Here is a 57,671-nt window from a genome sequence, read left to right as displayed (position 1 = left end):
CAATTCGGTTCCGTCGTAGACGACCACCCGGACGTCGTTGTCGCCCGCGCTGACCTTGGTCATCGCCTGCTGGACCGATCCGACCGGCGCCTTGATCGCGCTGATGCTGAGGTAGTTGAGCAGGAAGCCGGTGAACAGGCCGACGGCACCGAGCACCATCACCGCCACGAAGACATCGGTTTTGCTGGTGGTGTCCCGAAAGACGGAGAAGAACGCGACCAGCATCGTCCCGACGATGGGGATGCCCGAGCCGAGAACCCAACTCAGCATGACCCGGGTCCGTAGTCGGCTACGTCGCTTGATGCCGGGGTAGCCGGCTTCGAGCGCCTGCGCCGCCACCGGCCGTAGCGCGAACTCGACCAACAGGTACGAGATGGCCGAGACCACCGCGCCGGACAGTCCGACCACAAGGGCGATCTTCGGGATGAGTTCGGGGTCCAGGGTGCCGTAGCAGAGGGTGAACAGGACTCCGGCGATGAACCACAGGAGAAGTTGCATCCGGGTGAGCACCCATGGGGCCCGCAACGCCCATCGCGCCTGTTGCGGTGTGGGCCGCTCGTCGCGGAGCGCCCATCGCAGGTGCCGCAGGACCCTGGCCGTGCCGAACGCCCAGCCGAAACAGAACGCCACGGCCACATAAACCGGGGCCACGATGAAGTTGACCCACCAGAACTCCGGTTCGAGCACACTCGGTTCGGGGATCCCGATCACCACCAGGAGGATCGCGATCCCGGCACCGATCGCGTTGGCGGTCAGTACCGATACCGTGATCAGCAACTGGATCCGGATGCGCTGGCGGCGGGGTGTCTCGGTCGCAGAGCCCAGCAACACCGAACCGAAGTCCGATTCCTGTCCGGGAAACCTCACGCCTGACCCCCTACCGATTCATCAACCTCCGCAATCTACCGGCAACGGCGGGGTGCAGGCGTAACTCAGTGGTCAAGCAGATAGTCGGCGGTCAGTTGTTTCCACAGCGGCAGGTGCGGATCGTCCAGCGGACTGCGGCGGTCGAGAAGATATGTGGTCGCAGCGCCACGCATGCTCGACAGCAGGATCGGATAGAGCTGCCCATACCTTGGGGCCGCGGTCAGCGACGGCCCCAGAAATGAGGCCACCGCCGCCCGGACCGTGGGTCCGAGTTCCTTTTCTGCAGGCAACAGCGCGCTGCGGAGCCTCTCATTGGTCCGCGCCGCGGTCCACAGTTCCATCGATGCCACGAAGTAGGGCTGATGGAACGTCGACCATCCGATGTCGACGCCCAGCGAGATCCGTTCCGTCGGGTCGTCGGGCCAATCGATCGCCTTGGGCAACTCTTCGATCCGGACGCGGGCCAGATGATGAACTGCGGCCATCAGGAGGTCGTCGCGGGATGGGAAGTGGTGCAGGAGCTTGCCGCGCGAAACCCCCGCAGCCTCCTGGATCGCCAGCGTGCTGGCCCCCGAGTAGCCCTTGGCGATCAGCACATCGATTGCGGCATCGAGGATCTGATTGCGACTTCTGGTGCCCTTTGCACTCCGGTGGACGAGTTCGTTTGTGCCGGAGCTGCGTTCGTCCCGGCCCGTCATGGCAAGATACTAACGCCCTCAGACGTCCATGATGTGCGGCAGTCCGGCGCGGTAGCGGTCGCGGTCGACCTGCTTGAACGGGTCGAGAAGCGGCAGCTCCCACAACGGAAGCACCGGCACCTGTGCGGCACTGCTTCCCGCGGCGGCCAGGATCGCGTTGGCGACCCGGCGGCCCGATTCATTGGCGCCCTCCATGGTCGCGAGGTCGATGTTGGTTCTGACGTGATCGCCTGCAATGAAGAGGTTTCCGATCGCGGTGTCGGCGGTCGGTCGATTCCGGTAGGAGTCGGCGGTGTTGACCATCAGCGGTGTCGCGTTGGAGATGGTGGGCGACCAGGTGATCCCGGGGTCGAGATGCCAACTCAGCACCTCGCTCTCCCGCAGTATCGGGGTCGAACCACGATTCATCGCCCGGCTCAGCTGAGCCCAGACCTCCCTGGCGATCTCGTCTCTGGTGCATGCCTTGGCGGTCTTTCCATAGAGGATGCCGGGGGTGTCCCAGTCGGAGACGTCGACCGACAGGCAGTCGTGGACGGTGCCGTCGCCGTACTTTCGACCGAAGTCCACCTCCCAGGGTGCGGCCTGGAACAGCCCGGTCAGCGCCCAGGGGGTGCCAAGGGCGGCAATATGACTGGGCGGAAGGTCGGATCGTCGCGAGAGGAAGTACTGGATCCCGACCATCCAGTCGTCCTGCAGGGCAGTGATTCCTTCCAACTCGGGGGCGGCTGACAGGATCGGTTGTTGCAGCAGTGGTTTGAGCCGATCCAACGGCATGGCAGCGACATACCAGTCCGCGGTGACCACGCCTGCCCCGCCATCGCCACCCACCCGGGCTCCGACGATGCGACCATCAGTGACGTCGAAACCTGTTGTGCCCTGGCCCATCACAAACCGGACGCCACGGGCCTTCAGATACTCGACCCAGGGGTCGATCCAGGCATGATTGGTCGGTGCGTTGAGAATCCGGTCGACGCCCCCGCCGACGAGGTCGGCGTCGTATTGCCCGATCAACCCGGTTGCCGAGGTGGCCAACGCCAAGCCGATCTGCCCGATCGTGCGCGCCGAGCCCATCTCTGCCTTGGCCGCGACCGTCGCCCGGGTCAGGGCGTGGGCCAGGTACTTACGATACGAACTCGACTTGCCTTCTGCCTTGACGAAATCCAGCCACGACTGTTTTTCCCACTGCCCGATGCGGCGCTCCTCGCAACTCGTCGCGATGACGAGTTCGCGGCCGACGAAATAGGCCAGTTCAGCAGGCGGGATGTCCCCGGTGAGCGCCAGACCCAGGGTCAGCGCATTGCGGACGTTCTCCAGATCGGTGACCGCCCCGGCATGTTGAATCATCCCGTCGAGCGACTGCGGTGCGACCACCGGCGCGTAGCCGGGGTCGTCGAAGGTGATGACCGCACCTTCGACATTGATCAGGTGGGCATCACGCACGTTCGAACCGCCGGCGACCGGGATACGCGACATCGTGTCGGGCACATGCTGATAGCAGCCGGGAAAGAAGCGGAAGCCGTGTTCGCCGGGCAATGCCTGCCGACCACCGGACACCGGTCCCGGCACGTCCATACTGCGGGCCTTGCCGCCGAGAAAGGCCGGCTCATAGACCGCGACGGAGAAGCCTCGTTCGATCAGCTCGTGGGCGACGGTCAGGCCCGACATGCCACCGCCGAAGACCGCGACCTCTCGCCGCGGGCCGCCGACCGGTGGCACCCCTCGGGCCTCCGGACCGACCGGCGACGGAACCACCATCGCCACCGAACCGGCGGCGGCGGCGACACCGACCCCCTTCAGCAGCGACCTCCGCGACATCTCCCTTTTGATCGTTGATTCCATCTCAACCCCCGTTGATTACAGTCAACACTGACTGCTCGATAGTGATTTGTATCACAGTAGACTTCAGGGGTGGGATGTTTTCGCAAGATCGTCCCAGCATCGGGATCGTCGCCGAACAAAACAGAAGCCGCCGATCAGCGAAATGCTGACCGGCGGCCTGTGTTCGAAACTCGGATCAGATGATCTCGCGACGAACGATGGTCTGGTCGCGGCCCGGACCGACGCCGATGCAAGAGAAGTAGGCACCGGAGAGTTCTTCGAGGCGCAGGACGTAATCCTGTGCGTTCTTCGGCAGCTCCTCGAAGGTGCGGCAATTGGAGATGTCCTCCCACCAGCCGGGCATTTCCTCATAGATCGGCTTGGCGTGATGAAAACCGGTCTGGGTCATCGGCATCTCGTCCACCCGCTGTCCGTCGACCTCGTAGGCGACACAGATCGGAATGGTGTCGAGACTGGAGAGGACGTCGAGCTTGGTCAGGAAGTAGTCGGTGATTCCGTTGACACGCGTGGCGTACCGGGCGATCACCGCGTCGAACCAGCCACAACGACGGGCGCGTCCGGTGGTGACACCGACCTCGCCGCCGGTCTTGGCCAGGTAGGCGCCCCACTCATCGAACAGTTCCGTGGGGAACGGTCCCGATCCCACGCGGGTGGTGTACGCCTTGAGGATTCCGAGCACCGTGGTGATGCGGGTCGGCCCGATACCGGAACCGACCGACGCGCCACCGGCTGTCGGATTCGACGAGGTGACGAACGGATAGGTGCCGTGGTCGACGTCGAGCAGGGTGCCCTGCGAGCCTTCCAGCAGCACGGTCTCACCGGCTTCCAGCGCCTGGTTCAGCAGCAGTCGCGTGTCGGCGATGCGGTGCTTGAAACCTTCGGCCTGGCCGAGAACCTCTTCGACCACCTTCGCAGGCTCGAGGGCACGACGGTTGTAGATCTTGGTGAGGATCTGGTTCTTGATCTCGAGTGCGGCCTCGACCTTCTGGGTCAGGATGCTCTCGTCCAGCACATCGGCGACTCGTACACCGACGCGGGCGATCTTGTCCTGGTAGCAGGGACCGATACCACGTCCGGTGGTGCCGATCTTCTTGTTACCCAGGAACCGCTCGGTGACCTTGTCGATGGCCACGTGGTACGGCATCAGCAGGTGGGCATCGGCAGAGATCAGCAGACCCGAGGTGTCGACATCGCGATCTTCGAGTCCCCCGAGTTCGGTCAGCAGCACACCGGGGTCGACAACAACACCGTTACCGATGACGTTCTTGACGCCGGGGGTCAGGATCCCCGACGGGATCAGATGCAGGGCGAAGGTTTCGCCGTTGGGTAGGACAACGGTGTGCCCGGCGTTGTTTCCGCCCTGGTACCGCACCACCCACTGCAGACGACCACCCAAGAGATCGGTGGCTTTACCTTTACCTTCATCGCCCCATTGGGCGCCGATCAGCACGATCGCAGGCATGTACGCGCTCCTTCCGGCCGGTACACGCCAGATGCGACACCGAACCGTGGGTCAACCCTACTTGGTCACGAACGGATATCCGTGACCGGACCTTCCGCACGCCGTGATGGCTCGCAATTCGGCACAGACTTCCGATCAGTAGGATCGCCCATAGGTGAATGCGTGGGACAGGTGGGTCCACCGGATATGAGCGAGGACCGAGTGCGACCAACAGATGTACGGGTGATTGCCGCGGAGTCTATGCGGGTCATTGCCGAGGAGTCGGCCACAGCCGACCTGATCCCGGAAGGTTTTGAAGCGGTTCGCACCACGCGCGAGCGGGCGCCGATCATCTCCGCCCTGACCTCGACGTTGACGGACCCGGCGGTGAAGCGCCTGGTCCTGGTGGCCGGGCCCGAACTGCCAGACGCGTTCTGCGCCGCGGTGATCGGCCGCCTGATGCTCCTCGAGCGACTCGACGTCGAGGTCGCCCTCGTCCTCCCGTTCTCGACGCCCGCCTCCGGCGTCTACGGCCTACCCAGCGGAAGGCGAGCTGCCGCACTGGCCGTCGAGGGGACGGCCTCAGAGGTACCGTTGGTCCGCGACGACATGGCGATCGTCCTGCTCGGCACGGCCCGTCAACGAGGTGTCGACGACGAGTTCGACGGCGAGAGTTACGTCGACAGCACACTGCTGGTCCGGGGCAAGGCCAAGGCGGTGGTGGTCGAACCGATCGCCGAGATGCCCGGGGTGCGCGCACGTCTGGACAAACGCTTCCGCTCACGCTGGCATGTCGGTCGGGCAGCACAGACCGGCGCGCCCGCGCTGATCGTCGAACGCGACGGCATCACCGCGCCGCGCCCGACCAAACGCTCGACGTTCTACCGGCACCAGCAGAACTGGCATCTGGTGCGGCCGTGACGCCCGGGACCATCGGGGTGCTCGCCCGCGCCGTCCGGCCGGGACCGGTGTTCCTGGCCGTCGTCGCGGCCACGGTCCTCGGCGGGGTGATCCTGTGGAATGCCGGTGGCGAACGAACTCCGACCGCCATCTTCGGCGCCTTGCTGATGGTGATCGGCGGCTGGGTCATCTCGCTGTGCCTGCACGAATTCGCCCACGCGGTAACCGGATTCAAATTCGGTGACCGTGGCGCCGAGCTGCGCGGCTACCTGACACTCAATCCGCTCAAGTACGCACATCCGGGGCTCTCCCTCGGTCTGCCGCTGCTGTTCATCATCCTGGGCGGCATCGGATTTCCCGGTGGTGCGGTGTACATCAACCAGGCCGGTTTCACGAAAGCCCAACGCAGCCTGGTCTCGGCCGCGGGACCGTTGACCAATATCGCACTGAGTGTGATTTTGCTGGTGGTGATCGGCAGCCAAGACCTGTTCTCGCTGGTGCCCGAACTGAATTTCTGGTCGGCACTGTCGATGCTCACGATCCTGCAGATCACCGCGGCCCTGCTGAATCTGCTCCCGATCCCCGGCCTCGACGGTTACGGGATCATCGAGCCCTACCTCTCGGATCAGACGCGGCGTTCGGTGGAACCGATTGCGCCGTATGGCTTTCTGCTGATCTTCGTGCTGCTGTTCATACCCGCGCTCAACCGGATCTTTTTCGACATCGTCTACGGGATCTTCGAACTCGGTGGCGCAGACCGGGCTCTGGCCTCGTGGGGCTGGCAGCTCTTCGTCTTCTGGCGGTAGCACCCGTGCCGGGTGATAATCTCCGCCGATGACTTTGCGCGTGATGATCGCCGATGACGACGTTCTGTTGCGTGAAGGTCTCGCCAGTCTCCTGTCCGGCGCCGGCTTGGAGATCGTCGGCCAGGCCGGGACCGGTGAGGACCTCCTCACGTTGGTACGGGCTGATCCTCCGCAATTGGCAATCGTCGACATCCGGATGCCGCCGACGCACAACGCCGAAGGCCTCGAGGCGGCGCAACGGCTCCGTACCGATTTCCCCGACGTGGCGATCCTTCTGCTGTCGGCCCACATCGACGTCGACCATGCCCTCGACCTTCTCGACCGTGGGCGCGGCATCGGATATCTGCTCAAGAGCCGGGTCACCGACGTCGACGACTTCGTTGCCACGGTCAGGCGCATCGCGAACGGTGCGTCGGTGATCGATCCGGCGCTTGTCCACGAACTCGTCGCCGCCCGTCGCCGCGACGACCCACTCGAGGTGCTGAGTGCGCGCGAGCGCGAAGTACTCACCTTGATGGCAGAGGGGCTCTCGAACGCCGGGATCGGGCGTCGGCTGTGGATCACCGAAGGCACCGTCGAAAAGCACGTTCGCAGCATCCTCACCAAACTCGATCTGGCGGATACACCGGACGACCACCGTCGCGTGCGCGCGGTGATCATGTACCTCGACGCCGCAACCTGATCCGCGGTTGCGGGCCCATCAGCTCGCGACCGCGAGTGCCTGCCGGATTCGGTCCGCGGACAGCGCGAACTTCGGAATGAAGCCGACCGCCGGGCTCGCCTCGACCATGTCTGCGAACTCGTCTTCGTCGTGAGTGGAAATCAGGATCGTCGCGGGCGGACGCGCAGAAGCGGCCAGCGCCTCTACGACATCGAAGCCGCTTTCGCCGCCGAGGTCGATGTCGACCAGAACGACGTCGGGCACGGACGTCTGCGCCATCTCCACCGCATCGATTGAGGTGGTCGCAGTCCCGACGACCGTGATACCGGCGGCTTCGAGGGTGCCGCGGGCGGCAGCGCAGAAGGCAGCGCTGTCATCCACGATGATGCAGCGCATACGGTCAGGATCGTCCACACTGTTCAGCGTGGCAGAAGACGTCGGCCGAAACATTCCCGCTAGCCGGAACATCGACCACGGATCACAGTGGGATCGGATCGCAGCCCTGGTGTTGCGTCCCACCGCGCCGCCGCTGGGCTGGGGCATTGCCACCGCGGTCATCTTCATCGCAGTTGAGGTGGCCGTTGTACACCTCCTCAAACAGCTCGCGCCGGAGAATGCGTTCGGCGCGGTGTTCCTGTTCGGTGTCCTCGTGGTGTCCGCGCGGTGGGGATTCGGGCTCGCCGTGGTCACGTCGGTCGCCAGCACTGTCGCGTACGCGTGGTTCCACGCCAGTGAGAGCACCGAGAGCATGGGTCCGGCGGTCGTGGTGTTCCTGATCTTGGCGTTGCTCACCAATTTACTTGTCGGACAGTCTCGTCTGCGTGCACTCGAGTCCGATCAGCGCCGAAGGGAAGCCGATCTGTCCGCAGCGCTGGCTCGGACGGTGTTGCGGGCAGCGGATCTCCCGCAGGCATTGACCGCCGCCGGCGCGCGGCTGACCGACGTACTCGAGCTTCCGCCACCCGGAGCTGTCATCACCACCGACGAAGAACCGAGTACCTCGACGCAGCGGCACATTGCGCTGCGCGACGACGAGCGCCCGATCGGGTCACTGCTCGTGCCCGCCGATCTCGCTGCCGCCGATCTGCTGCGGATACGGCGGATGGTTCCTGGCCTGGAGGCCCTGTTGGCCGCGGCCCAGGATCGTGAGGTCCTCTACGAGCGGACGGTCGCACTGGGCCGACAGCAGGCGGCGCTTCGCCGGGTCGCCACCCTCGTTGCCTCGCGGACGAAACCGGAGGACGTGTACGCGGCAGTCGCCGACGAACTCGCCGACGAACTCGGCGCCGAATACGTGTCCATCGTCGGTTTCACCGGGGATGGATACTGCCTGGTCCTCGCCGCACGCGACAGTGGTGCCGTTGATCCAGGCGCCGACCTGACCGTCGGCGAACGACTCGAACTCGGCGGGAACAACATCTCCACAAGGGTCCTCGCGTCTGGCGACATCGAGGTGACCGACTACGCAGAGGCCACCGGCCCCATCGCCGCACGGCTTCATGCGCGCGGCATCAGTTCGGGCATCGGTGTACCGATCACCGTGGAGGGCAGGACCTGGGGTGCGATCGTCATCGGGATTCGCGAGCGTGCTCCGATCGCGGACATCCGTATGCGCCTCAACGATTTCGCAGAACTGGTGGCCACAGCGGTCTACAACGACGAGTCACGCTCCGCGCTCACCCGCTCCCGGGCGCGCGTCATCGCGGCGGCCGATCAGGCGCGACGCGCGATCGAGCGGGATCTGCACGACGGCGCCCAGCAAAGGATCGTGTCACTCGGACTCCAATTGCGCAGCACCCAGGCCGCGATCCCGCACGACCGGCCCGATCTCCGAAGTCGTCTGGACGACATAGTCGACACCCTGTCCCTGGTCCACACAGATCTGCAAGAGCTCTCTCGCGGCATTCATCCGGCGATCCTGTCGCGAGGTGGCCTCGGTCCGGCGCTGAAGACACTTGCCCGCCGTTCGGCAGTACCGGTGTCACTGACCGTCCGAATCGACGGACGCCTGCCCGACACCGTCGAAGTCGCCGCGTACTACGTCGTCGCGGAGGCGCTGACCAACACCGCGAAGTACGCGCAGGCATCCAGGGTCGAGGTCATCGCGATGGTCGACGACGAGACCCTGGACCTGATGGTGACCGACGACGGATCCGGAAATGCGCAGCCCGACAACGGTTCTGGACTTGTCGGCCTACGCGACCGCATCGAGGCCGTGAACGGTGTCTTCACGGTGTCAAGCCCAGCGGGTATCGGCACCACGCTGACCGCCCGAATCCCGGTACCGGGCAGGGTTCAGCCCGCGACTACCGGCTAGCAGGTACATGTCCACACCGGCCAGCACCCTGCGGAGTTGGGCGCCAGCAGCGACGACATCACCACCACGATCGACCAACATTGGTTTCACGAAAGAAGAAAGAAAGAAGTAAACGGAACACCAACCAAGGAGGACACCATGCCGTACATCACCACCACCGACGGAACCGAGATCTACTACACCGAACAAGGCACCGGACAGCCGGTTCTGCTCAGCCATGGCTGGCCGCTGTCGTCCGACGCCTGGCAGGTCGAGATCAAGCTGTTCGCCGACGCCGGATATCGCGCGATCGCACACGATCGCCGGGGTCACGGCCGCTCGTCGAAAACCGGAACCGGCAACGACTTGGACACCTACGCAAAGGATCTGGCGGAGTTGGTCGAGGCGCTGGACCTCACCGACCTGATCCTCGTCGGGCACTCGACGGGTGGCGGCGAGGTCGTCCGGTACGCCGCACAGCACGGAAAAGGCCGGGTCGCCAAGGTCATCACCGCAGGCGCGATCCCTCCGCTCATGGTGCAAACCCCAGACAACCCCGAGGGCACACCAATCGAGGTCTTCGACGGCATCCGCGAGGGACTCCTGAACGACCGATCGCAGTTCTACCAGGATCTGAGCGCGACCTTCTTCGGCGCCAACCGCGAGGGTTCGAAAGTGTCGCAGGGTGCCAAGGACGACTTCTGGCGCCAGAGCATGCTGGCGAATCTCACCGCTGCGTATGACTGTGTCAAGGCGTTCTCCGAGACCGATCAGACGGAAGACCTCAAAGCCATCGACGTACCGATGCTGATCGCCCATGGCGCCGACGATCAAATCGTGCCGATCGTCGCTGCGGCCGAGAAGTCGATCAAGCTGGTCCGCAACGGCACGCTGAAGGTGTACCCGGGTGCCCCGCACGGCATCTACGGCGACTACCAAAAAGTCCTGGACGCCGACATCCTTGACTTCATCAAAAAATAGCCCCCACCCGATCCCGATACTGTGCCCTTTTGGCGAACGAAACCCCAGGTGGGTCTCGTCAAGAGGGCACTATCGGCGGTTGGCGGCGGGCTTACCAGGTGATCTTCTTGTGGCAGTTCTCCTGCATGCCGGCCGGGTCGACCTGGATGGTGGCGTGATCGAGTCCGTGGGCTTCGAGCACCTCACGGGCCGCGAGCAGCACCGCCGCATTGTCGGACGTGGCGGTCAGGTGCACCGTCGCCACATCCATGCCGGTGGTCAGGGTCCACACATGCAGGTCGTGAACGTCGGTGACCCCGTCGATGCCGACGAGTTCGCACCGGATCTTGTCCACGTCCACGTGTTGCGGGGCCTGCTGCGCCAAGATCCTCAGGGCGTCGAGGGCCAGCCGGATGGCACGCGGCGCCACCCACAAGGCGATCAATACGGCGACGACGAGGTCGGCATAAGGCCAATTCGTGGTCATGGTGACGACGCCGGCGATCAGGACACCCACCGATCCGACGGCGTCTGCGAGTACCTCCATGTACGCCCCGCGCACCGCGATGCTCCCCTTGGAGTCGGTGCGCAGCAGCAGCATCACAACGATGTTGGCGGCCAAACCGATCAGGGCGACGATCACCAGCGTGAGCCCCGGGACGTCGGGGTCGGTGCCAATGCGCTCGATGGCCTCGTACAGGACGTAGACCGCGACACCCATCAACAGGATCGCGTTGGCGATGGCGGTGAACACCTCGGCGCGATGCCAGCCGAACGTCTTCACATCGTCGGTCGCGCCGTGCCGGGCGAGCAGCAACGCGCCGAGCCCCATCAACATCGCCACCACGTCGGTCAGCATGTGGCCCGCGTCTGCGATCAGCGCCAGCGAGTTCACCATGACGCCGACGGTGATCTCCAGGACGAAGAAGACCGAGATGATGATGGCGCCGACCATCATGGGCCACAGTCTGCGGTGCTCCCCCGTCGCGGCGGGTGAATGACTGTGTCCGGCATGGCTGTGCGAGTGACCCACCAGCGCCCTCTCGGTTAGACAGATACGGCCTGATTCAGCCGGATCCCAATATATGCACGTTTATGCATGTGTTGCAAGGGTGCGGCTCACCGCAACGTCGCAATCGCCGAAACCCGCGAGAGCCCGCAAACCATCAACAGGTCGACCACTGTCGACCTGACCTGCGCCAGGATCACGGTCTCCGTGAGACCGCTGTCGGCAACCAGGCTCTTGCCCGCCCGCCGCGCGATACTACGCAGCACCCGTGCGCCCTCCGCTTCGTCGGGCTGGTGACCCGGATCGGCCAGCATCACGTCGTTGATGACGTAAAAAGCGTGCCCGAGTTGCGAAACCAATTCGATGACCTCGGGCTGGATGCGTTCGGAGTTCTCGACGGCCGCAGCAGCACGGCGCGCCAACACCCGGACATTGCGGACCGCGTTGTCGAGCGGATCGGCCACCGCGGCCACCCGCTCGAACCGTGAATGATTTGCCCAGTGCAGCGGCGAGATCCGGCTGATCTCCTTGCCGCCGGAAAGGTCTGACCGCATCGCATCGATACCCGACTGTGTGCTGCGAGCAAGATGAAGCGCCGCCCGGGCCCGATCCTGATCCATCCGGCGCAGACTTCCCGCAACGTCGAGCAGGACATCGGCCATCGTGGACAGGACATCGGCGGCATCACGCCGGGCGCGCAGCACCGGATGCGTCGGTATGAGCGCGATGACCACGAGCGCGACGACACCCCCGGTGAACGCATCGATCATGCGGTTGAAGCCTTCGATCCCGCCGGGCGGCAGCAGCGTCGCGACGAGCACCGCCGAGCTGGCCGCCTGCATGGGAACCAGCGGCCCCTTGTCGAGAAGGATCGCCGACGTCATCGCGATCACCACCACCACCATGATCTGCCAGGTGCCGGATCCGATCACCGCGATGATGAGGTCACCGACGGCCACGCCCACGGTGACGCCGAATGTCACCTCGAGCGCACGGCGCCATCGCCTGCCCACCGAGAGACCGAGGGATATCACCGCGGCAATCGGCGCGAAAAAGGGTTGCTTGTGCCCGAAGACCTCGGTTGCGATCAACCACGCCAGGCCCGCGCCCACCGCACATTGCAGGACCGGCACGATGGCCACCTGCAGGCGATGTAGCGGCTCACGAAGGCGGGCGGGGATCCGCTCACGATCGATCGGGATGCGGTCGATCAAGCGGCGACCCCGCCGACCGGCAGAGTCAGGCGAGCCCGAGCTCGCCGGCGGCAGCGGGGTCACTTTCGTTGAGCAGGTCGAGGCAACGGAGGTATTCGTCTTCCTCACCGATCGTCTGCGCGGCCCGGGCCAGAACCCCGACACAACGCAGGAATCCCTGGTTGGGCTCGTGGCGCCACGGCACCGGACCGAAACCCTTCCAGCCATGGCGGCGGAGTTGATCGAGTCCGCGGTGGTAGCCAGTCCGCGCGTAGGCGTACGCGGTGATGGTCGCGCCCTCGTTCATGGCCGCTTCCGCCAGGTAGGCCCAGGCGATCGAAGCGGTGGGATGGGCTGCTGCGACGGCGGCTGGATCGGCACCGTTCAACAGGTCCGATTCTGCCTCGTCATCACCGGTCAACAGGGTGGGCTGGGGGCCGAGAAGATCTCCGAACGACGTCATCGCTACATTGTCGCAGCTCTGCCCGACAACCGGTCGACCCGTCCACCTGCCCGTCGGTTCGATAGGGTGAGCCGAACGCCGCGCGGGGGGTATCTCGATATCGAGTTGTCCACCCGCTTCTGCGCGCTGAAATCAGTTGTCGGTCTAGGGACAGGGCTGGGTGGATGTCACATCCTGACGATGAGGGTAATTCGTTTGTGAACCGGACGTTTTCGACGTTCCGTAAGCGTCGCGAGGAGAAGTACGGGCAGGCAGCTCAGACGCCTGCCGCGCCGCAGAACCGTCTCGACCGCAGACCGGAGCGCGCCGACCAGGCGACACCTGACCAGACTGCATCAGATCAGACCCCCGTTGCGCGGGCCACCGGGTCGACCGACGGTCCTTCGAACGACACAGCGGCCGACAACACCGGCACCGGCCACATCGCGGCCGACGCCGCCGGGATGACACGGCCGATCGCCACACCCGCCGCAACGCAGACCGAGGCACCCCAGACTGAGGCGTCCCAGACTGAGGCCCCCGAAGCCGTGGCCCCCGAAACGACCGACGCCGAGCCGGAAGCACCCGAGGCGATAACCGAGGTCGACGTATCCGAGACCGAGATATCCGAGGTCGAGGCACCCGAAGACGCAGAAGCGGCAGACGACGGCGAACCGCACGATGAGGCCACTGCGTCCGTGGCCGGTGCATCCGGGGCCGAGGTGCCCGAACCTGAGACCGAAGCACCCGAGGTCGAGGCACCCGAAGCCGAGGCAGCCGGAGTTGAGGCACCCGAGGTCGATGCACCCCAGGCGGCGACAACTGAGGTCGAGGCAACTGAGGTCGAGGCATCCGAGCCCGCAGCATCCGAAGTCGAGGCATTCGAGCCCGCAGCATCCGAAGTCGAGGCATTCGAGCCCGAGAGTGCGGAGCCGGTGGTCGAGACGCCGGACAACACCTTTGTTGCCGAACCGGCCACCGAGGTGCGCGAATCGACCCCGCCCGTCGACTTCAGCAACGCGGAGACCACCCGTTTCGCTGCGGTGCCCCCGACTCCGGCCTCCGCGGTCGCACCGGCCGGATCCCCTGCCGACGACAACGAAACCGAGCGGATCAACACCGGCTCGGAAGCAGCAACCGAACGGATCAACATCGGAAAGGTCGCGCCGCCACCTGCGGCCACACGTCCGGCCACCCCGTCATCACCCGCCGGAAACTGGAAAGCCGAACCTGCTGCGCCGCAATATATTCCAGCCGGGGGCGGCAACCCACAGAAGCGACCGCCCGAGAACAAAAACCCCAAGAAGTCCCGCAAGGGTCTGTGGGCATCACTCGTTGCACTGGTCGCGATCGTCGCAGCCGTTGTCGTGGTGATCGCCCTGGTGGCAGGCAACAGTGAAGACTCGGTGGCCCCCGCCGATGTCGCGGCCGACCGCGCGCTCGAATACGTGACCGCGTTGCGCGACGGCAACATCGTTGTACTTCGTTCCATCACCTGTGGTGAGGCCCAGGAACGCTTCACCGCGATGTCCGATCAGGAGTTCGCGGAAGATCATCGGCTCCAGCAGGCCGACAACGAGCTCGTCGGTGTCGACGGGGTCAAGGCCTCGAAGATCATCGACGACGGCAACGCTGCGGTGGTCGAAGTGATCGCCTACAAGACCGCAACGCCCAACGAAAAGTTGGATGTGGCATTGACGCTGAGCAAGATCGACGGTGAATGGAAGGTCTGCAAGGACTGATCGCTCGATGAACGCCTGCATTTCTTCCGTTCCATGCCGCTAGGCTTCGTCAGGTGCCCTCATCGCAAGATCGGTCATCCCTGAATACGCCCGCCGAAGACCGTGTGGTGAACGCACCAGCCACTGACGTCGGATCGGTCCCGCAGTCAGGCCTGTCGGACTGGTCCGCAGTGGATAATTCTCGCGCCACCACCGCCCCGGTGCCCACTGCGCGACATCACGCGCCGCCACACACGCCGCGTTGGGCGCCGGCGCCGACTGCCCAGTTCAACCAGGCATCGGCTGCGTCATCTCGCCCAGGCACCTATACGCCACCTGCCGCCTACTCGGCGACGCCTTATCCCGCCCAGCCCGGTCATACCCAACCCGGTCACACCCGGACCAGTCCCCCGCCTGTCTATTCGCAGGCTCACCCGGGTCGGCCATATTCGCCCGAGTCCTATCGCGGTCACCGTCCGCCCCAGCCGTATCCGGCAGGTCAACGGGGTCCGGTGCAGCAGGGCCCGCAATCGGCCTATCGGCAGACAGAGGTCGATTCCAGCGGGATTCGCATGACAACGACGCAACGGCCGCACCGCCGGGTTGATACCTCGGTCTTGTGTGCGGCCGCTGCGTTGATCTTGCTGGCGCTGGCAGTCCTCGTCGGACTGATGCTCTGAGCGTCGGACTGATGCTCTACAGCTGCTATCAGCCCAGGATCGACTTGCCCGTCGACTTGAGGTCGTTGCAGGCCTCGACGACGCGCTCGCTCATCGACGCTTCTGCCTTCTTCAGGTAGTTGCGCGGGTCGTAGAACTTCTTGTTGCCGACCTCGCCATCGACCTTCAGTACGCCGGCGTAGTTCTCGAACATGTGGCCGGCGATCGGCCGGGTGAACGCGTACTGGGTGTCGGTGTCGACGTTCATCTTGATGACGCCGTAGCTCAGTGACTCTTCGATCTCGCTCTTGAGCGAGCCCGATCCGCCGTGGAAGACGAAGTCGAAGGGCTTGGAGCCCTCGGGCAGACCCAGCTTCTTGACGGCCACTTCCTGGCCGGTCTTGAGGACCTCGGGACGCAGCTTGACGTTGCCCGGCTTGTAGACGCCGTGCACGTTGCCGAACGTTGCGGCCAGCAGGTAACGGCTACCCGTGTCGCCGGCACCGAGTGCCTCGATGGTGGCCTCGAAGTCTTCGGCGGTGGTGAACAGTTTGTCGTTGATCTCGTTCTCGACACCGTCTTCTTCGCCACCGACGACGCCGATCTCGATCTCGAGCACGATCTTCGCGGCTGCGGCCTTGGCCAGCAACTCCTTGGCGATCTCGAGGTTCTCGTCGAGCGGCACCGCACTGCCGTCCCACATGTGCGACTGGAACAGCGGGTTCTTGCCGGCGTCGACGCGGGCCTGCGAGATCTCGATCAGCGGGCGGACGTAGGTGTCGAGCTTGTCCTTGGGGCAGTGGTCGGTGTGCAGTGCGACCAGCACGTTGTACTTCTCGGCAACAACGTGGGCGAACTCGGCCAGCGCCACCGCACCGGTGACCATGTCCTTGATGCCCAGGCCCGACCCGAACTCGGCACCACCGGTCGAGAACTGGATGATTCCGTCGCTACCGGCGTCGGCGAATCCCTTGATCGCGGCGTTGATGCTGTTCGACGAGGTGCAGTTGATGGCCGGGAATGCAAACCCACCTTCTTTGGCCGCATCGAGCATCTGTGCATATTGTTCGGGGGTTGCAATGGGCATATGTCCTCCAGCAGCAGGTTTCGTGGTTGTCTCTGAACAAGTATGGCAAGTCCACATCTGCGGCGCGCCTCCCGGACCGCCAGATTGAGGCGCAATGGTCATCACCCGGTACCCTTGGCTTCTGTGATCGAGACTCTTCTTGCCCAGACCACCACTGAAGTGGCCTTGTTGCCTGGGTTCCTGGACCCGATCAACCTCCTCAACTCGTTCGGAACATGGATGTTGGGCGGCCTGCTGCTCGTCGTGTTCATCGAGTCGGGGCTGCTGTTCCCGCTGCTGCCCGGTGACTCCCTACTCTTCACCGCCGGCCTGATCGTGGCCGCGAAATCCGATGAGATCGAGCCGTTCGCCCCGCTCTGGGTCCTGTTGGTGACCATCCCGATCGCGGCGTTCCTCGGCGACCAGGTCGGATACTTCCTCGGCAACCGCTTCGGCTATTCGCTCTTCAAGCCCGATGCCCGGATCCTGAAGAAGAAGTACATCGACGAGGCCCACGAGTTCTTCGAGAAGCATGGCCCCATCACGATCTTCCTGGCCCGCTTCGTCCCCATCGTGCGCACCTTCGCACCACTGGTCGCCGGTGCCGCGAAGATGCGCTACCGGACGTTCCTCGTCTACAACGTCATCGGCGCGATCGTCTGGGGTGCGGGTGTGACCCTGCTCGGCTTCTGGCTCGGGCAGATCGGTTTCATCCAGGACAACATCGACTACATCTTCCTGATCATCGTGTTCGTCTCGGTGCTGCCGATCCTCAGCGAGCTGTACAAGCGCTGGCGCAGGCGCGACTCCGACGAAGCGATGGTCGACCCGGTTCAAAAGGCACCCACCGAGGCCTCAGATACGGCCGGCTAGCTCCGACACCGGCCGGCCAGGCCCCGACCCTTACCGGCTTTCAGCCCGATACCGCCCATGTTCGTCCCCTTCCCGAGGTGGACGAGCATGGGCGGTGTCCGTTTGAACCCGGTGGTGTCAAACGCCTGCAAACGTGTTGGCCTTCGACGACTGTGGGAATCAGTTTTCATCCAGGGCCGCATAGACACGATCAGAGAGTTCCTGATTGTTCAGGTCGAGTATCTGATTCCAGAAGAACACCGCCTCCGGCCCATACGAATGCCCGTGACCGTAGGGCACCTCGGCGGCGAACACCATGTCGAGGGTGACCTGCCAGAACGAGACGAACGGGATCCACGTCATACCCTTGTCGATGTCGTCGCCGCGTGGTTCATCGAGCCAGTCCGGTTTGCTACGAAGAAGTTTCGATGACCACCAGACGATCGGGTCGCTCGCATGCTGCCAGTAGACGACCCGCGGGCTCTCCCACTCGCCCATCCCCGGCTCGTAGAGATCCTCAGGCGAGGACGCAAACCGGACGTTCTCGCCCCCGTAGATCACCGGCAGGATCTCCCGGCTGCCGGGATCACGCGAATCGGTGATCCGTCGCCATTGCTCGGTGAAGTTGGGGGTTCCAACGAACAATGCACCATCGGTCCTGGAGATCATGTCCTGTGCGCCGGAGAAGGCATCCTGCGAACCGTAGGAACCCAACGATTCTCCGAATACCAGGAGCTTGGGACGATCGTCTTCCGGAAAAGAACTCCACCGCTCGTAGACCGCTTCGAACAACGCCCGTCCGGCCAAACGAGGCGTTTCCCTGTCCGCGAGAAATGCCAGCGGACTCGGGAGGAACGAATACTGCATGGCCGCAATCGCAGAGTCTCCACCGGCGAGGTATTCCAGAGATGCCGCGACATTCTGGTTGACCCAGCCTCGGCCGGTGGTGGTGACCACGGCGAGATACTGACGACTGAAGGCGTCGGTGCGGTCGAGTTCGGCAACGACGCTGTCGGCCAGCGCGTTCACCGTCGCCTCACCCTCTTCGAATCCGTCGTCGTCCACCGACGCCCGACCGGCGTACACCCGGATCGGCTCCTGCGCCGGTTGCCCGGTCAACTCTGCGATCTGTTGCTGACGCGGGCCGCCCGCCACAAATGTGCGGCCCTCGCGGCCCAGTGAGTCCCAATTCTCCACCGATCCCGGGGACCCCGAACGCTCCGGCTCCGTCGGTTGGACCACGCCCTCGGCAGTTCCTTCATCGGCGACCATGGCAGATCCGTTGGCGACCCGGGCCACCCCGGTCGTCACCAAGCCGTCCACTGCAAGCAAGAACACCACCGCGACCACCAGGACGCTGGCGCCGATCGCAACCGGGGTCGGGAGGAATCGGTCGATCAATCGATAGAAGAGCCTCGACAGTGCTCGAAGCCCACGTCCCAGGTACAGGCAGACGAAAAACACCACAACACCTACGGCGAACACCCCGAGGTAGTCCCAGCTACTCCCGGGTTCGATCCCGACCAGTTCACGTGTGATGTCCTGCCACCACGAGCCAAGGACAAGAAAGAGCGGCAACACGATCACTGCCGCGAGCGCGATCGCATACCAGCCGAACCGCCGCCATGTCCTCGGCCACTCACGGGTCAACCCGCATTTACGGCATACCCAAACAAACAGAACACCGATGCCGTAACCGATCGCGGTGCTGATGCCGGTCGCGACCGCCTGCAGAACCCACGTACGGGGTAGCAGCGAGGGCGACATCGACCAGGCGTAGAAGAAGAGGCCGAACACCAATCCGACCGGCTCGAACTTGCTGAGCCACTGACGGATTCGGTGGAACCTGGGCTTCTGCGGTTCATCGGCGGCCGGTATGTCGGCCGGTTCTGTACCGACCGGACCATCGCCTGGCAGTTCGTTGTCGGGGCTCTGATCGTCGGGCGACTGCTCGGTGGACAACTGGTCGGGGATCTGGCTCATCTCGGCCCTTCTCAAGAGACACCCCTGTTTGGATGAACTCCCTTGCCGAACCGCGGTTGTGCCAAACGAACACAACCCGGATCGACGTGGGACCGACCATCAGGGCGGCGACGATTCGAAGTATTTCAAACCAGACTCAAAGGATCAGTGGGGATCAGGTGCGTGCGAGCCAATCAATGTGTCCCAACACTCCCAGATGACGGGCCGAAGACGCAATGGGCGCAAGCGGACGGCGGCATCGCCACGTTGATTCTGTGCCAACAACACGTTCTCTCGGCACAGACCCGACCGTCGTCGCCGAGAGCGTGATCGCACCAAAAAGAATGTTCACTTGCCGGCCCGAATGCGTATCTATATTGCAATTCACGCCGTCCAGCGATCCGGATACCACAGAAACGAAACCAAATCTCGATAAAGCAAAAACGTGCCAGATCGGGCGATATCGTGCCGCCGCAGGCGGGCTGCTTTACCTTTTTCTACAGACGTTGTCCCAGCAATCACCTCCGATCGAGATCCGTCAAGAAACGGCCTTCGACCACGCGATTCGCAAGGCTGGGCCAACGACTGACACCTGGATCCGAAGGGATGATTTCGTGCCAAGTTCAATCAATTCGAAACAAACTCAGCTCTTGGACATTTCGGACAAAGCTGAGCTAGATTGACATCCATGTCCAGCCAAGGGCCTGCCAGCGAGCGGCTTATCATAAGAAATGTACGGGCCTTCGACGGTCACTCGGACCGTCTCGTAGAAAATGCCGATGTATTAATAGACGGGCCGCATATTTCCGCGGTATCGACGTCTCCCATTGCAGATGACCCGAGCAGGCCCACCAAGGTCATCGACGGTGGCGGACGGTTCCTCATGCCCGGCTTGACTGACGCTCACGTCCACTTGATGGGCAATGCGAACGGCTACCTCGACTTTGTGACCGGCCCGACCGGTCTACTGTTCGCCAACACTCTTTCCGAAGCCAAACGAATGTTGCTGCGCGGCTTCACGACAGTCCGCGACATGGGCGGCGATCTGGCACCGGTCAAGACCGTCATCGATCGCGGAGACTTCGCAGGCCCCCGCATCTACCCGAGCCAGGCGATGATCTCGCAGACCTCCGGTCATGCCGACTTCGCCTTTGTCTACGAGACACCGCCGGTCTTCGGCGGTACCGAAAGTCGCACGGATTCAATTGGATTCACCCGCACCGCAGACGGTGTCGACCGCGTGCTCGCCGCTGTTCGCGAGCAGCTTCGCAAGGGTGCCTCGCAGATCAAATTGACCATCGGTGGCGGCGCCGCATCGATGTACGACCCCCTCTACACCCTGCAGTTCACACCGGAAGAGATCCGCGCTGCCGTCAGGGCAGCCGAAGACTACGGCACGTACGTCGCAACCCACGTCTACACCGTGCCCGGGATCAAGCGGGCCATCGACGCCGGTGTCCGCTCCATCGAACACGGACATCTTGCCGACGAGGCCACCGTGGCTCTCATCGGCGAGAAGGGCTTGTGGCTCTCGATGCAGCCGTTCGCCGAGGCCGACCATCACTATCCCGATCCCGACCGCGCCGAGAAGAATCGGCAGATCTGTCACGGTACTGACGACGTGTACGCCTGGGCCAAGAAGTACGGCGTCAAGGTGGCATTTGGCACCGATCTGCTTCTCGAGCCGCAGTCAGCACCTCTGCAGAGCGTGATGGCCACCCGTCTCGGCGACCACTACTCGAATCTCGAATCACTGCGGATGCTCACCTCCGGCAACGCCGATCTGTTCGAGATGTCCGGCGAGCGCAACCCTTACGGATCCGCGAAGCTCGGGGTCATCGAAAAGGGTTCGTGGGCCGACCTCCTGCTGGTCGAGGGCAACCCGCTCGAAGACCTCTCGGTTCTGTCCGATCCGGAGAAGAACTTCAGCCTCATCATCAAGAGCGGCGAAATCTTCAAGAACACGCTCTGAACATCACGGCCCTGGCAACACAACTGCATTGACGATGGACTCCGCGCCTGCGAATTCGCCGGTGCGGAGTCGCCGGTTCCCATGAAAGGCATTGCGATGGCACAGCTCTATCCAGAGGGCGGTTCCTGGTGACACTGATCGTGGCCGAGAGCATCGGCGTACGCGCTTCGTGGGGCCACATCTACGGTCCCGTCAGCTTTTGTGTCGCCGAAGGCGGTGTCACGATCCTGTCCGGGCCGGGCGGGCGGGGACGGACTGCCCTGTTGCTCACCCTCGCCGGGCGGATGAAGCCCACCTCCGGACACCTGACCGCCTTTGGTCTCACCGACGCCGCCGGCCACCTGTTCGATCAGGCCGCGATCGCCAACATCGACGAGGTCGATGGTATCGAACAGACCATTCGGGTCAGTGACGTTGTGACAGAGCAGATCCGGTGGACCGCGCCGTGGTATCGGTGGGTCCGGCAATCACGAACCGAGGACCTCGAGCGGATCTGCGCCCCGGTGTTCGGCCCGTACCCACTCCCCCCGATGGAAGCCTATGTCGAAGAGCTTCCCGAACTGACCGCTGCACTGTTCAGGATTGCCGTTGCGAACATCGGCAGGCCTCCGTTGCTGGTGGTCGGCGGAGTCGACAAGCTCGCCCGGGTCGAGAACACCGACAAGCTCCTCGACCGTCTGATCGTTCTGGGCACCGGCCAGACCATCATCACCGCCGACATCAACGCCGTGACGCCCGAACGCGGTGTCCGCGAAGTGATTGCGGTCCACAACCTCACCGACGACGAGTTCGTAGGCCTCGACACCGCAGATCGGACCTGACATGTTTGCCGCCTTCTCACCGGGAAGCGATTTCAAACGCTATTACCGCGGCCGGATGCCGCGGCTCGCGCTGGCAGTCATCGTCCTGATGCCCCTGCTCTATGGCGCCATGTATCTGTGGGCGTTCTGGAATCCCTTTGCCGCAGCGGACAAGATCCCGGTCGCACTGGTCAACGCCGACCGGGGCGCAACCGTGCAGGGCGAGCCCCTCAAGGCAGGCGATCAGGTGGTCCAAGGTCTGATCGACTCCAAACAGCTGGATCTGCACGAGGTCTCGGCAGAAGAGGCCGCGGACGGCGTCGCGCACGGAAAGTACTATTTCTCGATCACGCTGCCCGAGGACTTCAGCGAATCTATCGCCTCACCGACCGGCGCCGATCCCACGTCGGCCGAACTGATCTTCACCTACAACGATGCCAACAACTACCTGGCCACGGTCATCGGCCAGGACGCCGCACAGCAGGTGGTCAACCAGGTCAGCGCACAAGTGGGCGCACAGACGTTCAGCATCGTCCTCAACGAGGCCGGTCCGCTCGAGGACAAGGTCAGGCAGGCCGCCGACGGCGCGGACGAACTCAGTTCCGGATTGGTCACCGCCAACACCGGGGCCCAGGAACTGGCCACGAACCTGGTGACCGCCAAAGACGGTGGCGCGCAGCTGGCCACGGCGATCGACGAAGTGACCGGTGCGCTGACCAGCGCGACGGACCCGCTGATCGCAGCACTGGCAAACACCGGTACCGGCCTCAGTGCCGGCGAGGTCAGCGCCACCGCCGATCGCCTGAGCACCAATTCGGCGGCGATCGCCGACCAGCTGGCAGGCACGACGAACAACCAGTCGCAGGCCGGCCGGGTGCTGGACTCCGTTGTGTCGCAGATGCAGTCGAGCCCAGATCCGGTGATGCAGCGTCTGGCCGCGACGCTGGTCCAGGCACAGGGACTCCTGGTCGCCGAAGGTGCAGGGACAGGGACTGACAGCACATTGACGCAGGTCCGCAACGACGCGCAGATCCTGTCGGCCGAACTCGGCAACCCGTCGAGCCCGGTCCGGCTCGGGATGACGCTCATCGAGAACGGCGGCGCCCAGAGTGACCTCCTCGCCGTTCGTGCTGCCGCGGGCGAACTCAGTTCCGGTGCAAATCAATTGAGTAGCGGTCTGGTCCAACTCAGCGATGGCGCCAATCAACTCGCAGCGGGCACCGCCGCGTTGTCGGCGGGTGCAGCGGAGCTGGCGTCGGGTCTCGATGAAGGCGTGAAGGCACTGCCGTCGTGGACCGATCAGCAGAAGAAGGACATCGCCGCAACGCTGTCGAACCCGGTGGCGCTCAGAGAGCAGTACACCAACGAGGCGCCCACCTTCGGAACCGGCTTCTCACCGTTTTTCATGTCGCTGGCCCTGTTCGTCGGCGGCATCATCACCTGGATGCTGCTGACACCGTTGCAGTCCCGTCCGATCGCCCAGGGCTTGTCGTCACTCCGCGTCGTCCTGGCCTCGTACGCCCCCGCGTTCGCCGTCGGCTTCGCCCAGGCTGCCGTGCTGTACACGGTGGTCACCTTTGGTGTCGGACTCGACGCCAAGTACCCGGTCGCCACCTTCGGGTTCCTCTTGCTGGTCGTCGCGACATTCCTGGCGATCATCCAGATGTTCAACGCCGTATTGGGAACCGCGGTGGGACGTGTTGCCACCCTGGCCTTCCTGATGCTGCAGCTGGTCTCGGCCGGCGGCATCTATCCGGTACCCACCACCGCCAAACCCTTCCAGTACATCCACCATTTCGACCCGATGACCTACACCGTCAACGGATTGCGACAGCTGACGGTCGGCGGCGTCGACTACCGCTTGTGGGTGGCCATAGCCGTACTCGCGGGTATCACCGTGACCTGCCTGGCCCTGTCGTCGCTGGCTGCAAGACGGAACCGGCAATACACCATGGATCGCCTCTACCCACCGGTCGAGGTCTAGAGCGCGGTCAGCGCTGAACAACTCACGAAACACATTGCGAGCCCGAGCCCGGATCAGATCAGGAGAATCAATGGCACCCCAACAGCACACCAATGCACGCCAAACCACCAATATCGGTGACTCGTTGACACTCAACACGGTTTTCGTGCGACCCGGTGAGGCCACAGAGCTTCCGAAGTTCAAAATCCCCGAGGGGCAAAGCCTTCCGGAGACCGCGTACCAGATCGTGCATGACGAGGCCATGCTCGACGGTAACGCCAGGCTGAATCTGGCCACGTTCGTCAGTACGTGGATGGACGACGAGGCCAAGAAGCTGTACGCAGAAACTGTCGACAAGAACATGATCGACAAAGACGAGTACCCGCAGACGGCGGCCATCGAAGAACGCTGCTGGAAGATTCTGGGCGATCTCTGGCATGCGCCCGACGTCGACAGCTCCATCGGCACGTCCACCATCGGTTCCTCCGAGGCCTGCATGCTCGGCGGTCTCGCACTCAAGCGGCACTGGCAGCACCGCCGCAAGGCCGCGGGTGAGTCCACCGAATCCCCGAACATCGTTCTGTCGACCGCTGTTCAGGTCTGTTGGGAGAAGTTCTGTAACTACTTCGAGGTCGAGCCCCGCTGGGTTCCCGTGAGCCCCGACCACATGGTGCTCGACGGTTACGAACTGGACAAGTACGTCGACGAGAACACCATCGGCGTGGTCGCGATCATGGGCCAGACCTACACCGGCTTGTACGAGCCGGTGGCTCAGATCGCCAAGGCGCTCGACGCGATCCAGGCCGATACCGGCCTGGATGTGAAGATCCACGTCGACGGCGCATCAGGTGCGATGATCGCCCCGTTCTGCCAGCCTGACCTGGAGTGGGATTTCCGTGTCGACCGCGTTGTCTCGATCAACACCTCCGGCCACAAGTTCGGCCTGGTGTACCCGGGTGTGGGCTGGATCGTGTGGCGGGACGCCGCGGCGCTGCCGGAGAGCATGATCTTCCACTGCTCCTACCTCGGCGGCAACATGCCGACGCTGGCGCTGAACTTTTCGCGCCCCGGCGCTCAGGTCCTGCTCCAGTACTACATGTTCCTGCGTTTGGGCCGCGAAGGCTTCCGCCAGGTGCAGCAGGGATCCCTCGATGTGGCACAACATCTTTCCGCGATGATCGAAAAGATCGGTCCGTTCGAACTCGTCAGCAAGGGTGACACGATCCCGGTCTTCGCCTGGCGCCTGAAGGACGGTCACTCCAAGAACTGGAATCTCTACGATCTCTCGGACCGACTCCGCATGAAGGGGTGGCTGGTTCCGGCATATCCGATGGCCGACGACATGGCGGACATGACCGTGCAACGCATTGTTGTCCGTGCCGGACTGAGCTACGACCTGGCCAACGCCCTCCTCCGTGACCTCGAGGGTGAGGTGGCCTTCCTCGACAGCCTCACCGCACCGATGCCGCGAGTGGGCGAAGGCTCACACTTCAGTCACTGATTTACCGCATGTCGGCCGGGAATTGTTGGATGACAACGGTTCCCGGCCGACTTCGCTGACCACCGAATTACCCGGAACCCCCACGCGGAAAGGACGCCCTGGCGTCATGAGTACTGGTGTTGTGACACCCACCTGGCATCGGGTCGTGTTCACCCCGACACTGCAAAAGCAGTGCTGGGGCTTCATGATCGGCTCGTTCCTGTTCGCGTTGGGGTCTGCCCCCGGTTTCGGTTCCTGGGCCGGGGCATCTGCATCCAACATCTGCTACTTCGTTGGCGCCTGGTTCTTCACCGCCGCCGCACTGGTGCAGTTGCTGCGCAGTGGTGCAGTCACCACGCCGGTCTCCTATGGTTCGGGAACAATGGTCCGGGCCGAATGGCTCGCCGCCTCCACCCAATTCGTCGGCACCCTGATGTTCAACGTGAGCACCACCGCCGCACTGGACGCGCACTCGATACCGTCCCAGCGGGATCTGGTCTGGAGTCCCGACGCCGGCGGTTCCGTCTTCTTCCTCGTCAGTGGCTTTCTGCTCGTCGTGGCCTTCACCCACACCGACACGTTCTGGAAGCCGAGCAGCAGCGACTGGTGGTCCACACAGGTGAACCTGCTGGGATGCATCGCCTTCGGGGTCTCCGCGGTCGGCGCATACATCACCACGTCCGGGGTCACCGTGGACACCACAATCGCGAACTGGGGCACCTTCATCGGTGCGCTGTGCTTCCTGATCGCGTCGGCGCTGGTGCTTCCGCGCCGGACCCGACTTCCGGCAACTGCGTTCGGGACAGATCAATCCAGGAGTATGCGATGACGCAGACCTCTGCGGGCGAACCCGTTGTCCACCGCGGCTTACCGACCCAGATGATCACCGATTGGGAGCGACGGATCGGAATCGACCCCGGAGTCGCGGCCAGACCGAATGAGATCCGGCTCAAAGGTCGCGAAGGTATCCCGTACTACGGACAGCACGTTCGGTTGAACATCGACGACCCCGACGACTTCGATTCGGTGATGTATGTCCGACAACTGTCCACGATGGGTACCTTCTGCTCGCTGCACACCCCTTTCCGGGTCGAACGCACCGAAGCCCTCATCCGCGAGCAACCGTCGGAGGATCTTGTCGTCGGGGTTCACACGCTGCGCGGCAACGCTTCCGTCAAGCAGGGCACCCGCGATTACGCTTACCGGCCAGGTCAATTGGTGATCATCAGCAATGCCGCACCGTACGTCGAACGCACGGATTCCATCGCTGACCCCGCAGGACTGGTGATACCACTCGACCTGCTCGGAGTGCAGCGCCAGACCGCCGAGTTCGCCCGCAGGCCGGTCGCATCTCATACGTTGCTCTCCCGGGCGACCGCAGCCTTCATCCGCCAGTTCGCCTACGACACCGCCGCCGGTGTGGCAACCGAACCCGACGCCGAGACCGAGCACGCAGCGATCGAACTGGTCCGTGCCGCACTGGCACAACTCAATTACGACAGCTATCAGCTCAACGACAACACACTCTTTGTCCGCCAGGCCGCGATCGATCTGGTTGAACGCAACCACTGTGACGCCGATTTCACGCCTGACTCGATAGCCAGGGCATTGCACATCAGTCGTCGTCAGCTCTATCGTCATTTCGAGGACTCCGACGACTCGCTGGCCGCCATCATCGCCGAGCGCAGAGCTCAAACCGCTCGAGAGATGCTGTTGAGCAACCGTTTGTTGTCGATCGGCGAGGTCGCGGCGGCCTCCGGATTCCCGTCGGTGGCAACCATGCGTAACCAATTCCGCTCGCGTTTCGGTCTCAGTCCGAACGAGCTACGCATGAAGGAGTTGTGACATGGACAATGTGACAGCAGGACATCCCTACGCCGTGGCAGGTGTGCCCAATCTGCGTGATCTCGGGGGCTGGGTCACCGGTGACGGTGGCCGGGTCCGCAGCTCAACCGTCTACCGCTCCACCGAGTTGTACCGGCTCGGCGAGAGCGGCCGGGAAACTTTCGATCGACTCGGGATCAAGACCGTCTACGACCTGCGGACCGCGGCAGAGCGAAGCGCCGCACCCGACCCCGGGCTGGACGGCGTCAACGACCTGCCACTGGACGTCCTCGCCGATTCGGCGACGGCCCTGCCCGCGAACCTCGGCAAGGTCTTTACCGATCCCGACTCTGTCGCCCAGCTCAGCTCGGCGCTCGGCGGTGGTCGAGGGACCGACATGATGACCGGGACATATCGTCAGATCATCACGCTACCAAGTGCTTTGGCAGCCTATAAGACCCTTTTCACCGGCCTGGCGGGGGCGCAGCCAGGACCTTCACTGTTCCATTGCACGACGGGCAAGGACCGGACCGGTTGGGCTGCAGCGGCGTTGCTCTCGCTACTCGGCGTCGATGAGGCCGACGTCTACCGCGACTACCTGCTCACCAATGACCAGCTGCTGCCTGCGCTCCATCCGATATTTGCCGGGTTCGAGGCCGCAGGCGGCGACCCGTCTGTACTGCAGCCGGTCCTCGGAGTCGAAAAGGTCTATCTAGATACCGCATTCGAGCAGATGCGCGGCGAGTTCGGCGATATCGAGGGCTACTTCACAAAGGGGTTGGGTCTCGACGGATCGAACCTGAATTCACTCCGGGCCAACCTCATCGAATCACCCTGAAAACTGTCAAATAACACGGCGCCGAGGGCTATTTACCCTCGGCACCACGGTATTCGCCATTTTTCAGGGTCAGCTCCCGGTGGCGGGTTCACCAGGCCTGATCCAGATCGGCGTGCCTGCTGATCCACGCATGCATGGCAATGCCGGCCGCGACACCGGCATTGATGGATCGGGTCGATCCGAACTGCGCAATCGACACGGTCAGGTCGGCCTGCTCCTGCGCGTCGGGGCTCACACCGGGACCTTCCTGGCCGAACAGCAGCACGCATTCGCGCGGAAGATCCGCGGTCTCCACCGGGACCGAGCCCGGGGTGTTGTCCACCGCGACCACAGAGAGCTGGTTCTCCCGAGCCCAGACCATCAGGTCGTGGACCGATTCATGGTGAAACACATGCTGATAGCGGTCGGTCACCATCGCGCCCCGCCGGTTCCACCGGCGGCGCCCGACGATGTGGACGGCTTGCGCCATGAAGGCGTTGGCGGTGCGGACCACGGTGCCGATGTTGCCGTCGTGGCCGAAGTTCTCGATGGCCACGTGAAACGGATGGCGCCGCGTGTCGAGGTCGGCGACGATCGCTTCCCGCGTCCAGTAGCGGTACGCGTCAACCACATTGCGGCGATCACCGGCGGCGAGCAGTTCCGGATCGTAGCGCGGATCGGTGGGTGGCTCGGTGCCGTATTCGTCGGTCCAGGGACCTACGCCGACGGCCGGTTCACCCCACTCTGTCGGGCCGGCTTCCTGTTCCACTCAGGCCAGGCCGATGTCGCTCAGACCGAGCAGCGACCGGTATTCGACGCCTTCGGCCGCGATGACCGCGTCGGCGCCGGTGTTGCGGTCGACAACGGTGGCCACACCCACCACGATCGCTCCGGCATCACGCAGCGCGCGCACGGCGGCCAGCGGCGAGTTACCGGTGGTGGTGGTGTCCTCGACAACCAGCACCCGCTGCCCGACGATGTCGGGGCCTTCGATCTGCCGTTGCATGCCATGGGCTTTGGCCGCCTTGCGGACCACAAATGAATTGATCGGACGACCGGGGGCATGCATGATCGCGGTGGCCACCGGATCCGCGCCCAGGGTCAGACCGCCGGCCGCAACGTAGTCCCAGTCGGAGGTCAGCTCACGCAGGAGCGCGCCGATGAGCGCGGAGGCCTCATGGTGCAACGTTGCGCGACGCAGATCGACGTAGTAATCGGCTTCGGCACCCGACGACAACGTCACCTTGCCGTGGACCACTGCCAACTCTTTGACCAGTTCGGCCAACCGGAGGAGTCCACCGGCGGGAACGATCTCAGGGGCTACAGGGTCAGTCAACGGGTCCTCCAGGTCTGCGGGGGGTGGTACCGGGCGAACCCGGCTGGCGAGGGATCGGGCCCGATTGGCGGATCGGCGGGAGCGGACTGCGACCGGCGGGATCGCTGCTGCGCGGGGGCACCGACGGTCGGCGGATCGGCTCGGCGTCGCGGGCCGGGGATCGGTCGTCGGGTCCGGACGGACGGCCCGATGCCCGCGGCGGGAGGTCTTCGCGACGAATGCTCTCGGTGCGCGGTTCTGCGAGACCGCGGCGCGATCGCCCGGTCGGACTGGACGGATCACGCGGGTCAGGTGCACCCTGCGGATCAACGATCGGAGGCAGGACCCGCAGCAGGTCGGTGAACCGGCGCACTGTCTCCAGGGCGGTGTCGAGACGCTCGGGATCGTTGGTGATCGGCATCGAACCCAACGACCAGGCGCCTTCGTTCCACAGGATCTCGATGTAGTCGGGCGCGTTGGTTGCCAGTGTCACCATGCGACGGTCGCAGACCCGCCGAGCCACCTCGAGATTGCTCGAGAACATCACCCGCTTGCCCATCGCACCGAGCAGTTCGACGTCTGGTTCGCCCGGCGCCAGGGTCTTCTCGTGCCGCAGATCGATGATCACGCTGGAGGCGGTCGTACGCCGGATCGCAACGATGGTGGCCGTCTCGGCGAGATCGAAGACCAGAGTCTTTTCGCCGTAGTAGGTCCCCTCGGCGACATCCTCGACCTCGAGGTGATCGGCGACGTTCATCCCGGCCCGGACGAACTCGTGTTTGAGGTCGGGATCGGTTGCGCGGTATGTGAACCCGTGTTGGTCGCCCCAGATCGCACGTTCCTGACGTACGCCGGTGACGCGCTTACGATCAAGCCACAGCAGTGCAACGGCACCGGCCAGCGCCACTGCGGCGATCAGGAAGTAGACGACAGTCATCACGGCTCAGCTTACCGTGGCACCCGCGATTGACCTGCGAACGGATCACCAATTGTTGTGGGCGTCCAGCGGTCGGCAGTGCGCCGCATTGTCGTCAGTTGTCGGGTACCGACGCCGACACCCGTCCGTCGACGATGAGGTCGACGGTGGTGGTGTCGTCACTCTTGACCACCCTGACCACCACCAGGTCGCCCTTCGCGAGGTCGGTCACCTCGCTGCCCTTCGCGGATTCGACGTGGGTGTCCGGGCTCAGGGTCAGTTGGTGCTTGCGTCCGTCCGGGGTGTGGACCGACAGGAACTCGTCGCTGATGCTGTCGATCGTGCAGAGCATGATCTTCGACCGCTCGGTCTTGAGTTCCTCGGGCAGCACGTCGGACTCGGCGCTGTCATCGGTCGAGTTCAATCCGGCCTGGCTCGGCGGAATGTAGGTGAACTCCGCCGAGGATTGCCCGGAGTCGTCGCGTTGCGCTCCCAGATGGACGCAATAGGCCAGCGCCACGCCGGCAACAGCCAGCCCGGCAACACACAACAACGTCACGACAATCGTCGAGCGCGGTCGGATTTCAGGCACGTGACCGAACATAGAAGCCCAGCCTGAGATCCATCTGTGAATAGGCACAACGTGGGCGAAACATGTCAGCCGGCCTGCGCGTACCCGGCCGCTTCCGGTCGACCCGGCAAGGCCCCGGCTCCTCAGCCGGCCCGTACATACCCGGCCGTCTTGTCTACCTCGTTGGTCGGTGACTGCCCCGCCGCATACCTGCGCAGATTGTCGAGGAACAGGTCGGCCAGCTCGTCGCGCCAGCCCACGACGTCCCCGCTCATGTGGGCCGAGACGTTCACGTTCTCCATCTCCCAGAGTGGGTTCGCCTCCGGTAGGGGTTCCACCTCGAACACGTCGAGCGACGCCGCCGCGAGACTCCCGGACCGCAGCGCATCGATGAGCGCACGTTCGTCGACGAGCTGACCCCGTCCGACGTTGATGAGGTGCGCGGTCGGCTTCATCGCCGCCAGCACTTCTGCGTCGATCAGCCCCGTGGTCTTCTCCGTCAACGGGGCGATGGTGATGACGTTGTCGAACCGTCCGATGTACCCGGCGAGGTCATCGGTGGCCAGGACCGTCCCGAAGTCCGGATCGTCGACGCGTCGGGTACGACCGGCTCCGGTCACCTGCAGCCCGGCGGCCCGCAGCAACCGGGCCACCGCCCGGCCGATCCCGCCGGTCCCGATCACCAGGGCACTGCGACCTGCGGTCCGGACGGTGTCGCGACGTTCCCACCGCTTCTCGTGCTGCAGCCGCTTTGACCGGTGGAACTGCTTGTCCTGGGCGATGATCGACCCCAGTACGAACTCGGCGATCGGCCCGTCGAAGACGCCATGGGCATTGGTGACCGTGACCTGCGACGACCGCAATTCGTCGAACAGCATCGCGTCGACGCCGGCGGCGCACACGTGCACCCATCGCAAGGCCTTCGCATGCGCCCAGTTCTCCCGAAGCGCCGCGGAGAAGAAATCCCAGAGCAGCAGGACATCGGCGCCCTGTCCATCCGCCAGTGCGGCCCCGAGGCTCGTGGTGGTGCACATACGCACTTCGGCGACCTCGCGGATCTGCGCCAGATTCGCGGGTTCTTCCAGTCCCTCGCGGCTCAAGAGCGCAACCACCGGCCGGTCTGTCGTGTTCTGGCGGGTTGTGTTCTGACCAAGTCCCATGTGGCCACGTTAAGGCAGTGACCCAACATCTTCGACCGCAACTGTCTAATTGTTGACAATCCTGCAATCTGGCGTCACGGTGTACGAATGAGCCCCACCAAGTTGAGCCCCGCTCTGAAACAAGCGACACCAGTCGTCGTCGACCATGCGCACGGGTCGTGGATTCACGGCACCGACGGCGTCGACTATCTCGACTTCACCACCGGTATCGGTGTCACGAGTACGGGCCACTGCCATCCGAAAGTGGTTGCTGCAGCGCAGGAACAGTGCGGCAAGATCATCCACGCGCAGTACACCACCGTGATGCACAAACCGCTGCTCGAACTCACCGAAAAGCTCGGTGAACATCTTCCGGTCGGCCTGGATTCGGTGTTCTACGCGAACTCCGGTTCCGAGGCCGTCGAAGCCGCTGTACGACTGGCGCGCATGGCCACCGGGCGCCCCAACATCGTGGTGTTCCAGGGCGGTTTTCACGGACGTACCGTCGCCGCGGCGACGCTGACCACCGCCGGCACCCGATTCTCCGCCGGCTTCTCACCGCTGATGGGCGGTGTCCACATGGCCCCGTTCCCGTACGCGTATCGCTACGGCTGGGACGAGCAGACCGCCGTAGATTTCGCACTCCGCGAACTCGACTACCTCTTCGCCTCCCGCGTCGCACCGAACGACACCGCCGCGTTCCTGATCGAGCCCGTACTCGGCGATGGCGGCTACCTGCCCACCCCGCAGGCATTCCTCACCGGGTTGCGCGAACGCGCAGACAAGTACGGCATCGTCTTCATCCTCGACGAGGTGCAGGCAGGAGTGGGACGGACCGGAAAGTTCTGGGGCCACCAGCACACCGACGGCCTGACCCCCGACATCCTGATCACCGCCAAGGGCCTCGCGTCCGGATTCCCGATCTCGGCCATCGCGGCCCCCGAGGCGCTGATGGCCAAGGCCTGGCCCGGATCGCAGGGCGGAACCTATGGCGGCAACGCGGTGGCTGCGGCCGCCGGGGTGGCCACCCTCGAGGTCATCGCCGAAGAAAACCTGGTCGACAACGCCCGGCTCCGTGGCGACCAGATGCTGCAGGGGTTGAGCGAGCTCGCCCCGAAGTTCGGCGAGATCGGAAACGTCCGCGGGCTCGGGCTGATGGCCGGCATCGAGTTCGTCGACGCGTCCGGTGCTCCTAACGCCGCAGCCGCCGCAGCCGTGCAACAGGCCTGCATACCCGAGCGGTTGCTCACCCTGACCTGCGGCCCGATGGGCAACGTGGTCCGCCTCATCCCCGCGCTGGTGGTCACCGAAGACGAGATCGCCACCGGTTTGAACAGGTTCGAAGCCGCTCTGACCGCGACCCTTGGATAGTGGGGGTCATGGACTTGGCCCCCTCCCCCGACCATATCTACGCTGACCTGACCGCTCTCGGCCTGAGCGCCGATGCCTCATCGCGTCGGCGAACCGAATACGCGTATGACGCGTCGAACTATCGCCTGCGACCGCTGGTTGTGGTGTTTCCTCGCAGCGCTTCCGAGGTTGCGAAGGTTGCCGCGTATTGCCATCGCAACGAGCTCACCCTGACCGCACGTGGTGGTGGAACGGGCATGGGCGGGAACGCGATCGGCACCGGGGTGATCCTCGACTTCTCACGCCACCTGAACCGCACACTGGACGTGGATGCCGAACAACGTACGGCGGTCGCCCAGGCCGGGATCGTCCTGACCACGTTGCAGGGCGAGGTCCGCAAAGCCACCGACGGCTCGCTCACGTTTGCCCCCGACCCGTCGAGCCAATCACGGGCAACCCTGGGCGGTGCCATCGCCAACGACGCGTGCGGCAATCATTCGGTCCGTCACGGCCGCACCACCGATCACGTCGAATCACTGCACCTGGTCACCGCGGATGGACTGCAACTGACCGCCACCCGCACCGGACTGGTTGCCACTGACCCATCAGACCCAGCCGCGACCGACCGCGCTGCCGAACTCTCGACGCGCCTGCGCGAACTGACGTCGTCGCATCTGGGCGCGATTCGGACCGAGATGGAGCGCATACCACGTCAGGTCTCTGGCTATCACCTCGCAAAACTTCTGCCGGAGAACGGTTTCGACGTAGCGCGGGCACTCGTCGGCACCGAGGGAACCTGCGCGATCGTCGTGTCGGCCACCGTCCGGCTGGTCCCGTCGGCCACCCGCCCACTGCTGCTCGCCCTCGGCTACCGCAACGTGGTCGACGCCGCCCGCGACGTGCCAACCCTCCTCGAGTTCGCCCCGTCCGCGATCGAAGGAATAGACGAACGGATCGTTGCGACCATGCGGGCCCGCCGCGGCGACGACTCGATCCTCGGCCTACCCGACGGAAATGCCTGGCTCTACGTCGATCTCGACGAAGAAAGCGTCCAGACACGGTCGAGCTCCGCCTCCGGCTTCGACGAAACGCGGTCGAGCTCCGCCTCCGGCTTCGTCTCCGCAAGCCCTGCCGAGGTCGCAGCAGAACTATTGACCAAACTCCGCACCAACGGCCGCCTCGTCGACGGACGCACTGTCCCGGACCCATCGCAGCGACTCTCACTCTGGCGAATACGCGAGGACGGCGCCGGACTCTCGTCGAGACTGGTCGACCCCGAGGACGTCGCGCCCGAAGAAGGCGGACACGGCGGATCCTATGAATCCTGGCCCGGCTGGGAGGATTCCGCCGTAGCACCGGAGAACCTGGCCGAGTATCTCGAGGGGTTCGAGCAACTCCTCGACCGGCATGGTCTGACAGGCGTGATGTACGGGCACTTCGGTGCCGGCTGCATGCACGTGCGCATCACGTTCGACCTCCGCAGCGCGGCGGGTCGCGCCGTGATGCGCCGCTTCTGCACCGAGGCAGCAGAATTGGTTGTCGCGCATGGCGGTTCGCTCTCCGGCGAACACGGAGACGGCCGGTCCCGTTCAGAGTTCCTGCCGATCATGTACTCACCCGAGCTCATCTCGGCGTTCTCCGACTTCAAGAGGATCTGGGATCCGGCAGGCATCCTCAACCCCGGCAGCATTGTCGACCCGGATCGGATCGATGACAATCTCGTACTCGCCGATGTACCGGACCGGCGCTGGAGGACCACATTCGATCTCGGGACACCCGGCCTTGCCGACGGCGGCAAACCCGGCCTCGACCCGTTTGTGCATGCCGTTCAGGGATGCATCGGCGTCGGGCGATGCCGATCGGCGTCCGGTGGCGTGATGTGTCCGAGCTTTCGCGCCACCGGAGACGAGAAGGACTCCACCCGCGGCCGCGCCCGGGTGCTCCAGGAGATGGTCCGCACCGCACCGGACATCAAAGCGGGCTGGCGCGATGAGGATTCGCGGGAGGCCCTCGACCTGTGCCTGTCGTGCAAGGCCTGTTCCACCGATTGCCCGGTCGGGGTCGACATGGCCACCTACAAGTCGGAGTTCTTCTCCAACTACTACCGGGGCCGGGTGCGACCTCTGTCGCACTACTCACTGGGGTGGATGCCCGCCTGGCTGAAAGCCGCTGCGCCCCTGGCGCCGCTGATCAACCGATCACTGTCCGGACCCCTTGCCCGGGTTGCCGCGAAAGCCGGTGGCATCGATCCCCGGCGCACCATGCCTGCGTTCTCGACTCGTAAACAGGTGCGGGCCTCGATGTCCGGGCTCGGGATCGATCCGGCCGCCGACACCGTCCTGTTCGTCGATTCGTTCACCAAGGCATTCCGGCCGCAGGTGGCGGCCGCGGTCGCCGACGTGCTGGGCAGCGCCGGGCGGACGGTCAGCTGCGAGTCGGACAACTGCTGTGGACTGACCTGGATCTCCACCGGCCAACTCGGACGCGCGAAGAAGGTGCTCGAACGCACCGCACTTGCGCTCGATGACGGGACCGGCCGGCCGATCGTCGTCCCCGAGCCGAGTTGCGCTGCCGCCCTGCGCAAGGACCTCCCCGAGCTCGTGCACACCGACGCGGCCAAACGGGTTGCCGCCCGGGTCCGCAGCTTTGCCACAGAGATCGGAGCGCTCCTCGACAACGGATGGCAGCCACCGATTCCACTCCCCGCCGAAGTGACGGTCCAGACCCACTGCCACGAATACGCCACATTCGGACCGAATACCCAAACCTCGGTGCTGAGCCGCCTCGGTGCCACCACCGTCCACCAGGCCGACGGTTGCTGCGGCGTGGCAGGCAACTTCGGCTTCGAGAAGGGCCACTACGACGTCAGCATGCGGGTGGCCGAGCAGGCCCTCGCGCCGGCCCTGCGAACGCGAGCCGCCCACACCCCGGTACTGACCGATGGATTCAGTTGCGCGATGGCGGTTTCGCATCTCGCCGCCACCGACGCAACCGTTCCCGAGGTCCGATCCGTGCATCTGGCCGAATTGCTCGCCCCCGCAACACCCGCAGCCGACACCCCGCAACAGAGCACGATTGAAGGAGGTACACCGTGAGCGCGTCCCCAGTACTGAGTACGGACCGAAAGGCTCTGGCCGCCGGTCTCATCGGATCGATTCCCACCGCACTGTTCATCGACGGGCAGTGGGTACCGGCAGCATCCGGCGAAACCTTCGACGTCGTCAACCCGGCCACCGGTCAGCGAATCGCGAAGGTCGCCAAGGGCGGAGCTGCCGACGCCGCAGCCGCGATCAACAGCGCAGCCAAACATCAGAAGGCCTGGGCCGCGACATCTCCTCGCGAGCGCAGCGAGATCTTGCGCCGAGCATATGAACTGATCCTCGCCCGGCAGGATGATCTGGCCCTGATCATGACCACCGAGATGGGCAAGCCGCTGGCCGAGGCCAAGGGTGAGGTCGCCTACGCCGCAGAGTTCTTCCGGTGGTTCTCCGAGGAGGCGGTGCGAATCGACGGCGGCCACACCACCACCGGCGATGGCCGCAATCGCATCATCGTCACCAAAGAGCCGGTGGGGCCGTGCATTTTGATCACGCCGTGGAACTTCCCGCTGGCAATGGGTACCCGCAAGATCGGTCCGGCCATCGCCGCCGGGTGCACCATGGTGTTCAAACCCGCCGAACTGACTCCGCTGACCGCCCTTGCCCTGACCGAGATCCTCACCATCGCCGGACTACCGGCGGGCGTCCTGAACATCGTGACCACCGACGAACCAGGCACGGTTGTCGAGACCTGGATGGACAGCGGACTCGCCCGCAAGGTCAGCTTCACCGGTTCCACCCAAGTCGGAAAACTGCTGCTGGAACAGGCATCCCGGACCGTGATGCGGACTTCGATGGAACTCGGCGGCAACGCACCGTTCATCGTTTGTGAAGATGCAGACCTCGACAAGGCCGTCGACGGTGCAATGGTGGCGAAGATGCGCAACATGGGTGAGGCGTGCACCGCGGCCAACCGATTGTTCGTGCACCGCAGCGTCGCCGGCGAGTTCGCCACCCGGTTGGCCGCGAGGATGGGGGCACTGCGGGTCGGTGACGGTGCCGAAGACGGCACCGACGTCGGGCCATTGGTGGAACGCAAAGCGGTCGACAAGGTTCGGGAGCTCGTCGCCGACGCCGTCAGCCGTGGCGCCAAGGTGCTCTGTGGAGAGGGGTCGAGCACCGCCTCCGGCTCCGTCTCCGGTGCCGGTTCGGACGGATCAGAGACCGAGGGCTACTTCTACCTGCCGACGGTGTTGTCCGATGTCGACCCGCAGTCGGAGCTGATGGGTACCGAGATCTTCGGTCCGGTCGCGCCCGTCATCCCCTACGACACGGAAGACGAGGTCCTGGAGTTGGCCAATGACACCCCCTGGGGTCTGGTCGGCTACCTGTTCACCCAGGACATCGACCGCGGATTGCGGATGTCCGCCGGACTGGAGGTGGGGATGGTGGGCCTGAACACCGGCCTGGTCTCGAATCCCGCGGCACCATTCGGTGGCGTCAAGCAATCGGGCCTGGGCCGCGAGGGTGGACGGGTCGGCATCGACGAATTCCTCGAGATCAAATACCTGGCGATTCCACGGACTTGATAATCCGGCAGCGAAATCCAGACGGCACCAAAGCGATTCGACAGCAGGGCGATTCGACAGCAGAGGGAGGTGTGAACAGATGTATCTAGGATCCCAGTTGTTCAGCGACACCGAGTACCAGACCCGGCTCACCGGGGTACGAACCCTGATGGACCGCCAGGGTTTGTCGGCGATCATCGTGACCGACCCGGCGAACATCTTCTATCTCATCGGGTACAACGCCTGGTCGTTTTACACACCGCAGATGCTGTTCGTGCCGATGGACGGCGACATGGTGTTCTTCGCGCGGGAGATGGACGCCCACGGCGCCCACCGCACCACCTGGCTGCCGCCCGAGCAGATCGTCGGATACCCGGAAAACTATGTGCACCGGCCACATGTTCATCCGTTCGACTGGGTGGCATTTGCGCTGCGCCAGCGGCATCTCATCGCACCCGCGTCACGGGGCGGCTCGGTGGGGCTGGAGATGGATTCACACTTCTTCTCACCCAAGGCATATCGCGCGTTGGTCAATGCGATACCCGAGTGGAAGCTCGTCGACTGCTTCGAACTCGTCAACTGGGTGCGCTCCGTCAAGTCCGATGCGGAGATCCAGTTGATGCGCCAAGCCGGAATGGTGTGCTCGGAGGCGATGCGCGCCGCCATCGACACCATCGGCATCGGTGTGCGCCAATGTGATGCGGCAGCGGCCATCTCGCAGGCGCAGATCACCGGCACCGACAAGTTCGGTGGCGACTATCCGGCGATCGTCCCGATGATGCCCACCGGAGCGGCCGCCGACACCCCACACCTGACCTGGAATCAGGGCACGTTCGTCCGTGGTGAGGCGGTGGTCGTCGAACTCAGCGGAGCCCACAACCGATACCACTGCCCACTGGCCCGCACGGTGGCCCTGGGGCCGGTCGACAAAGACGTCGACTACGTCGCGGGTGCCACCGCCGAAGGCCTCAACAATGTTCTCGACGCCATCGCCCCGGGCGTGGCCACCCGCGAACTCGCATCGATCTGGAACTGGACCCTCGCGAAGTACGGCCTCGAAAAACATTCCCGGCTCGGCTATTCCATCGGCATCGGATATCCGCCGGACTGGGGCGAGCGGACCATCAGTATCCGCACCGAGGACGAAACGTTCCTCCAAGAGAACATGACCTTCCACATCGTCTGCGGCATGTGGATGGACGGATACGGATTCGAACTGTCCGAATCGGTACGCGTCAGCGCCACCGGCGTGGAGACATTCACCAGTTTCCCCAGAGAACTGATCAGGAAAGCGAGCTGATCGGAAAGTGAGAGGAAAACGCATGACCGCAACCGAACTCCCGCTCGCGGGCGCACCCACATTCCCACTCGCCGACCGGGCCAAGGATCTGGTGGGATCGATGATCGATTCGTCGACATCGCTTCTCGCCGCGCAAAAACACGACATCGTGCGTTTCGCGATGGGCTCGCCTGCCGACGAGGCGGTACCGGCCGACGAATTCCGCGAGATCGCAGGCAGCATCCTCGATCACACGTCGTTCACCTACGGGGCCTCCGAGGGCGAACCGCGATTGCTGGACCTGCTGGTGAAATACCTTGCAGGCACACCGGATCCGTCCAGTGAGGATCGTCTTGTCATCACGACCGGCGGCATGCAGGGACTCGACCTGGCCTGCAAGTTGTTCATCGATCCCGGCGATCTGGTGATCACCGAATCCCCCACGTACACCAACGGCAGTGCCACCGCGTTGTCATACGGCGCGCAGCTCCTCGAAGTTCCGGTCGACGACGAGGGCATGCTGGTCGACCGGCTCCCCGACCTCGTCGCCCGCACCGGTCGCACGCCCAAGGCCATCTATACGATCCCCAACTTCCAGAATCCGTCGGGTGTGACGTTGTCGCTGGAGCGGCGCAAGGCCCTGCTCGAACTGGCCCACAAGTGGGGCGCGGTCATCATCGATGACGATCCCTATGCGCTGCTTCGGTTTTCCGGTGAAGACATCCCCACATTCCGGACCCTGAGTCCCGACGACCCGTTGCTGTTCTCCGTGCGGACGTTCTCGAAGATCCTGGCGCCCGGGTGGCGCGTGGGCTGGGTTGACGCGGATCCGGCGTTGCGGCAGCTACTGATCAACGGCAAGCAGGCGATGGACACGTGCACCAACGTCCCGAACCAGCACATCGTCGCCGAATACATCTCGCGCGGCGGCCTCGATGCCCACCTGGTCTCCCTGCGCAGCCTCTACCGAATCCGGCGTGACGCCATGATCTCGTCCCTGAACAGGCATCTCGGCGAAGACTTCTCGACCACCAACCCGGACGGCGGCTTCTTCCTGTGGGTCACGCTGGCGGGCCGATACGCCGAGGTCGATACCCGCGAACTCTTCGAGATCGCGCTGGCACAGGGCGTGGCGTTCATCCCCGGTCCCGCGCTCTCCCCCGGCGGACACTTCGGCAACGCACTGCGACTGTGTTTCGCATCGAGTACGCCGGACCGGATCGATGTGGGTGTTCGCCGATTGAAGAGTGCGCTGGATCTGGCGGTGGCCGCCTCGTGACGGACCTCTCGGGTATCGCCACGTCGGCAGCCGTCTCCGCCATCGAGACACAGGTGCTCGCGCTGATCGACGAATCAGAACTCGTCACCCTGACCCGATCACTGATCGATGCCGGCAGTGAGAACCCGGGCGGTACCGAGCAATTGACCGTCGAGGTACTCGAACAAGCCGCCCGGTCACTGGGGCTCGACACGGCGACCTGGGACGTCGAACCCGGACGGCCGAATCTGACGATCACCACCACCGGAACAGGTAGCGGACCCGGACTGTTGATCCTCGGGCATTCGGATGTCGTTCCGGCCGGAGAGGGGTGGTCCCGTCCTCCGTTCGAATCCGAGGTCGACGAAGGACGCATCTACGGCCGCGGTTCGACCGACATGAAAGGCGGTCTGGCAGCGGCACTGATCGCGATGGCAGCGCTCACCCGTTCGGGCCATCAGCTGCCCGGACCGGTTCAGTTGGCCTGCACGGTTGATGAAGAGGATCTGGGAATCGGTATCCGCGACTTCGTCACCCGCAGTCCGGCGCATACCTTTGCCGGATGCGTGGTGGCCGAGCCGACCGATCTGGAAACCGTGATCGCCTGCCGCGGGGCGTCGTACCTCGAAGTTCGGATAACCGGCCGCGCAGCGCATTCCGGTCGGCCCTCGGATGGCCGCAATGCCATCGATGCCGCCGCCGCGATCATCGACCTGGTTCGGGTCAACCAGCGCACCCTGTCACAGCGGCTTGACCCGCTCTTGGGCTGCGGTAGCTGGAACACCGGACTAATCGCCGGCGGGCAGGGCATTTCAGTGGTCGCGCCGACCGCCACCGTCAGCTTCGATCGCCGGTTGATGCCCGACGAAGACGCTCACGAGGTCGCCGACTGGCTGCGCAGCGCGATCACCGAGGCGGGTATCGATCGCGACGGCATCACTGTCGAGGTCGAGGTCACCATGGCCATGCCGGGTTTCGAGACCGACCCTGCCCATCGGCTGGTCGCCCACGCCTCCGCGGCGGTGGTCGACGCCGGCGGTAGCACCACCATCACCGGATGGACGGCCGCCTGCGACGGCGGATTCATCAGTCGCGACCTCGGCATCCCGGCCATCGTGCTGGGTCCAGGTGGGCTGGGCGACCAGGCCCACCGACCCGACGAGTCGGTGTCGATCGCCGAATTGGTCACTGCTGCGAAGACTTACGCCCTCCTGGCGTTACGTTTGCTCTGAGCCAGGCATTTTCGGCACGAAGGGCCGCTCGGTTTGCAGCGCGGATTCAGTCGGCCTTGGGGAAATCCACGATCGCGAGATTCAGCGGGAGCTCGTCCTTGCGGGGTTCGGGGCTGCCGAGTTTGCCCTGCAGGAAGGTTCCGGTCAGGTAGTTGTCGGCGTTGGCGATCTGCTGCGGTGCCACCTGGCCGTCGTAGTCGAAGCTCTTGAACACGTAAGGCAATGAGTCCGATCCGAGCAAACTCGGTCCGTTCATGAGCTGAAAGTGCAGATGCGATGCGTTGGCGTTGCCGGTGTTACCCAGCTTTCCGATGACCTGCCCTTCGGTCACCTTGTCGCCGGGTTTGACCGTCAACGATCCGGAGATCATGTGCGCGTACATGGCATACACACCACCACCGAGATCGAGGATCACGTGGTTGCCGTCAACGTTTTCGACCGTCAGTTTTGCTGCAAGTGTCGGGTCGCTGGCCGGCAGGATTCCGGGCGCATTCGCCTCGAGCCCGTCGAGAATGGAGACCACCGTTGCGTCGGCGACGGCAAGGATCTCACTCCCGTAGTCGACATAACTCTCGTTGTTGGTCTTGTCTCCGGTGTAGAACTCGCCCTGGTCGTTGACCCGTTTCCAGTCGATCGCGAAGCGCTGGCTGTTGTTGAGTTTTCCGTTGAGCGACATCAGCGAACTGCGGTGCGGAAACCCGGGCTCGCAGCATCCGTTGAGCGCGATCCAGTTGGTGCCATGCACCGGTGGTGAGATGACCGGCACGGTCTGGGTGGAAAGCGCCAGCGGAGTGGTCAGGTAGTCGATCGGTCCCGGAGCGCCGAAAGCAGGTGAGGCAGCACCGGTCCCGTACAGATGATGCAGGAGTGTCTTCGGCGCGTCGGTGAGGGAGTCGAGGGTGAAGTCGATGAACACGACCCTGCTCTCCTGCGGCGCAATCGCATTGCTGTCGACGTAACCCGCGGGCAGGTCGCGCAGCCGGTTGCAGTCACCGTACTCACACGTCGGATCGACGAGCGCTGTGCCGGAGAAACTCGCGATGACCTTTGCCGGGTCCGAGGCGTCGACGACGTCGATCTTCTCCAGGGTCGAGGGCACCGCGGTGGCGTTGGTGAGCTGCAGATCGTAGGCGACGTGGTACTTGCCGTCCGTACCCAGGAACGGAAGCGGCGAGTTGCCGATGGTGTTCACCGTGATTGCGGTGAACGCGTCCGGAACAGTGACTCCGGCGACCGAACCGGCAGGCGGGGGCGCCGTCGTTGTGTTGGTGGAGTCGGCGGCGTCCGAATCCGATGAGCAGCCGGAGGCGACCAACGCGACCGAGACCACGAGTGAGGCAATGATGGTGGGTACGCGGCTTACTCTCACGAAATACTCCGGTTTCTAGAAGTTGGCCCGAAACATACCAGTTGGCATTCTTTCTGATCAAAAGTCAGACAAATCCCCTGCCTGCGCACTTCTTCAATGCATGAGAAAACGGGGCTCGATCATCAATTGGCGATCGAGCCCCGTGTGAATCCGTCAGTCACTCAGAGTGAATCGGCGGTCAGCTTTCGCTCGACCTCGGTTTCCTCTCCCGGAACCTCTGTCCCGCGAATCGAAACGCCTGCGGTCTCGCGCAAGAATGGCAGCGCGATCATGCCAATGGCACAGGCCAACATCATGTAGCCGGCCGGGAACAGTTCCCAGCCCTCGTTGGCCGTCACCGCGTCGTTGATCAGCGGCGCGGTACCACCGAACGCAGCCGTGGCCACGTTGTAGGAGATGGCGAATCCGGCGTAGCGCACCTGGGTGGGGAACATCGCCGGGAATGTTGCCGAGATCGTCGCCAACTGGGGGATGTACAAGAGTCCCAACACCAGGAACCCGATGATGGCCCAGCCGAATCCCTGTCCCATCAACCAGTACATCGGCAACGCGAACACGAAGAGTCCGATCAGAGAACCCCACCACATGGGTTTTCGCCCGATCTTGTCCGACCAGGCCCCGAAGAACGGAATGCAGGCCATCATCGCGAGCTCACCGATCAGGATGACCATGGTCCCGGTCTTCTCGGACATGCCGATGGTGGTTTTCAGGTAGGTCGGCTGGTAAGCGAGCAACGTGTAATTGGCCACGTTGAGAGCGATCACCAAACCGAACATCACCACAATGGGCTGCCAGTAATTCGTCAGCAGGTCCTTGAACGCCTGCCACGGCGAACCCTCGATCTGGTCTTTGTCCTCCATCTCGGTGAACACCGGGGTGTCGTTCATCTGACTGCGCAGATACAGGCCGATCAAACCCAGGGGCAGGGCGAACAGGAATGGCACCCGCCAGCCCCACTCATACATCTGATCGTCACTGAGGAACAGCTCCAAGACCAGCACGAAAGCGGTACCCATCACGAACCCGCCGAGCGTTCCGAACTCGAGGAAGCTGCCGTATTTGCCACGCTTCTTGTCGGGCGCATACTCGGCCATGAATGTTGCGGCACCGCCGTATTCACCACCGGTCGAGAAGCCCTGGACCACCCGCAATGAAATCAGCAGGATGGGGGCCCACACTCCGGCAACCGCATGCGATGGCAACAGACCGATCAGGGCGGTGGCGCCGGAGATCAGCAGAATGGTCATGGCCAACACTGCTTTTCGGCCGATACGATCACCGATCGGACCCCAGACCATGCCACCGAGCGGACGGAGCGCGAACGAGACGGCAAAGCCGAGCATCGTGCCGATCGTGCCGAGATCCCCCGGGAAGAATGCCTGGGTCAGATAGGTGGTGGTAGCGGCATAGACGCCGTAGTCATACCATTCGGTCGCGTTGCCGATAGCGGACGCGCCAATTGCCTTGCGTAAAAGCTTCTTGCCTTCCGGCGAATCCGGGTCCGGGAAACCCGGTGGTACTGCGGACGTTGTTTTCTGTAAATCTGGGCTCATCGATACCTCCCTCAAAACTGAAGACATTCAATCGATCTCGGTGTCTTCGAGGCCCACAAAAGCATCTACTCCCGGTTCTTGAAAGCAGAAATAACGATCGTGTCTTCTGTGACTTCCTCCTCAGGGGGTTGATCAGCGCCAGTCGCCGATCAGCTACGTGAACCCGGTAGCGGGTTCACGGGTACGTTGGGGCTCGGATCGATGGCCGCGCCGGGAAACTGCGACACCGCACCCGGTTCGGCAATGATTCGATTGAGCCCATCTCGCATGTGCTCGATCATTACATCATCTGCAGCCTTCATGTCACGCGCCTCGATCGCTTCGACGATCCGGCGGTGTTCAGCGATCCGTTCCTGCGCCGACACATACGTTCCGCGCATCGCACCGAGACACATACGGGTCTCCACCAGAATCGTCTCGTGCAGCCGCGACAGTCGCGGACTACCCGAGAGTTCGACAAGCGTGTGGTGAAAAGCCATGTCCGCGTCCGCGATCTGCGGGCCGTTCGGATCATCGGCATATCGTTCCATCTCGCTGACACAGTCGGCGAGCACCCCGGCCGCCTCGTCGGGTGTTCGCAGGATCACCTGTTCGAGCGCGGCCCGTTCCACCGCGGTGCGGGCCACGTACATGTCACGTATGTCGTCATCGTCCATGGTGATCACAAACAGGCCGCGGTTACGGTGGCTGACCAGCAGGCCTTCCTGGGTGAGCCGCTGCATCGCCTCGCGAAGCGGGCCACGACTGACTCCGAGTTCGGCGGCAAGCCCGGATTCTGTCAGCTGGCAGCCCGGCGGAAAGTCTCCACTCGCGATCGCATTACGCAACTGTCGCGCAATGATCGCCGGCGTCGATTCCTGGACCAGCGGCTGAAGGACGCGGGAACGCGCCGAGCGCTTGCGAGCCGGTTCCGGACGGGCCGAAAATGGAGGTTTTGTGGGGTCGGACATCATTCCACCCTCTGATAGGTCAATGCTCCACCGCGTGCGACGCCCATCGAGCCATCATTGCAGGCCGCCGCGAACTCCCCGAGACCCTCCTCGATCGTTGCGAAGACATTGCCCGGCACCCAGCCGACACCACTCTCGGACCCCGTTTCGGTCTGGGCGAGTGTGTAGTCGACCGGCGAGGTTTCGTCACCGCCGTAGAGAACTTGCAGGTCAGTGGCGCCGAGACCGCGAAGTCCCCAGTTCTGTCGCATATCCACGGTGCGGTGTTCACCTCCGTCCGGCTGCCGACTTCACATCTTGGTAGATTGTTGACAATTAACCGTAAGGTACCGGGCGGGCAAAAGTCCACGCAACGCCGACCCCGATTCGCCTCGGACAAGCCGATGAGACGAACTGATTCATCAGTTCTCGCCACCGTTGGCATGCTGCACCCCGGCAACGTCGAGTGCCTTTGACGACGCATGACTCGGCTAAGCTGATCAAGTAAAGCAGTGCTCGATCGATGATCGGAAGTGATTGTGCCAGAGGACCTTCAGCGTTCAGCGGATCCTGCGTACGCGGTGCTGGCAAACGCGATCCGCAAGCGCATCATCTCGGGTGAACTACAGCCCGGCGCACGCCTTCCGACCGAAGCCGAGCTGCGCAGCGAATACGGGGTTGGCCAGAGCACCGTCCGCGAGGCAATTCGGTCCCTGGCCAGCCAGAATCTGGTCCACACCACCCGCGGGGTCACCGGCGGAACCTTCGTATCGGTCCCCAGCATCGGTCACATCAGCGCGCACATCGAAACCGGCGTCACCCTTCTGACCGCTGCATCGGCGGTGACCGTCGATCAGCTGATGGAGGTGCGTCAGCTCATCGAGGTGCCTGCCGCAGGCGTCGCGGCCTACCGGCACACCGAAGCGCAGCTGGACGAACTACGCGCCACCATCTTCGACCCGTCCGGCACCATCGGCCCGGAGACATACGAAAAAAACCAGGGTTTTCACCTGGTGCTGCTGCGCGCAGCGAACAATCCGCTCCTCGAGCTGGTCACCGCACCCGTGTTCCGGGTCCTCGGAAGCCGATTCGGGCGAGAATCGGCCCCCGAGGGGTTCTTCACCTGTGTCGCCGACGATCACGGCGCGATTCTTGATTCATTCGAGCGACGCGACTCGATCACCACGATGAACCTCATGCGACGTCATCTCGATCACCTCGGCGACGCCTATAAGCAGATGGACCTTCTGCTCACCGATCCCGATCGGCCTACTCGTTGATCCTGAACGCCTACTCTTTGGTCCCGATCACATTGAGCGGCGGAACTTTTCGCTGCCATGCGATCCGATCCTGAAGAACCTGTGCCACCGCGAACAGCAACTGTTCACCGCTGCGCGCAGCGGTGAGTTGCGCGCCGATGGGCATACCCGAAGTGGGATGAAAGCCGATCGGAACACTCAGTGTCGGCCCGTCGTGCAGCGACCACGGATAGCTCAGTTGACCCATCCGACGAGACTGTACGATCACGTCGTCTCCACCTGCGATGTGCGGAACATCGACCGGAAGTGTCGGCGTGAGAACAACATCGATGCCGGTGAAGTACTCGCGCATTCTGGCGCGGAAGAGATCCCGTCGGCCGAGAGCCTCTTCCTTGGTCGCCGCCGAGATCGTCAGCCCCTGCGAGATGCGCGCGCGCGTCGCCTCCTGAAACAGCTCCGGGTGATCGCGCAACCGAGTCCGATGCAGGTCGGCGAGGTCGGCGTAGATGATCGTGTAGACGATGTCCTGCGCATCTTCCATGCCCGCGAGCGGGTCATGAATGACGCTGTGTCCCATGTCTTCCAACATTCGGCCGGTATCGGCGACCGCCGCCAGGATCGCCGGATCGACGTCGTCGGTGATGAACGGAATCGGCATCGCGATCCGCAGACCGTCCGGCATGGCAACATTCGGGGTCGGCGCCAGCACGTCGAAGACCGCCTTGACCTGCTCCACCGACCGGGCCAGCGGTCCAACGGTGTCGAATGACGAACTGACCGGAAAGATGCCGGCGGTGTCGATGAGGCCGAGCGATGGCCGTAGTCCGACCACGCCACATGCCGACGCGGGCAGTCGGATCGAACCGCCGGTGTCGGTCCCGAGCGCCACATCGACAAGCCCCGCGGCCACCGCAGCTGCGGAGCCGCCACTCGAACCGCCCGGAACCCTGCTCGGGTCCCACGGATTACGCGGCCCACCCGCTGCCGAATTCTGCGACGTCACCCCGACGGCGAACTCCGCCATGTTCAACGTGGCGGTGATCTGGGCGCCTGCCGCGCGCAGACGCTGCACCACCGAGGCGTCGCGCGTCGCAACCCGCTCGGCGAAAAACGCTGACGCGCAGGTCGAACGGACACCGGCGATCTCGATGTTGTCCTTGACGCCGATACGAACACCTGCCAGTGGCCCGGTGACCGCAGGAGTCGGATCAACCCAGGTGATCACCGAATTGACGGTGTCATCGACGTCTCGGGCTTCGCGGGCGGTGTCGGCTTCATCGCCGGCACCGCCCTGCGAGAGATTCAGCTCGCCACCTTGGCGCCACGCAGTTTCGCGGTCTCGGCGTCGTTGACAATCCACTTGTCGGTGTCGACGACGACGCCGTAGTCACGACGTGCGTCTTCGGCCGTCAGGTACTCGTCCCAGACGTCCGACAACACCGCAAAGGCGTCCCGCTCGAAAGGATCACCGAATCCGCCACCCGAGGGCATCTTGATCTCCAGGGTTTCCCCGGCCCGGATGACTTCCTGGGTGACCTTGGAGTACAACACTTCTTCCCGATCGGTGCCCGGGTTACGGGTGAACGATCCGGATGTTCCGTTGAAGCCGCCCAGGGCTCCGGCCGGTGGGTCGTTGCGGTTGTCCGCCTCCGAGCCGAGGAAGGTGTCGGTCTCCATCAGCCAGGTACGGACGCTGCCGATGCCACCGCGCCATTTACCCGGCGCCGGGGCCTCATCGCGGAGCTCGTAGCGCTCTGCACGCATCGCGTGATTGAGCTCGAGTTCCTCGATCGGGTTGTTACGGGTGTTCGCCATCAACGTGTCGACGGCGTCCATCCCGTCCTTGCCGTTACGCGCACCGTAGGAGCCCTCGTTGATCTCGATGTAGACCCAGTACGACTCACCGTCGGCGGCCACACCCGAATACGCGATGGCACACAGCGCCGCCGACGAACCGGCGATCGCCCGGTCCGGAAGTACCGGCGCCAGTGCGAGGTTGATCGAGTCGAAGATCCGGTTGACCTGAGAGAACCGCGCAAAACACGATGCCGGGAAGTCCGGGTTGAAGATCGTGCCTTCGGGTGCGTAGGCCTTCACCGGCCGGAAGCAACCGTCGTTCTGGGGCACGAACTCCTCGGTGAGTTCCTCGTCGAGGAGGATGGTCCGGATCGCGCTGACCGCCACCGGCAGTACCGAACCCTCGAACGGAACGTTGAAGGCCGTGGGGACCTGGGGGTTGGACCCGGTCAGGTCGATCAGGACGTTGTCGCCGTCGACCTGCACGCGAACGGCAACCGCCACCGGCTCGCCGCGGTTCTTGCCGTCATCGTCGAGGTAGCCGACCGGGGCCTCGTAGCTGCCATCCGGGATCTCGCGAATCTTGGCGCGCAGCATGGACTCTGAATAGTCCATCCACCGCTCGGCCGCGCTCATCACGATGTCGAGGCCGTACTTCTCCAACAGTTCGACAAAACGCTTCTCACCGATGCGCGAGCACGCGATCAGCGCTTCGAGGTCGCCGCGGTTCTGCTCGGGGGTGCGGACGTTGTCCAGGATGTGCTGGATCAGCATCTCGTTGCGGACGCCGGCGTCATAGATCTTCATCGAATCCATGAGCTTGCCCTCGGCCCAGACGTCCACGACGTCCATGCACAGGCCCGGGAAGTTGCCTCCGATATCCGAGACGTGCCCGGTGCAGCCGGCGAAGCCGATGTGCTGGCCCTCCCAGAAGATCGGGATCACCACACCGTAGTCCGGCGAGTGCGCCGCGCCGTGATACGGATGGTTGTGCAGGACAACATCACCCGGGTTGTAGGTGCCGGCAAGTTTGCGGTTGATGCCCCGGATGTACGCGGGGATCGAACCACAGTGCATCGGAGTCGAATCCGACTCGCACAGTTCACGGCCGTTGACATCGAAGATGCCGGCACCGAGGTCTTCGGATTCCCGGATCAGGCTGGAGTACGCCATCCGGTAGAGCACCTGGGCCATTTCCTTGGCCATCGAGTTCAGGGCACCGCCGATCACGCGCAATGTGATCGGGTCGACCTCGACATCGTTCCAGGTGCGGTGGCCCTCCGCTGCCAGCGAGACACCGGTTTTGGGCATCAGGGTCTTGGCCATGTCAGGAGTTCCTCTCGATGATGATGTGGCCGACGGCGTCGACGGTGGCCCGCTGGCCGATGCCGACGATGGTCGTCGAGTCGAACTGTTGCACGATCGCCGGACCCTCGAACACGTTGCCGGCCTTCAGCAATTCGCGTTCGTAGATGGGCGTCTGCACCCATTCCGGGTCGGCGTTCTCCGACTTCCAGAACAGCGCCCTGGTGGTGGTCGCGATCGCGGAACTCGCGTCGGCGTCACCCTTTTCGATCTCGGCGATCCGGACGTGCTCGACCGCACCCACGCCGGTCACGCGAATGTTGACCAGCTGAACTGCCTTGTCGTCGAACCGCTGCGAGTAGGTACGTCCGTGCGCCTCATGGAACGCCTCGGCCGTCGCTTTCACCCACGCCTCGTCGATGTCGCCGTCGGGGGCGTTGACGCGAAGCTCGTAACCCTGTCCGACATAACGGCAGTCGACGCTGCGTTCCAGTGAGATGTCGTCGTCGCTGATGCCATCGGCCTTCAGCTGTGCCACCGCGTCGGTCGCCAGGCGGTTCATCTGGGTGCGGATCAGCTCGAGGTCAGGCTCGTCCGAGGACGTCCAAACCGTCGTCGGCACCTCGTAGCGAATGTCGGTGGTCAGCAGGCCCACCGCGGAGGTGATTCCGGGGTGGCCGGGGATGATCACGCGGGGGATGCCGAGCTGGTCGGCGATCTGCCATGCGTACAGCGGCCCGGCGCCACCCTCGGCGATCAGCGAGAAGTCCCGTGGGTCATAGCCTTTGCGCACCGAGTGCAGGCTGATGGCCTCGGTCATCGAATGCGCCAGGATCTTGAAGATGCCCATCGCGGCGTGTTCGACGTCGGAGCCGAGCTTGTCGGCGATATGCGTCTTGACCGCTTCGGTGGCCAGCTCCGGCTTGACCTCCATGGTTCCGGACAGGAAGCTGTCCTCGCGCAGCCAGCCCATGACGACCATCGCGTCGGTGGACGTGGGCTCGGTGCCGCCACGGTTGTAGCAGGCGGGCCCGGGCACGGCGCCTGCGCTGCGGGGGCCGACCCGGAACATGCCGCCCTCGTCGATGGTGGCGATCGATCCGCCGCCTGCGCCGATGGTGTCGACCTCGGCCATCGGGACCATCGCGTGGTAGTCACCGACCTGGGTGTCGAGCAGGTGCTTCATGCGCAGCTTGCCGTCGGGTGCGACGCCGATGTCGGCGGAGGTGCCACCGACGTCGAGGGTGATGACGCTCGGGAAGCCGGAGGCCTTGCCGATCGCGCAACCGCCGAGAAGTCCGGCGATGACGCCGCTGGTCAGCAGCGACACCGGGATGTCACTGGCACTCCGCGACGTGACAAGGCCTCCCGCCGACGTCATCAGGTGCACGTCTTCGCCCACCTGTGCGGCCTTCGCCTTGGCGGCGAGATTCGCGATGTACGTCGAGGTCTTGGGACCCACAAATGCGTTGAGTGCGGTGGTGGAGAACCGCTCGTATTCGCGGTACTGCGAGGCGACCTCACTCGAGAGCGAGATGAACACTCCCGGGTACTCCTCGGTGATGATCTCCTTGACGCGCTGCTCGTGCACCGGGTTGCGGTACGCGTGCAGGAATGCGACCGCGATCGCCTCGACACCGCGTTCGCGCAGGAGCTGCACCTCGCGGCGGACGGCGTCCTCGTCGAGCGGCGTCAGGATGTTGCCTGCGGCGTCGATCCGCTCGGCAACCGTGCGCCGGTTGCGGCGCGGCACGAGCTGCCACTTCTGCCACGGCAGATCCTGGTAGTTCGAGTAGTTCAGGGGCCGCTTCTTGCGGGCGATGTGCAGGATGTCCCGGAAGCCGTCGGTGGTGATCATGCCGACGTCACTGCCGTTGTGCTCGAGAACGATGTTGGTCGCCACGGTGGTGCCGTGAAAGAACATCTCGATATCGGACGGGACGAGCCCCGCGCGCTTGGCGAGCACCTCGATACCGTCCATGGTCCCGATCGAGGGATCGTGGTTGGTCGACGGCGTCTTGTGCACGGTGACGTTTCCGTCGTCGTCCCACAGCACGAGGTCGGTGAACGTGCCACCGACATCCACTCCAATACGTTTCATGGAAATCCATTCTCTCAACTGCTGTCACCGACCACGCCGGGGCTGGATTCGGTCTCGTCTCACATTGCGAACAAGAGTCCGAAACCGAAGCCACTGTGACCTCGGCCATGCCGGTCTCTGGTCCACATCCTGCAATACCTCGGAACTTTTCGCCAGTGTCGACGCCAAATTCGTCGGAAATTGCCAGGATCTCCACCTTGACGGCCACATACCTCTGATGTTTAGCTCGGTACGGCGGACCGCGCTCGGTCCCATGCCCGCAAATGAGGAGGCAACGTGACGGTCCATCCCGCAACCCTGGGTCGATTCTTCGAGGATTACGAGATCGGGGACGTGTACCAGCACCCACTCGGGCGAACGATCACCGAGACCGACAACGCATGGATCACCTGCCTGTCGATGAACACGAACCAGAACCACTTCAACAGCCACCTGGCTGCACAGAATCCGATCACCGGCGGCCAGATCATCGTCAACTCCGGATTGACCATCGCCGTGGTGCTCGGATTGTCGGTCATCGACATGAGCCAGAACGCCGTGGCCAACATGGAGTTCACCGACGTCAAGCTCCAGCATCCGGTGTACGTCGGCGACACCCTGTACGCGGAATCCGTCTGCACCGGCCTGCACAAATCGAAGAGCCGCCCGTACGCCGGCGTTGTCTCGATGATCACCCGCGGTGTGAACCAGGACGGCAAGATCATCATCAGTTGGAAACGCTCGGTCATGGTTGCCACCCGCGAGAGCGGCATCGGGCAGAACTACTTCCCCGAGGTCGAAGGGGAATCGTTGACCTCACTCGCCGAAGCAGTGAAGAACGAGGGAACTCAGTGAAACCACTCGAAGACGTCCGCATCATCTCGCTCGAGCAGTACGGCGCGGGTCCGTTCGGCAGTGTCCACCTGGCCGACATGGGCGCCGACATCGTCAAGATCGAGGACCCGAACGTCGGCGGCGACGTCGGCCGTTACGTCCCGCCGTACAACAAAGGCGAGGACTCGCTGTTCTTCGAGACCTTCAACCGCAACAAGCGCAGCATCTCGCTCGACCTGTCGACCGATGCCGGCCGAGCGGTCTTCGAAGACCTCGTGCGCACCAGCGATGCGGTCTACTCGAACCTGCGCGGCGACGTCCCGGCCAAGTTGCGGATCCGCTACGAAGACCTCAAACACCTCAACCCGGCCATCGTCTGCTGCAGCCTGACCGGCTTCGGCATGACCGGCCCCCGCGCGAACGAACCCGGCTACGACTACATCCTGCAAGGCCTCGCCGGCTGGATGAGCCTGACCGGCGACCCGGACGGCCCGCCCACCAAATCCGGGCTCTCCCTTGTCGATTTCTGCGGCGGATACATCGCCGCGCTGAGTCTGATGGTCGGGTTGCACGCAGCCCGCCGCGACGGCGTCGGCGGTGACTGCGATCTCTCGCTCTACGACACCGCGATCTCGATGCTCACCTATCCCGCCACGTGGCATCTGAACGCCGGCTACGAGCCGGCCCGCACCAAGAACTCCGCGCACCCATCACTGGTGCCGTTCCAGGCATTCGAGGCCTCCGACGGCTGGCTCGTCGTTGGCTGCGCCAAGGAGAAGTTCTGGACCCGGCTCATCGAGGCCATCGACCTACCCGAACTCGGCGCCGACCCGCGGTTCGAATCCTTCACCACCCGAGGCGAATTCAAAGACGATCTGCTGCCCGTCCTCGAGAAGCGCTTTGCCGAGAACACCGTGGACCACTGGCTCTCGCTGCTCACACCCGCCGGCGTGCCCAGCGGACCGATCAACGATGTCGCCCAGGCCCTACGGGAACCGCACACTATCGCGCGTGGACTCATCGCGAAAACCGAACATCCGGTCTGGGGTGAGATCGAGCAGGTTGTCTCACCGGTTCGGTTCGGAACCGACGAGATCCAGCATCGCCGGGCGCCGCTGCGTGGTGAGCATTCCGCCGACGTCCTCGCCGAGCTCCCCGGTTACACCCCCGAACGCATCGCCGAACTGGGCAAGGCGGGTGCTTTCGGCCCGGACACCGAGATCGCATCGCGATGATCGGCCAACAACTGGCCGATTGGGCTGCCGGCCTCGGGCACTCAGACATACCCGTCGAGGTTCGGCACGAGGCCGCCCGGCATCTGATGGACGGGGTCGGAAATGGCATCGCCGCAAGGAAATTCGGCGACGGTGACGCCGGCCTGACCGTCGCCCGAGAACTCGGCGGACCGCCGCAGGCGCATCCACTCGGAGACCGGACCGCGATCTCCGCGCCTGCGGCCGCGTTCGCAGGCGGAGTCCTGATGCACGCCTTGGATTTCGACGACACCCACGCCGGAGCACTTGTCCATCCCACAGTGGTGGTCGCCCCGACCGCCCTGGCCGTTGGAGAACAACTGTCCTCCTCTGGCACCGAGGTACTCACCGCAGTGACGGTGGGACTCGAGCTCGCCTGCCGAATCGGTGCGGCGGCGCCACATGCGTTCCATGCCAGAGGTCTACACGCCACCGGCATGGTCGGACCGCTGGCCTCGGCTGTCACGGCCGCTCGGCTACATGTGTTCTCCGGGGCCAGAACAGCCGACGCCCTCGGGATCGCCGGCTCGTCGGCCAGTGGTCTTCTGGAGTTCCTCGAAACCGGTGACAACACCAAGATCGTGCACCCGGGCTCAGCCAATCTCAATGGCATCTTGGCAGCCCGGTTGGCGGCGCAGGGTGTCACCGGACCGGCTTCGGTACTCGAAGGTCCGCGTGGCCTCTTCGCGGCACTGGCCGGCCGGGCGCCGGACACCGACGCACTCATCGGCGACCTGGGTGTCATCTGGCAGGCAGGCAACATCGGGATCAAGCCCTACCCGAGTTGCCAATTGATGCACGTCTCCCTCGACGCGGTGACCGCCGCACTCGGCGACCGACCCGTCGATCCCGGTTCCATCGAGTCGATTGTCCTGCACGTCCATCCCGACAGCGTCCCCATCGTCTGCCCACCCGAGGCCGGGAAGCGTTCACCCCGAACGATTTACGATGCGAAGTTCGACCTTCTGTGGAGCGCCGCGTCCCTGATCCACGACGGCAGCGTCACCCTCTACTCGTATTCTGATGCCGCGATCCGCCGAGCAGAGGTCCTCCAGACCGCCGCGAAAGTGGTTGTCCGGACCACCTCTGCCACCGGTCCGGCCGCCGACGCACCGGGCCACGCCGAAATTCATCTCACCGACGGCACCACGCTGATCGGTGACGTCGTCGGCAGTCGCGGCACCACGGCAGTTCCGATCTCCGACGCCGACCTCATCGCGAAGTTCGTCCAGAACTGCGGCAATCACTCGGCCGCAACCGAACTGGCCGAGTTCCTGCTTCACCTCGACAACGCCCCGTCGTTGCACACCCTGACAACGCTGGCCGCCGACATCGTCACCGATCTCGGCTGACCACAACTTCTTTCAGACCAGGAGCACCATGGACTTCACCTTCACCCAGGAACAGAACGACTTCCGGGCCGCATTGCGTCAGCTTGTCGACAAGGAGATCGCACCGGTCGCCAACGAGTGGGAGCGCTCCGGCCGCTACCCCACCGAAATCGTCGAACACCTCAAAGCCATGGGACTTTTCGGGATCACCACCCCCGAGGAGTACGGCGGCCTCGCCCTGGACATGGTCTCGTTCACACTGGTCTACGAAGAGATCGCCCGCGGTTGGATGGGTATCGCAGGCATCCTCGGCAGCCATAACCTGTCGTGCTGGATGATCGCCAAGCACGGCACCGAAGCGCAGAAGCAACAGTGGCTACCGAAGCTCGCCTCCGGTGAATGCCGCACCGGCATCGGCCTGACCGAGCCCGGTGCAGGCACCGACCTGCAGGGCATCACCACCACCGCAACCAAAGACGGTGACCACTACGTCGTGCGCGGAATGAAGACCTGGATCACCAACGCCCGCCATGCCGACGTGTTGCCGGTCCTGGTCAAAACCGATCCGTCCACCACGCCCGCGCACAAGGGGATGAGCCTGCTGCTCATCGACACCACATCCAAAGGCTTTGAAGTCCAACGTGATATGGGCAAGCTCGGGTACAAGGGCACCGAATCGTGCGAGATCCTGCTCGACAACGTCCGGGTCCCCGAAGATGCCCTCCTCGGCGGGGTCGAGGGTCGAGGCCTGCAGCAGGCACTGTCCGGCCTGGAGATCGGCCGCCTCAACATCGCCGGACGCAGCGTCGGCATCGCGCAGGCCTCCTACGACGCCGCGCTCACCTACGCCCGCGAACGCACCGCATTCGGTAAGCCGATCGCCGACTTCCAGGCCATCCAGCTCAAGCTCGCCGACATCGCCACCCAGCTCCAGGCCGCGCGCCTGATGACCTACTGGGCAGCATCCAAAGCCGACTCCGGAGCGCGGATCGACATGGAGGCCGGCATGGCCAAGTACTTCGCCTCCGAAACCGCCATCACCGCCAGCCTCGAGGCGATGCGCGTCCACGGCGGCTACGGCTACTCGACCGAATTCAACGTCGAACGCTACTACCGCGACGCCCCGCTGATGTCGATCGGTGAGGGCACCAACGACATCATGCGTACCGTCATCGCCAAGGCACTCGTCGCAGGCCACGGATCCATCGGATGACCACAACCGCACGGTCGTATCTCTACGTTCCGGGCAACAGACCCGACAGGTTCGACAAAGCACTGGGATCCGGCGCCGACGCGATAGTCCTCGATCTCGAAGATGCAGTCGCAGCGGCCGACAAGCAGCAGGCTTCGGAAGAGGTCGAGCGCTGGCTGTCCGGTGTCGAGTCCCATCCCCGCCCGATCTGGATCCGCGTCAATGCCGGGGACCGTCAGGCCGACGACGTCGCGATGGCAGTCCGAGCAGGTGCAGACGGCGTCTTCGTGCCGAAATGTGACGAGGTGCAGGCCCTGGTCCTGCTGGACTATGACCTGGTCCGGTTGGAAAACGAATACAAGCGGATGCCGCTGGCGGTGTCTCCCCTGTTGGAGACCGCTCAGGGCGTTCTCGATGCTCCGGCCATCGCGGCTGCACCGCGGGTGGCGTTCCTGCAGATCGGTGAGGTCGATCTGGCCGCTGACCTGGATCTGGAACCCAGCTCCACCGGCGAGGAACTGCTGTGGGCGCGGTCGCGGGTTGTTGTGGCGTCGGTGGCGGCACAGATCTCGTCACCGCTCGGGGCGGCGTCCCCGAACATCCGGGATACCGACGCGTTTGCCGACGAGACCCGTCGGCTACGCCGGCTCGGATTCTTCGGGCGCGCCTGCATCCATCCCACACAGATCGCGACCGTTCACGCCGTGAACACCCCGTCGCAGCGGGACGTCGATGCGGCGGCCGCGATCGTGCAGACATTGGAGACTGCCGACAGTGGTGTCGCAACAGATGCCAACGGGAACCTGATCGACGAGGCTGTCGCACGGTCGGCTCGGCGAGTTCTCGAACGGGCCTCGAACTGACCGATGTGATCT

The 57,671-nt window shown here is 64.1% G+C and carries 48 protein-coding genes and 1 pseudogene (1 of these 49 running past the window's edge); 27 read left to right on the top strand and 22 right to left on the bottom strand.

Annotated features, from left to right (window positions below):
• The 4 genes from AC1D75_RS06615 to AC1D75_RS06600 form a co-directional block, all read right to left on the bottom strand.
• Positions 1–867 carry the 5' portion of an adenylate/guanylate cyclase domain-containing protein gene (locus tag AC1D75_RS06615; RefSeq protein WP_495514491.1) on the bottom strand. 741 nt of this gene lie to the left of the window's left edge, so only the first 867 of its 1,608 coding nucleotides appear in the window; the start codon lies at positions 865–867; its stop codon lies off the left edge, out of view.
• Between the two features lie 65 nt (positions 868–932).
• Positions 933–1,565, bottom strand: a complete 633-nt coding sequence (locus AC1D75_RS06610) for a TetR/AcrR family transcriptional regulator (RefSeq protein ID WP_495514490.1) — start codon at positions 1,563–1,565, stop codon at positions 933–935.
• A gap of 18 nt (positions 1,566–1,583) precedes the next feature.
• Positions 1,584–3,404, bottom strand: a complete 1,821-nt coding sequence (locus AC1D75_RS06605) for a hydroxysqualene dehydroxylase (RefSeq protein ID WP_495514489.1) — start codon at positions 3,402–3,404, stop codon at positions 1,584–1,586.
• A gap of 175 nt (positions 3,405–3,579) precedes the next feature.
• Positions 3,580–4,866 carry an adenylosuccinate synthase gene (locus AC1D75_RS06600; protein ID WP_495514488.1) on the bottom strand — a complete coding sequence of 429 codons (1,287 nt, stop codon included), beginning with the start codon at positions 4,864–4,866 and terminating at the stop codon, positions 3,580–3,582.
• 240 nt (positions 4,867–5,106) lie between these two features.
• On the opposite strand from AC1D75_RS06600, the gene AC1D75_RS06595 reads away from it, so the two are divergent.
• Genes AC1D75_RS06595 through AC1D75_RS06585 form a run of 3 tightly spaced genes read left to right on the top strand, consistent with a single transcriptional unit; the run spans position 5,107 to position 7,233 of the window.
• Entirely contained in the window at positions 5,107–5,766 is a 660-nt protein-coding gene (locus AC1D75_RS06595; protein ID WP_495514487.1) for a hypothetical protein, read from the top strand.
• A complete protein-coding gene (locus tag AC1D75_RS06590) occupies positions 5,763–6,551 on the top strand; it encodes a site-2 protease family protein (protein WP_495514486.1) in 789 nt (262 codons plus the stop codon). Before AC1D75_RS06595 ends, AC1D75_RS06590 begins: the two co-directional genes overlap by 4 nt.
• Positions 6,552–6,579: 28 nt before the next feature.
• A complete protein-coding gene (locus AC1D75_RS06585) occupies positions 6,580–7,233 on the top strand; it encodes a response regulator (RefSeq protein ID WP_495514485.1) in 654 nt (217 codons plus the stop codon).
• Between the two features lie 18 nt (positions 7,234–7,251).
• Here the strand turns inward: AC1D75_RS06585 and AC1D75_RS06580 are convergent, their stop codons facing one another.
• Positions 7,252–7,626, bottom strand: a complete 375-nt coding sequence (locus AC1D75_RS06580) for a LytR/AlgR family response regulator transcription factor (protein WP_495514484.1) — start codon at positions 7,624–7,626, stop codon at positions 7,252–7,254.
• Positions 7,627–7,636: 10 nt separating this feature from the next.
• On the opposite strand from AC1D75_RS06580, the gene AC1D75_RS06575 reads away from it, so the two are divergent.
• Positions 7,637–9,529 (top strand): sensor histidine kinase, encoded by a 1,893-nt coding sequence (locus AC1D75_RS06575; RefSeq protein WP_495514483.1) that lies wholly within the window; start codon positions 7,637–7,639, stop codon positions 9,527–9,529.
• A 138-nt stretch (positions 9,530–9,667) separates the two neighbouring features.
• Positions 9,668–10,489, top strand: coding sequence for an alpha/beta fold hydrolase (locus tag AC1D75_RS06570; RefSeq protein ID WP_495514482.1), 822 nt, complete (start codon positions 9,668–9,670; stop codon positions 10,487–10,489).
• 91 nt (positions 10,490–10,580) lie between these two features.
• Here AC1D75_RS06570 and AC1D75_RS06565 read toward each other — a convergent pair whose 3' ends face one another.
• The 3 genes from AC1D75_RS06565 to AC1D75_RS06555 form a co-directional block, all read right to left on the bottom strand.
• Entirely contained in the window at positions 10,581–11,501 is a 921-nt protein-coding gene (locus AC1D75_RS06565; protein WP_495514481.1) for a cation diffusion facilitator family transporter, read from the bottom strand.
• An 86-nt stretch (positions 11,502–11,587) separates the two neighbouring features.
• The gene (locus AC1D75_RS06560; protein ID WP_495514480.1) at positions 11,588–12,691 is read right to left on the bottom strand and encodes an FUSC family protein; all 1,104 of its coding nucleotides are present in this window, start codon (positions 12,689–12,691) and stop codon (positions 11,588–11,590) included.
• A gap of 25 nt (positions 12,692–12,716) precedes the next feature.
• Complete coding sequence (locus tag AC1D75_RS06555; protein ID WP_482135924.1) at positions 12,717–13,133, bottom strand: DUF3151 domain-containing protein; 417 nt, start codon at positions 13,131–13,133, stop codon at positions 12,717–12,719.
• 164 nt (positions 13,134–13,297) lie between these two features.
• On the opposite strand from AC1D75_RS06555, the gene AC1D75_RS06550 reads away from it, so the two are divergent.
• Positions 13,298–14,854, top strand: coding sequence for an Rv0361 family membrane protein (locus AC1D75_RS06550; protein ID WP_495514479.1), 1,557 nt, complete (start codon positions 13,298–13,300; stop codon positions 14,852–14,854).
• 687 nt (positions 14,855–15,541) lie between these two features.
• Here the strand turns inward: AC1D75_RS06550 and fbaA are convergent.
• Entirely contained in the window at positions 15,542–16,579 is a 1,038-nt protein-coding gene (gene fbaA / locus AC1D75_RS06545) for a class II fructose-bisphosphate aldolase (RefSeq protein ID WP_495514478.1), read from the bottom strand.
• A 123-nt stretch (positions 16,580–16,702) separates the two neighbouring features.
• Between fbaA and AC1D75_RS06540 the strand changes: the two genes are divergently transcribed.
• Complete coding sequence (locus AC1D75_RS06540) at positions 16,703–17,431, top strand: VTT domain-containing protein (RefSeq protein WP_495514477.1); 729 nt, start codon at positions 16,703–16,705, stop codon at positions 17,429–17,431.
• Positions 17,432–17,590: 159 nt separating this feature from the next.
• Here AC1D75_RS06540 and AC1D75_RS06535 read toward each other — a convergent pair whose 3' ends face one another.
• Positions 17,591–19,393 (bottom strand): alpha/beta hydrolase, encoded by a 1,803-nt coding sequence (locus AC1D75_RS06535; RefSeq protein ID WP_495514476.1) that lies wholly within the window; start codon positions 19,391–19,393, stop codon positions 17,591–17,593.
• A 254-nt stretch (positions 19,394–19,647) separates the two neighbouring features.
• Here AC1D75_RS06535 and AC1D75_RS06530 point away from each other — a divergent pair, with 254 nt between their 5' ends.
• From AC1D75_RS06530 to AC1D75_RS06495, 8 genes are all read left to right on the top strand, one after another.
• The gene (locus AC1D75_RS06530; protein ID WP_495514475.1) at positions 19,648–20,055 is read left to right on the top strand and encodes a hypothetical protein; all 408 of its coding nucleotides are present in this window, start codon (positions 19,648–19,650) and stop codon (positions 20,053–20,055) included.
• Positions 20,056–20,060: 5 nt separating this feature from the next.
• A complete protein-coding gene (locus tag AC1D75_RS06525; protein ID WP_495514474.1) occupies positions 20,061–21,344 on the top strand; it encodes a metal-dependent hydrolase family protein in 1,284 nt (427 codons plus the stop codon).
• A gap of 128 nt (positions 21,345–21,472) precedes the next feature.
• Positions 21,473–22,165 (top strand): ATP-binding cassette domain-containing protein, encoded by a 693-nt coding sequence (locus AC1D75_RS06520; protein WP_495514473.1) that lies wholly within the window; start codon positions 21,473–21,475, stop codon positions 22,163–22,165.
• Between the two features lies 1 nt (position 22,166).
• The gene (locus AC1D75_RS06515) at positions 22,167–24,128 is read left to right on the top strand and encodes a YhgE/Pip family protein (protein ID WP_495514472.1); all 1,962 of its coding nucleotides are present in this window, start codon (positions 22,167–22,169) and stop codon (positions 24,126–24,128) included.
• A 70-nt stretch (positions 24,129–24,198) separates the two neighbouring features.
• Positions 24,199–25,608 (top strand): glutamate decarboxylase, encoded by a 1,410-nt coding sequence (gad, locus tag AC1D75_RS06510; RefSeq protein ID WP_495514471.1) that lies wholly within the window; start codon positions 24,199–24,201, stop codon positions 25,606–25,608.
• Between the two features lie 106 nt (positions 25,609–25,714).
• Positions 25,715–26,416, top strand: a complete 702-nt coding sequence (locus AC1D75_RS06505; protein WP_495514470.1) for a hypothetical protein — start codon at positions 25,715–25,717, stop codon at positions 26,414–26,416.
• Positions 26,413–27,432, top strand: a complete 1,020-nt coding sequence (locus AC1D75_RS06500; protein ID WP_495514469.1) for an AraC family transcriptional regulator — start codon at positions 26,413–26,415, stop codon at positions 27,430–27,432. The genes AC1D75_RS06505 and AC1D75_RS06500 overlap by 4 nt, the downstream gene beginning before the upstream one ends.
• A 1-nt stretch (position 27,433) precedes the next feature.
• Positions 27,434–28,249: a tyrosine-protein phosphatase gene (locus AC1D75_RS06495; protein ID WP_495514468.1), complete on the top strand. Its 816-nt coding sequence runs from the start codon at positions 27,434–27,436 to the stop codon at positions 28,247–28,249.
• Positions 28,250–28,337: 88 nt separating this feature from the next.
• On the opposite strand, the gene AC1D75_RS06490 is transcribed toward AC1D75_RS06495, so the two are convergent.
• The 5 genes from AC1D75_RS06490 to AC1D75_RS06470 all read right to left on the bottom strand — a co-directional run bounded on the left by AC1D75_RS06490 (position 28,338) and on the right by AC1D75_RS06470 (position 32,190).
• Positions 28,338–28,997 carry a TrmH family RNA methyltransferase gene (locus AC1D75_RS06490; RefSeq protein WP_495514467.1) on the bottom strand — a complete coding sequence of 220 codons (660 nt, stop codon included), beginning with the start codon at positions 28,995–28,997 and terminating at the stop codon, positions 28,338–28,340.
• Positions 28,998–29,564, bottom strand: coding sequence for an orotate phosphoribosyltransferase (pyrE, locus tag AC1D75_RS06485; protein ID WP_495514466.1), 567 nt, complete (start codon positions 29,562–29,564; stop codon positions 28,998–29,000).
• Positions 29,557–30,480 (bottom strand): TtfA family protein, encoded by a 924-nt coding sequence (locus tag AC1D75_RS06480; protein WP_495514465.1) that lies wholly within the window; start codon positions 30,478–30,480, stop codon positions 29,557–29,559. The genes pyrE and AC1D75_RS06480 overlap by 8 nt, the downstream gene beginning before the upstream one ends.
• A gap of 94 nt (positions 30,481–30,574) precedes the next feature.
• Positions 30,575–31,051 carry a hypothetical protein gene (locus tag AC1D75_RS06475; protein ID WP_495514464.1) on the bottom strand — a complete coding sequence of 159 codons (477 nt, stop codon included), beginning with the start codon at positions 31,049–31,051 and terminating at the stop codon, positions 30,575–30,577.
• Between the two features lie 122 nt (positions 31,052–31,173).
• Positions 31,174–32,190, bottom strand: coding sequence for a D-2-hydroxyacid dehydrogenase (locus AC1D75_RS06470; protein ID WP_495514463.1), 1,017 nt, complete (start codon positions 32,188–32,190; stop codon positions 31,174–31,176).
• A gap of 87 nt (positions 32,191–32,277) precedes the next feature.
• On the opposite strand from AC1D75_RS06470, the gene AC1D75_RS06465 reads away from it, so the two are divergent.
• The 6 genes from AC1D75_RS06465 to AC1D75_RS06440 all read left to right on the top strand — a co-directional run bounded on the left by AC1D75_RS06465 (position 32,278) and on the right by AC1D75_RS06440 (position 41,894).
• Positions 32,278–33,540: an aspartate aminotransferase family protein gene (locus AC1D75_RS06465; RefSeq protein ID WP_495514462.1), complete on the top strand. Its 1,263-nt coding sequence runs from the start codon at positions 32,278–32,280 to the stop codon at positions 33,538–33,540.
• A gap of 8 nt (positions 33,541–33,548) precedes the next feature.
• A complete protein-coding gene (locus tag AC1D75_RS06460; protein ID WP_495514461.1) occupies positions 33,549–36,614 on the top strand; it encodes an FAD-binding and (Fe-S)-binding domain-containing protein in 3,066 nt (1,021 codons plus the stop codon).
• A 35-nt stretch (positions 36,615–36,649) separates the two neighbouring features.
• Entirely contained in the window at positions 36,650–38,146 is a 1,497-nt protein-coding gene (locus AC1D75_RS06455) for an NAD-dependent succinate-semialdehyde dehydrogenase (RefSeq protein ID WP_495515995.1), read from the top strand.
• Between the two features lie 79 nt (positions 38,147–38,225).
• A complete protein-coding gene (locus AC1D75_RS06450; protein ID WP_495514460.1) occupies positions 38,226–39,425 on the top strand; it encodes a M24 family metallopeptidase in 1,200 nt (399 codons plus the stop codon).
• 22 nt (positions 39,426–39,447) lie between these two features.
• Positions 39,448–40,683 (top strand): aminotransferase-like domain-containing protein, encoded by a 1,236-nt coding sequence (locus AC1D75_RS06445; RefSeq protein WP_495514459.1) that lies wholly within the window; start codon positions 39,448–39,450, stop codon positions 40,681–40,683.
• 14 nt (positions 40,684–40,697) lie between these two features.
• Positions 40,698–41,894, top strand: a complete 1,197-nt coding sequence (locus AC1D75_RS06440) for a M20 family metallopeptidase (protein WP_495515994.1) — start codon at positions 40,698–40,700, stop codon at positions 41,892–41,894.
• A 46-nt stretch (positions 41,895–41,940) separates the two neighbouring features.
• Here the strand turns inward: AC1D75_RS06440 and AC1D75_RS06435 are convergent, their stop codons facing one another.
• From AC1D75_RS06435 to AC1D75_RS06420, 4 genes and pseudogenes are all read right to left on the bottom strand, one after another.
• On the bottom strand, positions 41,941–43,263 hold the full coding sequence (locus AC1D75_RS06435) for a M23 family metallopeptidase (RefSeq protein WP_495514458.1): 1,323 nt from the start codon (positions 43,261–43,263) through the stop codon (positions 41,941–41,943).
• 161 nt (positions 43,264–43,424) lie between these two features.
• On the bottom strand, positions 43,425–44,816 hold the full coding sequence (locus AC1D75_RS06430) for an MFS transporter (RefSeq protein ID WP_495514457.1): 1,392 nt from the start codon (positions 44,814–44,816) through the stop codon (positions 43,425–43,427).
• 149 nt (positions 44,817–44,965) lie between these two features.
• Positions 44,966–45,769, bottom strand: coding sequence for a GntR family transcriptional regulator (locus AC1D75_RS06425; RefSeq protein ID WP_495514456.1), 804 nt, complete (start codon positions 45,767–45,769; stop codon positions 44,966–44,968).
• Positions 45,766–45,894: pseudogene (locus AC1D75_RS06420) on the bottom strand (DUF3830 family protein); the annotation flags it as partial. The gene AC1D75_RS06425 and the pseudogene AC1D75_RS06420, both read right to left, overlap by 4 nt.
• A 384-nt stretch (positions 45,895–46,278) precedes the next feature.
• Here AC1D75_RS06420 and AC1D75_RS06415 point away from each other — a divergent pair.
• A complete protein-coding gene (locus AC1D75_RS06415) occupies positions 46,279–47,025 on the top strand; it encodes a FadR/GntR family transcriptional regulator (RefSeq protein WP_495514455.1) in 747 nt (248 codons plus the stop codon).
• Positions 47,026–47,035: 10 nt separating this feature from the next.
• Here the strand turns inward: AC1D75_RS06415 and AC1D75_RS06410 are convergent, their stop codons facing one another.
• The 3 genes from AC1D75_RS06410 to AC1D75_RS06400 form a co-directional block, all read right to left on the bottom strand.
• Entirely contained in the window at positions 47,036–48,229 is a 1,194-nt protein-coding gene (locus tag AC1D75_RS06410; RefSeq protein WP_495514454.1) for an amidase, read from the bottom strand.
• Positions 48,230–48,306: 77 nt separating this feature from the next.
• Positions 48,307–50,127, bottom strand: a complete 1,821-nt coding sequence (locus AC1D75_RS06405; RefSeq protein WP_495514453.1) for a hydantoinase B/oxoprolinase family protein — start codon at positions 50,125–50,127, stop codon at positions 48,307–48,309.
• 1 nt (position 50,128) lies between these two features.
• Entirely contained in the window at positions 50,129–52,207 is a 2,079-nt protein-coding gene (locus AC1D75_RS06400; RefSeq protein ID WP_495514452.1) for a hydantoinase/oxoprolinase family protein, read from the bottom strand.
• A gap of 276 nt (positions 52,208–52,483) precedes the next feature.
• On the opposite strand from AC1D75_RS06400, the gene AC1D75_RS06395 reads away from it, so the two are divergent.
• The 5 genes from AC1D75_RS06395 to AC1D75_RS06375 are packed head-to-tail and all read left to right on the top strand — an operon-like array spanning position 52,484 to position 57,659.
• Positions 52,484–53,041 (top strand): MaoC family dehydratase, encoded by a 558-nt coding sequence (locus tag AC1D75_RS06395; RefSeq protein WP_495514451.1) that lies wholly within the window; start codon positions 52,484–52,486, stop codon positions 53,039–53,041.
• The gene (locus AC1D75_RS06390; RefSeq protein ID WP_495514450.1) at positions 53,038–54,255 is read left to right on the top strand and encodes a CaiB/BaiF CoA transferase family protein; all 1,218 of its coding nucleotides are present in this window, start codon (positions 53,038–53,040) and stop codon (positions 54,253–54,255) included. Before AC1D75_RS06395 ends, AC1D75_RS06390 begins: the two co-directional genes overlap by 4 nt.
• Positions 54,252–55,625 (top strand): MmgE/PrpD family protein, encoded by a 1,374-nt coding sequence (locus AC1D75_RS06385; RefSeq protein ID WP_495514449.1) that lies wholly within the window; start codon positions 54,252–54,254, stop codon positions 55,623–55,625. Before AC1D75_RS06390 ends, AC1D75_RS06385 begins: the two co-directional genes overlap by 4 nt.
• A gap of 28 nt (positions 55,626–55,653) precedes the next feature.
• Positions 55,654–56,817 (top strand): acyl-CoA dehydrogenase family protein, encoded by a 1,164-nt coding sequence (locus AC1D75_RS06380; protein ID WP_495514448.1) that lies wholly within the window; start codon positions 55,654–55,656, stop codon positions 56,815–56,817.
• Entirely contained in the window at positions 56,814–57,659 is an 846-nt protein-coding gene (locus tag AC1D75_RS06375; RefSeq protein ID WP_495514447.1) for an HpcH/HpaI aldolase/citrate lyase family protein, read from the top strand. The genes AC1D75_RS06380 and AC1D75_RS06375 overlap by 4 nt, the downstream gene beginning before the upstream one ends.
• Positions 57,660–57,671: the final 12 nt, after the last annotated feature.

The organism is Williamsia sp. Y712 (genome assembly GCF_059445525.1).
Note: the sequence above shows the minus strand (reverse complement) of the source record. Positions and strands in the feature narration are given on the sequence as shown.

Coding starts and splice junctions, on each gene's coding strand:
- AC1D75_RS06610 (WP_495514490.1), bottom strand. CDS start 1,565: ATGACGGGCCGGGACGAACGCAGCTCCGGCACAAACGAACTCGTCCAC.
- AC1D75_RS06605 (WP_495514489.1), bottom strand. CDS start 3,404: ATGGAATCAACGATCAAAAGGGAGATGTCGCGGAGGTCGCTGCTGAAG.
- AC1D75_RS06600 (WP_495514488.1), bottom strand. CDS start 4,866: ATGCCTGCGATCGTGCTGATCGGCGCCCAATGGGGCGATGAAGGTAAA.
- AC1D75_RS06595 (WP_495514487.1), top strand. CDS start 5,107: ATGCGGGTCATTGCCGAGGAGTCGGCCACAGCCGACCTGATCCCGGAA.
- AC1D75_RS06585 (WP_495514485.1), top strand. CDS start 6,580: ATGACTTTGCGCGTGATGATCGCCGATGACGACGTTCTGTTGCGTGAA.
- AC1D75_RS06570 (WP_495514482.1), top strand. CDS start 9,668: ATGCCGTACATCACCACCACCGACGGAACCGAGATCTACTACACCGAA.
- AC1D75_RS06555 (WP_482135924.1), bottom strand. CDS start 13,133: ATGACGTCGTTCGGAGATCTTCTCGGCCCCCAGCCCACCCTGTTGACC.
- AC1D75_RS06550 (WP_495514479.1), top strand. CDS start 13,298: ATGTCACATCCTGACGATGAGGGTAATTCGTTTGTGAACCGGACGTTT.
- fbaA (WP_495514478.1), bottom strand. CDS start 16,579: ATGCCCATTGCAACCCCCGAACAATATGCACAGATGCTCGATGCGGCC.
- AC1D75_RS06535 (WP_495514476.1), bottom strand. CDS start 19,393: ATGAGCCAGATCCCCGACCAGTTGTCCACCGAGCAGTCGCCCGACGAT.
- AC1D75_RS06525 (WP_495514474.1), top strand. CDS start 20,061: ATGTCCAGCCAAGGGCCTGCCAGCGAGCGGCTTATCATAAGAAATGTA.
- AC1D75_RS06515 (WP_495514472.1), top strand. CDS start 22,167: ATGTTTGCCGCCTTCTCACCGGGAAGCGATTTCAAACGCTATTACCGC.
- gad (WP_495514471.1), top strand. CDS start 24,199: ATGGCACCCCAACAGCACACCAATGCACGCCAAACCACCAATATCGGT.
- AC1D75_RS06505 (WP_495514470.1), top strand. CDS start 25,715: ATGAGTACTGGTGTTGTGACACCCACCTGGCATCGGGTCGTGTTCACC.
- AC1D75_RS06500 (WP_495514469.1), top strand. CDS start 26,413: ATGACGCAGACCTCTGCGGGCGAACCCGTTGTCCACCGCGGCTTACCG.
- AC1D75_RS06495 (WP_495514468.1), top strand. CDS start 27,434: ATGGACAATGTGACAGCAGGACATCCCTACGCCGTGGCAGGTGTGCCC.
- AC1D75_RS06480 (WP_495514465.1), bottom strand. CDS start 30,480: ATGACTGTCGTCTACTTCCTGATCGCCGCAGTGGCGCTGGCCGGTGCC.
- AC1D75_RS06470 (WP_495514463.1), bottom strand. CDS start 32,190: ATGGGACTTGGTCAGAACACAACCCGCCAGAACACGACAGACCGGCCG.
- AC1D75_RS06465 (WP_495514462.1), top strand. CDS start 32,278: ATGAGCCCCACCAAGTTGAGCCCCGCTCTGAAACAAGCGACACCAGTC.
- AC1D75_RS06460 (WP_495514461.1), top strand. CDS start 33,549: ATGGACTTGGCCCCCTCCCCCGACCATATCTACGCTGACCTGACCGCT.
- AC1D75_RS06450 (WP_495514460.1), top strand. CDS start 38,226: ATGTATCTAGGATCCCAGTTGTTCAGCGACACCGAGTACCAGACCCGG.
- AC1D75_RS06445 (WP_495514459.1), top strand. CDS start 39,448: ATGACCGCAACCGAACTCCCGCTCGCGGGCGCACCCACATTCCCACTC.
- AC1D75_RS06430 (WP_495514457.1), bottom strand. CDS start 44,816: ATGAGCCCAGATTTACAGAAAACAACGTCCGCAGTACCACCGGGTTTC.
- AC1D75_RS06425 (WP_495514456.1), bottom strand. CDS start 45,769: ATGATGTCCGACCCCACAAAACCTCCATTTTCGGCCCGTCCGGAACCG.
- AC1D75_RS06405 (WP_495514453.1), bottom strand. CDS start 50,127: ATGGCCAAGACCCTGATGCCCAAAACCGGTGTCTCGCTGGCAGCGGAG.
- AC1D75_RS06400 (WP_495514452.1), bottom strand. CDS start 52,207: ATGAAACGTATTGGAGTGGATGTCGGTGGCACGTTCACCGACCTCGTG.
- AC1D75_RS06385 (WP_495514449.1), top strand. CDS start 54,252: ATGATCGGCCAACAACTGGCCGATTGGGCTGCCGGCCTCGGGCACTCA.
- AC1D75_RS06380 (WP_495514448.1), top strand. CDS start 55,654: ATGGACTTCACCTTCACCCAGGAACAGAACGACTTCCGGGCCGCATTG.
- AC1D75_RS06375 (WP_495514447.1), top strand. CDS start 56,814: ATGACCACAACCGCACGGTCGTATCTCTACGTTCCGGGCAACAGACCC.